Here is a 57671-nt window from a genome sequence, read left to right on the forward strand (position 1 = left end):
AGCACTGGCTGCGGTAATACTGAGTGCATCGTTATCAATATCGGTGTCGTTAGCTAATACATCAATGGTAATGGGGGCTGCATCTTCGTCCATGCTAGCGGTGTCGTTTACTGCCACGGGCACATCGTTTACCGAATTAATGGTTACTGCGACGTTTGCAGTTGCGCTGCCTTCATTGCCATCATTAATAGCGTAGGTAATAGTTGCTGTGCCATGTGTATCAGCGGGCGGTGTGTATTGCAGTTTGTTACTGATAATACTCACGGTGCCAATATCAGTGGTGGCCGCGGTAATACTGAGCGCGTCGTTATCAATATCAAGGTCGTTTGCTAATACATTAATTAATGTACTGGCGCTATCTTCTTCAATAGTGATGTTATCTGCTAAAGCAATCGGTGCATCATTAACCGCAATAATCGTAACAACTAACGAGCCCGTTGCAACGCCTTCGTTACCGTCGCTTAGTGTATAGCTTAGCGTAGCGGTACCATTGGTATTGGCTGGTGGCATATAACTTAGTTGGTTATCAACAATGGTGACGCTGCCAATATCAGCAGTGGCTGCGGTAACACTGAGCGTATCGTTATCAATATCAAGGTCGTTAGCGGTTACATTTACGATAACGGCTGTATCTTCGTTGGTTGTAATTGCGTCATTATTTGCAATTGGGAAATCGTTTATATTGTTAACGACTATATTAACGGTCGCAGTGCTGTCATTTGTGTCGTTTATTCCTGCGCTATATCCATCTGATAATGTATAAGTGATTGTCGTTTCACCATAAAAATCACTCGGTGGAGTAAAATTGATTTGGTTATCAATAATGCTTGCTTCACCAAGGGTATGATCAATGCTAGCAATCGTAATAGTATCGCCATTAGCATCGCTATCATTTTCTAATACATTAAAAGTAACATTACTGCTGTCTTCATCAATGGTATAGCTATCGTCAACAGCAATTGGGTATGTATTTTCATTACTCTTAGAGAGCACCACTTGCGCTGTTGCGGTTAAACCAAACTCATTTTGAATTTCATAACTAAAGCTATCTACGTAAAATTCAATGGTATTGGGTTGATATGTGAATGCACCATTCGTTTGTAGCGTTAAAGTACCATATTGGGTATCAACGATAGGGTTGGTATTGACACTAAGAGAACCCGACTCAATATTAATATCGTTTATAAGTAAGCCATTATCAGCAGATATTTCGAGTAATTTATTTTGAGTAAAAGTGTACTCGTCATTTTGCGCAGTGGGATTATCGGCTACATTACTAATGGTTAACGTAACTAAAGCTGTAGCCGTTGCGCCTGCTGTATCGATTATTTGGTATTGAAATTCATCAACGCCAAAAAAATTAGCATCTGGTATATAGCTAAAGCTACCATCATTACTTAATAGTAATTGACCGTGGCTGGGGGAAATAATAAAGCTTTCATCTATGGTAAAGCTATTATCATCAGCATCGCTATCGTTGCTGAGTAACCCTTGCTCAAGAGAGACCTCTAGCTTAACGTCTTCAGATAATGCATAGCTGTCGTTCACTGCGATAGGGGGCGTGTTTTCGTCACTAGCATTTATTATCACTGTTGCAACAGCTTCGCCACCATTTAAATCGGTAACACGATATTGAAAGCTATCATTAATAGCGATGCTTTCTGTGCTTTGATATTCAAACCCGCCGTCAGAAAAAAGTGTTAATGCACCGTAAGTTGGTTGGTTCACAGGGGTTGTATCAATACTAAGCGTGTCTAAATCTATATCGCTATCGTTTGCAAGTAAACCTGGGGCGTCAACTAATAAGTAACCATCAACATTAACGGTATAACTGTTATTTAAGGCTACAGGGTTGTCGTTAATTGCGGCTACCGTTATTTCAACCAATGCGGTGTCGGTTAAACCAAGTTCATTACTTACTTCGTAACTAAATACATCATTACCATTAAAGTTAGCGGCAGGGGTGTAGGTAAAATCACCTAATTCATTAATTTCAAGCGTGCCATATTGAGGTTGCACCAGTGTATTTAATACAACGGCTAAATCGCCTAAATATAAGTTTATGTCGTTGGTTAACACATTACCATTAACGGGAGTGTCTTCGTTTGTTTGATAGTTATCGGTAATAGCTTGCGCAGAGAAACTAAGCTCTCCATTTAAGGGGGCAATATTAATTAATTCGGAAAATGCGCTTTCACCACTGCCCTCAACACCGGTAATTAAAATTTGATAACTTTCATCGCTCAGAACATTATCAATTATTAAATCAGTATCGGTTAAACTTAGATATTGTTGGCCGTTGTTTAATTGCTCAATGTTATTAGGTAATACGCCAGCTTCTGTTGCTAGGTAAACGTTATAACGATTAACGTTAGTATTTTCTTGCCACGATAAATTTATGCTGGTGGTGTCTCGGGTCGCTGTTACCCCTGAAATGCTATAAGGCTGCCAGTTAAGTGTGGCTGTGTTTGCAAGCACGGTATTATTTAATAAATCAGTTACCCAAATTTCTATTCGCACAGAGCCTGAAACTTCACCATAAATATACGGGCTGAGACCAATCACCGATTTTTCAAAACTTGAGCCGCAGTTTTCATTACACAACGCAATGCTTTTATTTACATTTGCAAGCACTAAATCTACGTTATTAATGCCATCTTCATCGCTTACAGCCAGTAAAAATGTAACGTTACCTTGTGTAATCTCACTCGTTTGGCTAAACGAAAGTGACGCCTCAGCATTAGTCACATCATTATTGAGTGATACTAAATTAGCCACCGCACTACCTGATGCCGTTAATTTAGCAATAGATGTTGTAGCTAGCGCATCGGTTAAATCAATAGTTTCACTGCTGGGTAGCGCTACGTTTTGGCTGTTTGAATTTATTGTATCGCTGCTTGTTGCTGCTGTTATATTCGTTGTTTCTTCAGATTCAGAACCACCGCAAGCCGATAATAAAAATACCATTGAACTAAGTAAAAGTAGGTTTTTTGCTACCATTTTAAAATTTCCTAATATGCATAGTTATGGCTTTTTAAGGCTCTAAACGAAAAGAGCCCGATGAATTAACCGCGGGGTTGTTTACTTCGGTTAAACTAAAATTACCTGTAATCGTGTCTAAACCATTAAAAAAGGCCGCTTCTATATCACCGGTCGCTAAATTATTTTCGTGTGAGGCAAATGTAACCGCTAAGTCTAGTTCGCTCACATTAATTAAACCGCTATAAGCTGCATACCAGTTGCCTTGTGCATCATTAAAGCTAATTTCACCATCGGGGACTGTGCCATCATCAAAGTCAATCGACATACTCATAGCAAAGTCGCTAACTAGCCCTTCAGTTGAAGAAACAGAAAACTCAGTTGCTTGATAATTAAATACACCTTGGCGCTGTGCTATTTGGTCAACCAATGATAGTTCTGACACTGTTTGAAATTGTTGTTCAGCATATATATCGGTAGGTGTCGTTTCTGATTCTACCTCTACCTCATCTTCAGTGGGCGACTCTATACCAGCGTTGCTATCTGTAGAGCTATTTTGTTTGGTTTGACGGCTATTACCACTTATTTTAGAGACCGTTTGTTCAAATACATTAGCCGGTTCATCGGTTGTAAGTATGTCGCCAGAAGCAGTGATTTGAGCAAACGAAAAGTCTTCTTGGTTACCTAACGATACGGAACGTTGATCATCTAAGGTTAAATCAATTGCACCATCCCATACGGCGACAAACATATCGCCGTTAACCAGTTGCACTTCAAAATGGGTACCACGAATACCAATAGAGCCAACAGGCGTTTTTATTTTATAATCGCCACCATTTTTTTTAATCGCACCCGAAATAGACCGCAGCCCTCCTTTTAATAACTCTATAGAGGCACCGCCTTGCTGTGTTTGTACGTCAAAGTCATAATTAGAAATGGCTAATTCAGAATTCTCTTTTAAAGCAATAAGGCCGCCATCAGTCATCGAAAACTGTGCTTTACTGTTACTGCCTGTTGTTATGCTATCAACATCAAATACGCTATCACGGCGTTTTAACTGCCTAAGTTCAGACGTTGAATTTGTTGCTTGCACTAAACCGCTTGCTAAAATTGTTTTTCCAGCAGGTGTATTTGCTTGAGCGTTAAAGCTTGCACATGTTAATAAACATAAAGTAGTGAATAAAGTTTTCATAGATACCTTCAATTAAAATGCGTAACTTATACTTAAATTTGCATCTAAGCGGTCGTATTCAAATAATGCAATATTGCTGTTTTTAGTTTGATAATTAGCTGTTAATTTCAATGCTAAATCTTGATTAACTAAATAGCGTACAGAGCCCGATAGCATCATTAAGTTATCGTCGCGCTGTTGCAAAAATAAAGGGTGTTCGGTTTTGTAATTAATCGATTGATAGCCAATTAACGAAAGCAGTTGCCACTGACTAGATAACTGAGTGTTTGCTTGGTAATACAAAGCTAAAATGTCGCGACTATTGTAATCACCACTACTTAAATCGGCATTTTCTGAAGTGCCGTTTAAATTTAAACTATGAAACCAGGCTCCCGACACATAACTTCCTCCCGCAGAAACGCTATAAAACGTATTATCGAGTTTTTCATCAAATACATTATTAAGTGCACCATATGATACCGAGCTAAATAACGAATAAGGCTGACTTGGCTGATAATGCGCTCCAAATGTAAGTGTCGATTCATTACGGTAAAAGTCGCCATCGAGGAAAAGGGGGGTTATGCCAATTTTTGTATACCACAGTGTATTAAATTTCTTATATTGATAGCTTGCATTAATACGGCTACTTAGTCTGTCGTATTGATCTAACTCTGAAAATTTATACCATTGAGTATGAGCATTAACGCTAAATGCACTGTTTTTAGTTAAAGGGGCAGAGTATTGGCCATTATATTTAAGCAATATGTAATTATCGTCGCTGCTTTTACTTTCAGAGGATAATAAAACTTCACCTAATTGTGGGATCACAATTGTGTCTTCGGATGTGCCCGCGTTTACGTTTCCATCAACACCTAACGCAAGTTCAATACTTTGTTTTACCGTTGCGGTACCTAGGTCGTTATTGGCAGCAGATAATAAATTTTTGGCAGAAGTTTTTATACTGTTAGAGGCGCTATCAGCATTTATTAGTAAATTAGCTTGGGTAATGGCTGCGGGTAAGTTATTTATAGCAATATATGCACGGGTTAAATATAAGCGTGCTTCTAACCAATTTGGATTGGCTTCGACTACGCGTTCAAAGGCAAAAACAGCAGGATCTGCATGATCCGTTTTTAAAGCCACAATACCTAATAAAAAATCAAATTCGGGTTCACCTAAAAATTCAACATGCTGATTGCTAAGAGTATAAGCTTGTTGAAATTTTTGCGCAGCAATTAGGCGCTTTACATCATTTACTAATTCATCGTAATTAATTGTTTTAGAGTACGAAAGTGTACTGCTAAACATTAAATAAATAATGAGTGAAAATTGAAATAGACGCTTGCTCATGCTTGAATTTAAACCCATAGTAAATAGAAATCTAAGTAAGTAATAAGTACTTATAATGAGATGCTATACTAGCACTTTATTGATAATTCTTAAAGGTTGAAAAGTGTTCAATTGCATTTTCTTCATTAATTAAGATTAATGTCGTATGAATAATCTGGCTTTTTATTAATAGAAGACGTCTATAAGGATGAATCAAGCAGCATTTTTAAATACACCACCCAAATAGAGCTTTAGCGTATTTAGCTAAGTTTAACTGTTGAGTATAGTGAAATAGTGCGAAGAGAATTTTAATAACTTAATAAAAAAATGATTTTAATAAATATAAAAGCAATAGATTTTATTTAGCTTGAAATAAAATGTAGGAAATTTAAAAGTAGGAAATTTGAATATAGCAGGGAAAAAATGGGGCGATTGACGGGGCTTGAACCCGCGACAACCGGAATCACAATCCGGGGCTCTACCAACTGAGCTACAACCGCCACTATACACCTTTGTTGGTGTGGCGCGCATAATACATAAAATTATAATTATTGAAAAGCCTTTTAATTAAAAAAATAAAAATAAATCATAATTAAAATAATTTATTCGCAAATTTAAATACAGAAGATAAACACAGGTTGAGTGTATTTTGAGCGAATCATAAATTAATGTCCCTTTTTTTAATAAAAACTTACTGTTTTTTAAATATTAAATGTAAATTTATGTATAATAAGTCCAGCAAAATGCTTAATCACTATATACGGAGTTAATATGGATTCAATGATCACTTGGTTGAATGAAAATTCAGACCTTATTTTAGGCTACGCAATACAAATTGTAATCGCATTGGTTATATTTTTATTGGGTGGTCGTATTGCTAAGTTTTGTTCACGCTTAACGCAAAAAGCATTCGACAAGAAAAAAGTTGATGTAGCTGTAGGCGCATTTGTTGCCAGTATTGTTTATGCAATTGTATTTGCTGCCACTATATTAATGGCGCTTTCACAAGTTGGCATTGAAACAACCTCATTTGTTGCTATTTTAGGTGCTGCCGGTTTAGCCGTAGGCCTAGCATTACAAGGTTCGTTATCTAACTTTGCTTCGGGTGTGTTAATTATATTACTTCGCCCATTTAAATCAGGTGATTTTGTTGAAGCCGGTGGTAAAGCGGGTACAGTTAAGAAAATTGAAATTTTCTCTACCGAATTACGTACACCCGATAACAAAGTTATCATTGTTCCTAACTCGGGCATTATGTCGGGCGCTATTGTAAATTATTCACGCGAATCAACACGCCGTATTGATTTAGTGATTGGTGTTGGTTACGATGCCGACCTACGCAAAGCGAAAGAAGTATTAACGTCTGTATTAGATGCAGAAACTCGTTTACTTAAAGACCCAGCGTACACTGTTGCAGTATCTGAGCTGGCTGATTCAAGTGTAAATTTTGTTGTTCGCCCTTGGGTTAATAGTGCTGACTACTGGCCAACATATTTCTCGTTAATGGAAAATATTAAAATTGCATTAGACGATGCAAACATTGCTATTCCATTCCCGCAAATGGACGTACATTTGCATAAAGAAAGTTAATACTTACTTTAAATAAATAGTAACCCTTAAAAAGTAACTCATTACATGAGTTGCTTTTTACTTTATTAATAGGGTTATAAATTCAATGTGGTAAGTGTAAATTAAACTGTTTTAAAGGTTATTTTTAAATGAAATTAAAGTGTTTATCTCTAGTAATTGCTGCGGCAGTTACAACTAATGCGTACGCTGCAGATGCAGAACAAAAAACGTGGGATATTACAAGTGAAGTAGGTGCTATCATTACAAGTGGTAATACAGAAACTACAACACTTAAAGGTGGAATTAAAGTTCTTCATAATTTAGAACGTTGGAATAACGAGTATAAACTCGACGGCATCTATAAAGAAGATGAAGTAGAAGATGACGAAGGTAACTCAGAAAAACAACGTACTAACGAAAAGTATTCTTTTTCTGCACAAGGCAACTACAAATTAAATGAAGCGCATTCGCATTTATTCATTTATGGTTCACACGTATCAGACTATTTTGGTGCGTATCGTGATGAGTCAGTAATTTCTGCGGGTTACGGTCTTCGTTTATTAAACAAAAGCGACATGTGGTTAAGTGCTGAAGTAGGTCCTGGTTATAAGTTTTTTAACTACTCAGACTCAAGCACTGCCGAAGATGACAATGGCAACTTACTAGCGGGTACTAGCGAAAGTGAAATTATCGCGTTAGGTAAGTTAAACTTTGATTGGACTATTTCTGATAATGCGCGTTTTACACAGCTTCTTGCTGTTGAATACGGTGATACAAACACCAAAACCAGTTCAGAAACAGCCTTGTTAGCAAAAATTAACGGTTCACTACAAATGAAAGTGGCGTTTAATGTAACTAACAACTCAGTAGTCGCTGATGATGAAGAAAATACTGATACTGAAACATCGTTAACACTTGTTTATAGCTTTTAAAATAAACAATTACCGTTGTTAAGTACAAACTTTGAAAAAAAGGGGCATTAGCCCCTTTTTTATTTTTAATAAATTAGTGTATTATGGCCGCTAATTTTCGGCTGTAGAACTAGGGATAAACCTACCTGTGAATATTTTTAAATATTTTTTAAGCTTTTTAATTTTTGTTAGCAGCTTAAGCGCCATGGCATTTACGCCAACCAGCGCACAATTAGAGCAATTTAAAAATTTGCCAAAAGCACAACAACAAGCTTTGGCTAAACAGTATGGTGTAGATATTTCGGTTATTACAGGAAACAGCCAGCAAAGTAATACCGTACCTGAGCCGCAAGATACAATAGGCGAACGTAAACTACAAAACGAAGCACAAAACAATACAAACAAACCAGCAAAGCCTGCCCCTATAAAACCTTATGGTTACGAGTTGTTTGCAGGCGAACCCACCAGTTTTATGCCAAGCGAAACCGCCGCGGTACCCGATACCTATATTGTTGGCCCGGGCGATCAATTAAAAATTAATTTTTACGGTAAAGAAAGTAATAGTTTTAATGTAACTGTTGACCGTGAAGGGCGCTTAAGTATTCCCGATTTAACGCCTGTTAATGTTGCTGGCTTAACTTTTGCCGAAATTAAACAGTTAATAAAAGCCAAAGTAGAGCAAGAAGTGATTGGTGTGCAAGTATTTGTATCGCTAGGTCAGCTTCGTAGTATGCGTATCTTGGTATTAGGTGAAGCCTATAAACCAGGTAGTTATAGTGTGTCGTCGCTAACAACGGTATCGCATGCACTGTTTGTGAGCGGTGGCGTGAGTGATATTGCTTCTTTGCGTAATATTCAAGTAAAGCGCGCGGGTAAAGTGGTAACCACCTTTGATTTATATAATTTACTAATTAATGGCGATAGCAGTAACGACATTATATTAAAGCCGGGCGATGTAGTATTTGTACCTTCGGTAGGCCCACAAGTAACAGTAGAAGGATTAGTTAAACGTCCTGCTATTTTTGAACTTAAACAAGGCGAAACAGCCAAGCAATTATTAAAAATGGCAGGGGGACTAAAACCTGGGGCCTACAGTAAAAATGCGACAGTAGAGCGTTTTAGTAATGAACAAAAAGAAGTACTCACCGTCGACTTTTCACAAAATAATATTAACTACATTCCGCAAGACGGCGACCGTATACGCTTTAACAAAATAAGTGCGCAGTATAAAAACTCGGTAAAATTAATTGGTGCTGTAGTGCGCCCAGGTAATTACCAATGGGTTAAAGGGCAACGTATTGCAGATGTATTAAAGTCGGTACGCGGTGATTTACTGCCTCATGCCGATTTAAACTACGGTTTATTAGTTCGCGAAATGAATGTAAATGGCGATATTAGTGTTTACCAATTTAATGTAGCGCAAGCAATTACTAAAAATGCGCAAAATAACCTAACGTTAAATAGTAATGATAAAATTATTATTTTTAGTGAGTACGAAGAAAAAGAAGCAGAGCAAACTGCCGATGCTAATTCAAAAAGTGGTAATCACCAAAATGAAAGCCTTGATAATATTACAAACGAGCAAGCAAATACAAAGCAATTAAATGCTACAAGCTATGCAACAAACAGCCGTAATAACTTATTAGCGCCAGTAATAGAAAAACTTAAACAACAAGCCTCTACTAAACAAGCTATTCAGTTAGTCGAAATTAACGGCCATGTTACTTACCCTGGTGTGTATCCATTAACTATTAATGGTAATACGGCCGGATTAATTGCAGCTGCAGGGGGGTTATTAGAGTCGGCTTATACTCAACAAGCCGAGATTACGCGCCTTGCAGGTAATGATTCATCGCGTGTTGAACATGTTAGCTTTAATTTAGATAATGAGCTTTCGGGTGAGCAAGCCAATAGCATTACATTACAAAGTAAAGACACCATTAATATTTTTGCTATTCCTAACTGGCAAGAACAAGTAAAAGTAACGCTTAAAGGTGAATTAAAGTTCCCTGGTACTTATACGATACGCCGCGGCGAAACCCTTAACGATTTACTTAAGCGCGCGGGTGGTTTTTCAGCGTTTGCGGCTCAAAATGCAGCCGTATTTACCCGCCAATCAATTAAAGAGCAAGAGCAGGCCCAAATAGCACGCCTTGCGACTGAGTTGCGCCGAGATTTAGCTTCAAAAAGCTTTCAAAACTCAATTAGTAGTAGCAACTTAAGCTACGACGAAATGGACAGATTAGTAAACGACCTGGCTAAAGTAAAAGCATTAGGGCGTTTGGTTATCGATTTACCGCTAATAGCCAACAATGAACAAACCTTAGTACTACAAGATGGCGATGCGCTTTATGTACCCAGTAAGCGTGATTCAATCAGTGTTATCGGTGAGGTTAATTACTCTACATCACACTTATATAAAACGGGTGTAACGCTTGACGATTATTTAGCGTTAAGTGGTGGGGTTAAAGATCGTGCCGATGAAGATAAAATATACATTATTAAAGCCAATGGCTCGGTGGTTATTCCTAAACAAAGTAACTGGTTTGCAGTTAATAACAGTAATAACTTAGAAGCGGGCGATACTATTGTTGTGCCACTAGATTCAAGCCATATGGATGATTTAACGCTATGGAGCACGGCAACACAAATACTGTATCAACTTGGTGTAGCCGTTGTTGCAATAACCAGTATATAAAAAGCGGTATATAAGGCACTAGCATAAGCCTAGTGCCTTAAAGTGATTAAATGAGTTGCTGACAAAACACGAACATCAATTTATCACCCTTTTTATATTGCAGCTAAATATGTAAATCGAGTACTTAGAATTTATAATGGAAAATATTGAATAATATGCAGAGTACAAATATGCAAAACCCAAGTACACCAGTACCAAATAACCAGTTTGTTGCCGATGATGAAATAGATCTTAAAGAACTGTTTAGTGTTATTTGGCAAGGTAAATGGATTATTATTGCTATTACAATGGTATTTGCCATCGTTTCGGTTTTTTATTCACTACAGCTTCCTAATATATATAAATCGGAAGCGTTACTCGCACCCGCCGAAGAGCAGCAAGGTGGCGGGCTTAGTGCGCTAGCGGGGCAATTTGGTGGTTTAGCCGGTTTAGCTGGCGTTAATTTAGGTGGCGGTGGTAGTAATAAAAGCCAAATGGCGATCGAAATACTTAAATCGCGCCAATTTACCAGTAACTTTATTCAAAAGCATAATTTACTACCTAATTTAATGGCGGTTGAGTCGTGGGATTTAAATACAAATACCTTAACATATAATCCTGAGGTATATAATGCTGAAAAGAATACCTGGTTACGTGAAGTAAAAGCGCCTAAACAACCAAAGCCCTCACTGCAAGAAGCTTACAAAGAGTTTATTAAAATACTCAATGTTAACGAATCGAAAGACTCGGGAATGATTAGCCTCTCGGTAGAACATCAGTCGCCATTTATTGCACAGCAATGGGTTAACTGGTTAATACAAGATATAAACGCAGAGATGAAAACCCGTGATGTAGATGAAGCTAATAAAAGTACTGAGTTTTTAACGCTACAGTTAGAGCAAACAAAAATAGCCGATATACGCAGCGTGCTTTATAAATTAATAGAAGAGCAAACAAAAACTATTATGTTTGCCAATGTGCGTGACGAATACGTATTTAAAACCATTGATCCAGCATTGGTCCCTGAGGAAAAATCAAGTCCTAAGCGAGCATTAATTTGTATTCTCGGAGTGCTATTAGGTGGAATGTTAAGTGCCATGTTAGTACTTATTCGTCATTTTACTAATAAAAATCAGTTGGAGTATTAACTGTTATTACTTTTTATTTAAGCTTCATATTTTAATGGCTAGTGGGCTAGTGGGCTAGTGGAGTTATGGTGTTTGCTTAATTAAAAAATAACTTTATAGCATTAACAAATTTCTACGACTAATAGGATAAGTTGACAGGTTCTTTTGGTTAAAGTCATTTGTAGTGAGGCATCAATATATACGACAGTATATTCAGTAGGTATTTAAATATAACATGATACCTTTATATATTTGTAACAAAGGGCTTTGTGAAATAAGTCTCATGGAAATCATTTAAATTATACAGGGTTTATTTTGAAAATATTAGTTACAGGCGGAGCTGGTTTTATTGGTTCAGCTGTTGTTCGCCACATTATCGATAACACAGAAGACTCGGTAGTTAATGTAGATAAGTTAACTTACGCGGGTAATTTGGAGTCATTAAAATCGATAGATGATAACGAGCGATACCATTTTGAACAAGTCGATATTTGCGACCGAATAGCATTAGATAACCTTTTTAAAACATATAACCCCGATGCTGTAATGCATCTGGCTGCAGAGAGTCATGTTGATCGTTCAATTACAGGGCCTAGCGATTTTATCCAAACAAATATTGTGGGTACTTATAATTTATTAGAAGCTGCACGCGAATATTGGAGTACATTAAACGATGCGGCTAAAAAGGCCTTTAGATTTCACCATATTTCTACCGATGAGGTTTATGGAGATTTACCGCACCCGGATGAACAAGAAGGTGAGCTACCATTATTTACCGAAACAACATCGTATGCACCTAGTAGTCCTTATTCAGCGAGTAAAGCATCGAGCGACCATTTAGTGCGTGCTTGGCAGCGTACCTATGGTTTACCTACAGTTGTCACTAATTGTTCAAATAACTACGGGCCTTATCACTTTCCTGAAAAATTAATTCCTTTGGTTATTTTAAATGCATTAGAGGGTAAAGATTTACCTATTTATGGTAAAGGTGACCAAATTCGTGATTGGTTGTATGTTGAAGACCATGCTCGTGCTTTATATACAGTAGTGACCGAAGGTGCTATTGGCGAAACTTATAACATTGGTGGGCACAATGAAAAGCAAAATATTGAAGTAGTAAAAACGATTTGCGATATTTTAGATGTATTAATACCAAAAGAAACTAAATATGCAGAGCAAATTACGTATGTAACAGATCGTCCTGGTCATGATAGACGTTATGCTATTGACTCAACAAAAATGGGTGCTGAGCTTGGCTGGGCGCCAGAAGAAACTTTTGAAACGGGTTTGCATAAAACGGTTCAATGGTATTTAAATAATCAAACTTGGTGTCAAAATGTACAGGATGGATCATGTCAACGTGAACGTCTTGGGGAGATAAACCTAGATGAGCAAGGAGAATAAACGATGAAAGGGATTGTTCTTGCTGGAGGCTCAGGCACTCGCCTTTACCCAATTACAATGGGTGTTTCGAAACAATTATTACCAATTTATGATAAACCCATGATCTATTACCCAATATCAGTATTAATGTTAGCGGGTATTCGAGAAATATTGATCATTACTACTCCTGAAGACAGTGATGCATTTAAGCGTTTGTTAGGTGATGGTAGCCGATTTGGTATTGAACTGAGCTATACCGTTCAATCAAGGCCTGATGGGTTGGCACAAGCCTTTATTTTAGGTGAAGAGTTCATTGGTTGTGATGATGTATGCTTAGTATTAGGTGATAATATTTTTTATGGGCAAGGTTTTTCCCCTAAACTGAAACATGCTGTCGAAAATGCCAAAAATGGAAGTGGTGCTACTGTGTTCGGTTATCAAGTAAAAGATCCTGAACGTTTTGGGGTTGTAGAATTTGATAAAAACCATAAAGCTATATCTATAGAAGAGAAGCCAGTGCAACCTAAATCGCATTATGCTGTTACGGGGCTATATTTCTACGATAATTCCGTTGTTGGATTAGCTAAGCAGGTTAAACCTTCATGTCGTGGTGAGCTAGAAATTACTTGCTTAAATGAAATGTATTTGGAGCAAGGCAAACTTAATGTTGAGATGCTTGGCCGTGGTTTTGCTTGGCTTGACACAGGTACCCATGAAAGTTTACTCGAAGCTGCCCAGTTTGTTGAAACAATTGAAAAAAGGCAAGGTTATAAAATCGCTTGTTTAGAAGAAATTGGCTTTAATAATGGTTGGTTAACAAAACAGCAAGTAGAAACTTTAGCCCAACCATTTATTAAAAATAGTTATGGCCAATATTTAATCGAATTGATAAAAGAATAATTAATGATTGCTCTAAATAAACCACTTACACCTGACTTAGCAACTCTGACTAACTACTTAACACAAGTTAATGATAGCGGTTGGTATACTAATTTTGGTCCATTACATCAATTGCTTACTGAGCGTTTAGAAAAGTACTTAGGAGTTGAGAATCTATTACTTGTTTCAAATGGTACATTAGCGATCCAGGTGGCATGTAAAGCATTAAATATTAACTCTGCTATTACCACTCCTTTTAGCTTTGTAGCAACAACGAGTTCATTATTATGGCAGGGAATTGAAACTGCATTTAGTGATATAGATGAAAAAAGTTATAATTTATGTCCTCAAGCTTTAGATAAAGCACTAACGCAAGATAATCATTATGATGGCATTGTTGCAACTCATGTCTATGGGAACCCTTGTGATGTAAATGCACTTGGGGAAATCGCAAATAAGCATAATAAAAAAATAGTATATGATGCCGCGCATGCATTTGGTGTAAATATTGCGGGTGAGTCTGTACTTAAGTTTGGCGATGCTGGCACATTAAGCTTTCATGCAACTAAGGTGTTTCATACAGTAGAAGGTGGTGCGATCGTTTTTAAACATAAAGCTGATTATGAAAGAGCCAAGCAATTAATTAATTTTGGTATTCAAGCGAATGTAAAGTTAGGCGAGCCTGGTATTAATGCCAAACTGAATGAATATCAATGCGCAGTCGGCTTAACTTTACTTGATGAAATTGAACAAGTAATAGAGCACAGGGCATCATTATTTAATTTATACCGTGACGAATTAAATTGTATAGTTGAACTACCACAGTGGCATAATTTAGCTAATTTCAATGGTGCTTATATGCCTATCTATATTGCTGATAAAAAGTTACAGCAAAAAGTAATTGATGCCTTAGCGAGTAAAAATATTCAGAGTCGTCGTTATTTCACACCCTCCCTTGATATTGCTTATAGCGAGCAATACAGTTTTGGTTGTGAAGTTAGCCATGAAATTGCGGGTGGGGTTGTTTGTTTACCTTTACATGCGTATATGCAAAAGAAAGATATTTTGCAGGTGACCAATGAAATAAAGGCATTAGTAGTTTAATGGATTATTTAATTGACCATAATTGTTTTTAAATTGATGCTACCTAGGGGTTACAGCTAAATGCTTGCTTTTTACTCAATAGTTTTAACAAATATAAAAAAGCATAAAAATAAATGAAATCTACCACTAATGGGTTGAAATGGAGTGCAATTGAGCGATTAGTAGTTCAAGTCATCCAGTTAATTGTCATGCTTTACCTTGCTCGGTTATTAGGGCCTAATGCTTTTGGCTTGGTTGGTATGCTAGCCGTGTTTATTGCTATTAGCCAAACCTTTGTTGATAGTGGGTTTTCTTCTGCTTTAATCAGGCATACAGAGCGAACAGAAAAAGACTTTTCAACTGCATTTTATTTTAATATAGGTGTCGGAGTTTTTTGTTATAGCGTTTTATTTATAGCGGCCCCTTATATAGCGGTATTCTTTGAACAGTACGAGTTAATTAACTTATTACGAATATTAGGTTTAACGGTCATTGTTAATAGCTTTGCTATTGTACAACGAGCAAAGCTTACTATAGGTATGGATTTTAAAACTCAAGCTAAGGCTTCACTTATTAGCGTGTTTGTTAGTTGTGGTACAGCAATATACCTAGCAAATATGGGATATGGTGTTTGGGCATTGGTCGGACAAACATTAACCAATGCATTGTGTAACGTAGTCTTACTTAATATTTACATTAAATGGTTACCTACTTCGGGGTTTAGCAAAACTTCATTCGATTATTTATTCGGTTTTGGATCGAAGTTATTAGCCGCAGGGCTTCTTGATACTATCTTTAAAAATATTTACCAGATAGTAATAGGTAAACAATTTAATGCAAACGAGGTAGGTTTATTTACTCAGGCTAATCAATTAGCCAGTGTGCCAGCGATTACACTAACGTCAATAATACAGCGTGTTACTTACCCTATGTTGAGTAACATGCAAAATGATGTTGGTAAGTTTGAAGAGGCCTACTTGTTAACACTATGCATAGCTGCAGTAATTGTTTTCCCATTAATTATAGGGTTAGGTATTACAGCTATACCTCTAGTAGCTATTTTATTAGGTGAGCAATGGTTACCGGCTGCAGAATTATTAACTATTTTATGTTTTGCTTTTATGCTATATCCAATTCATGCCATTAATTTGAATTTATTGAATGTAAAAGGTCGCTCGGATATATTTTTAAAGCTCGAGCTGATAAAAAAAAGTGTAATTGTTTGTATGCTTTTAATTACAATTCCTATGGGAATTAAAGCAATGTGTATTGGTATGGTTGTACAATCGTATATTGCTTTTTTTATTAATTCCTTTTACACAGGTAAATTTTGTAAATTAAAAACAGCAAAACAATTAAAGGTACTCGCACCTATTTGGTTTGGGGTATTATTATGTGCGTTAATAACTTATTGTATTTCCTTTGTTGTTAGTTATCACATAAAAAGTGTTTATATACAGCTAGGTATTAATTTAAGTGTTATGCCTTTTTTGTATGTGACTTTTATACGGTTTTCTCAGGTGGACTTATATAGGAAAATAGTGGCAACGATTTTTAAGGCTAAAAATTGATTTCAGATCATTTAACTAAAAATATATTTTAGAGGGACTTATGGTTAAATTATTAACAAAAAGTGATCTTAATTGCTTTTTTAAGCTTTTAAATGAAATAGATGATGAATTTTCCCCATCTCTTTCTTCACGAGTTACGTTAGATGAATACACTTTAAAGTTACTAACACACGCAACCGTTTTTGGTATATTTCAACAAGAATATTTGGTTGGAGCTATTGCTGTTTATATGAACGACTTGGAAAGTGGAGTAGGGTATTGTCCGTTTATTGGTGTTTCATTCAAAAATAGAAAACAAGGTCTAAGTCAAAAATTATTAGATACAGCTATTAGTAACTTGAAAGATGATTGTTTTAAAATACTAAGGCTTACAGTAAAGAAAGATAGTGGAGCATTCTTTTTATATAAAAAGAATGGGTTTCATATTGTAAATAAATTTACATACTCAGATACAAATGTTGAAGGTTATGAAATGGAATTAAAATTATCGTGAATATATTTAAAACTCCAATTATAAAGTTGCAATATTTAGGTGTAAATTTATTTATTAAACGTGATGATTTATACCCTATATCAGGTGGTGGAAATAAAGGGCGTAAAGCTGAGTATATTCTCTCTAAGTGTATAGCTGAGGGTAAAAATGCGGTGGTAACCTGCGGAGGAGAGCAATCTAATCACGTCAGAGCTACAGCTATTCGATGTAAAGAACTTGGTTTAGCGTGTACCATTGTCATCCATGCACCAGATACTAATAACAATGAAGGTAATTTAAAGTTATTAAGGGTATTAGGGGTGAAAATTGTCTTCTGTGATATGGCCGATGTAGCCAATGTTATGGATGAAGAAATGGCCAAATTTATCACGCAAGGTTATAAACCTTTTTATATCTGGGGGGGGGGACATTGTATTGAAGGTACTCAAGCATACTACGATGCAGCTATAGAAGTACAGGAACAATCTGATGTAATGTTTAATTATGTCTTTCATGCTAGTGGTACAGGAGCTACACAAGCTGGGTTACACCTTGGTTTTAAAACAGCTAGCGCTTTAACGCAAGTTATAGGCGTTAGTGTTGCTAGGCAGAACCCGCGTGGAACAGAAGCTATTACAAATTCAATAACGGAATTTATAATAAAAAATAATTTAGCAAGTAACTTATCTGAAAATGTAGCATTTGACGATAGCTTCATGTGTGGTGGCTATGAAAAAACATCATCAGAACAGCTTGAAATGATAAAAAGGGTTGCTAGTAAAACGGGTATAATACTCGACCCCACATACACTGGTAAAGCCTGGTATGGTATGGAACAATATGTAAAAAACGGTAAGGTAAAGCCAGGTAGTAATGTACTCTTTTGGCATACCGGTGGTTTATTAAACTTAATGGCATCAAAATTTATATGAATATTTTATTAACTTCTGTTGGGCGACGTAGTTATTTAGTTGAATACTTTAAATCGGCAGTAGCAAGCTTAAATGGAAAAGTTCATGCCGCAAACAGTATTGAAACTTATGCGCTGCAACAAGCTGATGAGCACGTTATAACTCCAGAAATATACTCAGAAGCCTACATTCCATTTTTATTAGATTATTGTCAAAGTAATCAAATAACGATAATTATTTCTCTATTTGACATTGACTTGCCTATTTTAGCGAAGAATAAAGTATTGTTTAAGCAATCAGGCATTGAAGTAATTGTTTCAGATAAAAGTGTTATTGATATTTGTAATGATAAATGGAGGACCTACCAGTTTTTGGTTGGCCATAATATAAATACACCACAAACATATATTTCACTTAATGATGCGATAGCTGCACTTAACAATAACACTTTAACTTACCCTGTCATTATAAAGCCTCGTTGGGGGATGGGATCAATTGGTATTTACAAAGCTGATAACATTGAAGAATTGCATGTTCTTTATAACAAAGTTAAAAATGAAATTAATTCATCTTACCTTAGGTTTGAATCTGCGGCAGACAGTAATGCTATTTTGATTCAAGAATGCATACAGAGCGATGAGTACGGAATTGAAGTTATCAATGATTTAGAAAAAAACTACATCACTACCTTTTGTAAGCAGAAGTTAGCTATGCGCTCAGGTGAAACAGATCAAGCGATAACAATTGAAAACCGTAAATTATCAGCTATCGGTAAAGCATTGTCTTCATCATTAGGGCATATTGGAATTTTAGATTCTGATTGTTTAGAAAAAAATGGTGAATATTTTGTCTTAGAACTTAATGCAAGGTTCGGTGGGCAATATCCATTTTCACATTTGGCAGGTGCAAATATTCCAAAACAAATTGTTGATTGGTGTATTGGGCAAAAAACTAACAAAGACCTAACTACAATTACTGTCAATATACTTTGCAGCAAAGATATAAAACCAGTAAAGCTTTAATATGAAAAAAATATTACATATTTGCTCAGATGAGAAGTTTATAGATCATGCTATAGTAAATTTTAATGCTGTAGATTATGTTACTAATGACTTTCTAGTCATTAGTAACAGTAAGCAGTTGAAATACATAAAAAATGATAATGTAACTATTCAATCAAGAAAGTCATTTTTTATTCAGATATTGTTTGGGCGTTTAAATGAATACGATGCAGTGGTCTTTCATTCATTAACAGACGTTTTTAAGTTATTTATAAAGTTGCTCCCCAAAAGGCTAACGATATGCTGGATTGGTTTTGGGTTTGATTATTATGATTACAGTATTTTGATGAATAATCATAGAGAGGTAAAAGGGATTAAAGGCTTTATTAAAAATAAAATATTAAACTTAAATTCAGCATATGATTATATAAATTATTTTTCCCCTGTTTTAGAAAGCGAATTCGAAAGTGTTTCTAATTACCTAAATTTAAAAGCATGTTACGTTCCTTGGAATTATGGTTCATCTGATAGTATTATTGAAAAGTTAAAAAATGAATATGTGTCAGGAGATTCAATATTATTAGGTAATAGTGGTGCAGAAACAAATGACCATATAGAGGTGATTAAAGAGTTAATTAGTTTAGGGGAAACAAGAGAAATTATTGTGCCTTTATCATATGGAGGTAGTGACGAATATGTGAGTTCTATTATATCAATGCTGGAAAAAAGCTCTTTAAATTATACAGTATTGAAGGATTTTATTACTCAGGCTGAATACTTTAAAATTCTTAAAAGATGCTCCTTTGTGATAATGAACCACAAAAGGCAACAAGCTATGGGAAATATTGTTATGATGTTGTCTTTGGGGGCTAAAATCATTTTAGATAAAAATAATCCTGCATATGAATACCTAGTCAAATTAAATTTTAATATTTTTGATAAAACTCAGCTAAATTCAACGTTACAAAAAAAACTGCCAAGTAATATTGCGTTAAAAAATAAAAATTTAGCATTAGAAAATTACAATCGCAGAAATACTTTGGATAAAACAAAAAGGCTGGTTACAACTTTAATTAATGCGTAATGGCTTAGTGTTAAATTATAGGAATATTATATATCTATTATTACCTAAGGGGGCCATCAAAAAATATTGTTTTTACGGTGAAATTATCACCTAAATAGAGTTTTAAATATAGGTAAATATATATCCAGTAAAATAACAATAGATTGAATATTCTGGTCTAGTTGAATTGGACACTTTAATTTTGGATAATACTATCCACTATAGACGCGGATATGAATACAAAACGTCAATACAAAACTTATACAAATGAATTTAAAACAGGTGCGTTAGCATTAGTTAGTGAGTAAGGTTATACCATTCAGGAAGTCGTATCTGCTTTCGGCATAATCAACAGGTTACTTTACAGTTGGAAACAGAAGGCAGAAGAGCAAGCAAATTCATCTGTTAATCCTGATGAACGAGTTGAATTACTAGCGCTTCGCAAAAAAGTTAAACATCTCTGTATGGAGAAAGAATACTAAAAAGGCCATTGCCTTCTTCGTGAAAGAAATGAAGTAAAGTTTCGATATATTAGAGCAAGCCATTCTAAATACTCGATAAAACTACTTTGTAATACTCTGCAAGTGAACCGCAGTGCATTTTATGATTGCCAGAACGACTAGCTAAAATTATCAGTGAAGAAGAGCTTAATATGTATCGTACAGCTCGGTAATTATTTAAGCGTAGCCGTGATAGCTTAGGCTCTCGTCAATTGTGTGAAAACTAAAGTAGCAGGCTTTAAAGTTGGTTGATACCGTAGGCGTAGCATTATACCAAGTCGAAATTGGTGGTGAAGAAATGTCAAGCTTATAAAGTAACAATAAAGCGTAAATACAGTAATAGCGTAGCTGATAATGTTTTAAAACAACAATTTAATCCAACTCATGAAAATATAGTATGGGCAAGTGATGTAATCTACTTAAGAACAAATCAAGGCTGGATGTATCTAGCGGTTGTTATGGATTTATATTCTCGACGAGTTATTAGATGGTCTATATCTAAGAGTATGACGGTTGATTTGGTTGAGCGTGCATTGCAAATAGCGATTAACATCAGAGTAAGGCTCTCAATAAATTAGTGTGCGGGTTTTAGTTGTTTATATAATGAACGCTATTGGTGAATGGTTGTTGGGTATTGTTTATTTAACACGTAGTACGGTGAAAGTAGATTTGAAGAATATTATTACAATCATGAGTGACTGTATAAACACTCGGCAATTTAACGCCTATTAATTATGAGCAAATTACAAAGTTAGGTGTCCGATTGGGCTTGGACAGAGTCGTTGTCAACTAGACATAATATTCGGAAAGTTAACGTCAAATTACAATTAAAAAATATAGAGGTGAAGACGTGTTTTTAGGTGTATTACTTGGACAAATTAGATGAATAAATATATCAGTGTTAGTTTTTTTTGGGGTTTCTCCTTGCTTTTTATAAGTTCTTATAGTTATTTTTTGAGTCTCACCTTCATTATTCTATCATTTCCGCTTGTACATCATTTACGTATTGATTTTTTAGCTTGTATTTATTTTGTTTTTACATTGTCTTATATACAAAGTGCTTTTATTCCTCAATCAGACTCTATTAGTTATTTGTATTACTTTGAGCATTTATCTTATGAAAATAACATCGGGGGGCTAAAGGATTTAAATGTTGGATATTATTCATTAAATTTTTTGGGAAGACTTTTTTTTGATAAAGAAAACTTTTTTTTCATTAATAGTATGTTTCTTTATTCAATGTTACTTTTCCTAATTCATCGCTTAGATAAACAACTTATTTTACTATTGTTTATATTAGTATGTTTTCTTGGTTTTATTAATAATATAAATTTTTTAATTAGACAATATTATTCATCAATAATCTTATTAATTGCCTTTTCATGTGGTACTGATTTTAAAAGGAGTTGTTTAGTAAGAGGTATACTCTATATTGTTGCATTATCTTTTCATTTGAGTGCAGTATTATTTATGCCTGTCACCCTTCGGAAAGTCAGAGAGAAAATTTTAAATAATTGGTTTAAATTAATCATTATCTCCATTGCTATATCACTTGTATTTAACATTTCTTTTTTACATTATTTATATACTTTTTCAGATGTTTTTCCTCTTTTTGAGAAGCTAAGGTATTATCAAAGTATTGTTAATATCACTCCTGTAGCTCCGCACCGACTAGCAATAAATATTCTTCTATTTTTATTTTTAATGGGAGTTAATATAAAGCATTTATCCGAAAGGGATAAGATTTTTCAGGCTTTATTGATATACTCTATGATCTTATATATCAGTACATCTGGAGTTAGTGTACTTGCATCTAGGCTGGGGTTTTTTATTGAGTTTTTTTTAGGAGTATTTGTTTATATACCCTTAAAATACCGGGACAAATATTCATTCTTTACTATCAAATTTAACCCTTTGGTTATGATTTGGCTGTATGTGTTTTTACAGGCGATATATTGGGGCAGTATGAATGAAAAATCACATACCATAAAATATTTCAATGGTGAATTATTATCATCAGGATGGTTTTTGTTGTGATGATGTTTTTTAGGGTTTTTTAATATTAAAAATAATTTAAATTAATTATGTAGGTTTGCTTAGAATGAATATTTCGGTAATTATCCCAAATTATAAACGTATTTTTGAATTAAAACGTTGTATTAACAGTGTATTCAAGCAGAACTTTAATGGGAAAGTTGAAGTGCTTGTCGTCGATGATTTTTCTCCAAATGTCGATGAAATAATGAAAGAGTTAAACAACTTAATTGTTCCTAATAATTTTGTTTTTAAAACTATTTTCCATTCAAAAAATAAAAATGCTTCAGCTGCTCGAAATACAGGTATACAAAAAGCAACTGGAGAGTTTGTTGCACTACTTGATTCCGATGATCAATGGCCTATTGATTATTTAAAACATCAATATGAATTTCATGAGAGTTTAAATGAAAAATCATTTAGTTATAGCTTTACTAAAAATATAACTGACGAAGGATGTTGGATTAAACCTGATTTCCCTTTTGAGTCAAATAAATACTCTATAGGTGAGTATATTTTTCTTAAAAAACAATCGTTACAAACAAGTGGTTTATTTGGTAGATTAGACAGTTTTAAAAAAAATTTATTTGATGAACGTCTAAAGTCATTTCAAGACTATTCTTTTTGTATAAACGCTGACTATAATGGTTTTTCTTTTGTATTGAATAGGGATGTTACTGTGGACCGTTACATTTCCTTGAAAGATAATGGAGATCATGTCGGAAGGAAAGTGGACCCTAATTATTTAGATTTTTGGTTGACAGAGCACTTTGATAAGATGAGTTCGTCTGCTGTTTCTGCATACAAAGTTAGGAATCTTGAATTTTATGATTTGAGTTTTCTTGCTTATCTTCGAAAACTTTTTAATGAATGTAATAAAAAGACTTACTCCTTAGTAATTGAAGCTATTCTGAAGTGTTTTTTTAAAAAAATCTATAGATTTAAATTTTTTATTAAATGTAGAATTTTAATTAAAAATTTATTTTAATTAACAGGTTTAAAATACCTTCTTTATAGAATTAAATTATGAGATTACTTTTTTCAGAGAATGAGCAGTATTATCGAGATTTAGGTTTAGTGGATAAGCCTGGATTAGTTTATACATTTGGTGGTTGCCGATTTTATAACAAAAATAGCTTATTTTTTGATAAGTTCGATAGTTTTGTATGTGCTTTTTATACAATGCCACATAATGTTTTACTTACATTAAAATTTAAAGAGCTAAATAAAGCCACAATATTATGTACTGATGGTGTATTTGATTTTTCTAATGCTATAGCTAATCCAATGGTTAGTAAATATGGTGTTATTATGTACCACCCTATAATACAATCTAATTTTTTATGTGTAGGTACTACCGAAAAATCTTATTTTTCAAATCAAGTTAGCTCATTTAATTATTTGCCTACAAGAGTGTTGTCAAAAAGTGATATGTTGATTTTACCAAATATAAAAAAAGTATTAATAACAACTGCTAATACATCTTACTTTAATGACATAGAGTTTAATGCGTTGTGTAGTTTGATGCTTGATACACTCAAAGTACTAATAAAAGAAAATGTACTATTTGCAGTTAGAATTTTTGATCAAAAGCTTTTAGCTTTTTTAGAGTCGAACTTACAAATAGAGTTTGAGAATGATATAGAGTTTGATTTTGAAAAAACTTTAGAGGCTTATTCTAGCGTTATAACAACGCCAAGCAGTATAGCTATTACAGCTATGTTTCATAAAAGAGCTGTAGGGTTATTGGTTTATAGGGATAAGCCTATGCTTTTGCAAAGTGGTTGGCTAATACCTTCAGGTACTGTTTTTGAGCAAAACCTAGAGAGCTTTTTAACACTAGAGCCACAGCGTTTAAATATTCAAACAAATATACTTAAAACATATTTAGCGCAAGAAGGTATTACCGAACTGTTAGAAGAGCTAAGTACTTCAAGGGAGGTGATCAAAACTAATACACAAGATTATATAAATCAAAGCATGCTAAATATGCTTAATTCTAGTTTTAATTTTAATTTTGAATGGTGGGTTAGGAAACTGTATCTCAGATTTAAAAGTAATGGGATTATAAAGAAAATAAGATTATATATCCGCTAAATATACATTATATAGAGTTACCATGAAGAAAATAATTCATATACAAGTTGTTCCTCAACTATCAGGAGTACAGCAAGTTTCTTTAGATATTTTAAAAGGGTTAGGGCCTGATTTTGATAAATATATTTTGTTTGGGGGAAGGTCAGAAGATGACTCTTTTAATAAAAACTTTGAAGAATATGGAATTAAAGTAATATATGTTGAAAGTTTAGCTCGTAATATATCGCTTAAAGACATAAAGGCTTTTTGGGATTTATATGTTTTTTTTAAAATTAATGACTTTGATATAGTGCATACTAACTCAACTAAACCAGGTATATTAGCGCGCGTAGCAGCAAAGCTTGCAGGGATAAAGCAAGTTTATCATACTGTACATGGCATCGCTTTTCACCAGCATGAGCCCCGCTTAAAAAGATTTTTTTATTATTCATTAGAAATAATATCTTCATTGTTCGGTGATCTGAACATTACAGTTAATAAATATTATCTTAAATATTATCCGCGTCTTTTTTGTAAATCACAAGCTGTCTATAATGGCGTTGATTTTTCTAAATTAACTGTGCAAAAACGAAATTCCTCTGACTGTATTAATATAGGTTTTTTTGCACGGCTAGATCAACAAAAAGATCCTTTAACCTTTATTCATATTGTTAACCACTTGCTTGAGAATAAAATGCTACACCATAAAGTGCACTTTTACTTGGCTGGAGATGGAGAGCTGCGCGAACAATGTTTAGATTTGATAAAAAGATTAAACTTAAATAAGACAATTACTTATGTCGGTTGGGTCTCTAATAAATCTGATTTTTTTAATGGGATTGATATTTTGTGTCAACCATCTTTATGGGAAGCATTTGGATTGAATTTAGCTGAAGCCGGCTATTTTTCTATTCCTTGTGTTGCGTCAAATGTCGAAGGCATACCTGAAGTAGTTTTACATGATAAAACAGGTATTTTATGTCCGGCACAAAATGTAAAGTTATTTTCAGAGGCTATAGCAAAATTGGTTAATGATGCTGAATATAGGGCATTATTATCGGCGCAAGCAGCTAAGAATGTTAAAGTAAACTTTCAACAGTCAACTATGGTAAAGCATTATAAAGAATTATATTTAAATAATGAGTAATGCCTATTTATATTAAATAATATTTACTTAACTCCTAATGTATAATCTAAGTCTAATTAAAGTAATCATTTAAAAGGTTTTTAATATGTTTTTAATTGCAGGTCCGTGTGTCATTGAGTCTGAAGGCTTAGTCCTTGATACTTTTGGTCATTTACAAGAAATAACAAATAAACTTGGTATTGAGTATATTGCTAAGTCTTCATTTACAAAAGCAAACCGTTCATCTGCTTCAGCATTTACTGGTCCAGGTATTGAAGAAGGCTTAAAAATTCTTCAAAAAGCCAAAGAACAATTAGGCGTTAGAGTCTTAACTGATGTTCATGATGATACTCCATTAGATGAAGTTGCATCAGTAGTTGATGTTTTACAAACACCTGCTTTTCTAGTGCGTCAAACTGGATTTATTCAACGTGTAGCTTCAATGGGGTTACCTGTCAATATCAAAAAAGGACAATGGATGCACCCTTCTGATATGGCTCCTGTTGTTGAAAAGTGTAAAGCTGTAGGTAATGAAAATATTTGGTTATGCGACAGAGGTACTAGTTTTGGTTTTGGTCAGCTTATAAATTACATGCCAGGCCTAACTATTATGAAAGAAACAGGCTGTAAAGTCGTAATGGATGCAACACATAGTGTACAAATGCCAGGAACTTTGAATGGTTCTACTGGCGGCAACCGTGTTCACGTTCCAGCTATAGCTCGTGCTGCTGTTGCTGTAGGTATTGATGGTTTATTTATGGAAACACATCCAGATCCAGATAATGCTTTATGTGATGGACCTAATATGCTGCCTCTAGAGCACATGGAAGAAATGTTAGAAACGTTATTAGAGATAGATGAGGTTGTTCACCGCCGAAGTTTTATTGAAACTAAATTACGTTAATTATCCTATTTTATAGTTGTATTAAATGACTCTTGAAAATATAAAAGTAGTGATCCCTGCTAGGTATTCATCTACTCGTTTACCTGGTAAACCCTTATTACAAATTAAACAAAAACCTATTTTTTGGCATGTGGTTCAACGCTGTTTAGAAGCTGGATTTAAAATTTCTGATATTCACGTTGCGACAGATGACATTAGAATAGTTAACGAAGCTACTCATTTGAATATACCTATTATTATGACCTCTACAGAGCATGAAAGTGGCAGTGATAGAATTAATGAAGTTGCAGAAAAAGAAGGTTGGTCAGAGGAAACTGTTGTTTTAAATGTACAGGGAGATGAGCCTTTAATCCCAGTAACATTAATCAAGGAATTATCGGCTTTTACACTAAGTAATCCGGAATTTTTAATAACGACGGCAGTTAAGCAGGTTAATTCTTATAATGACTACATTAACCCTAATATCGTTAAAGCCATCTTAGGTGAAAAAGGGCGGGCATTATATTTTACTAGATCGCCAGCTCCTTTGTGTAGAGATAATCATAATAACCTATCCCTTGCTTATAAACATGTTGGGATTTATGCATATACAGTTGCATCATTAAGGAGGTTTTGTTCTTATCCAGAAGCTCCTTTAGAGAAATATGAAAAACTAGAGCAATTAAGGGCATTAAGTCACGGTATGAGCGTGGGCGCTTTTATTTTTGATGGCAATATAGAGCATGGTGTAGATACTATTTCTGATTATGAAAGAATCAAAAGTTTAATAGAAAATGAAAATTATGATACAAGCAATTGAAACCGCGAAAGAAGTAATCAATATTGAAGTGGCAGGCTTAAAACACATGTCTACCAATTTAGGAAATGATTTTTCACAAGCTGTTAGTACTATTATTGACACTAAAGGCAGGGTTATTATTTGTGGAATGGGGAAATCAGGACTAATTGGAAAAAAAATTGTAGCTTCTTTAGCCAGTACAGGAACGCCTAGTTTTTTTATGCATCCTGGAGAAGCTTTTCATGGTGACCTTGGTATGGTAAAGCCTGAAGATATTTTTATTGCTATTTCAAACTCAGGTGAGACAGATGAAGTATTAAAGTTACTACCATTTTTGAATGATAATGAGAATTTCATTATTGGGATGACAGGTGATGCAGACTCTACTTTAGCAAAGCATTCTCATTGCCATTTGAATGTTGCTGTTCCTAAAGAAGCTTGTCCCTTACAACTTGCCCCAACTTCCTCTACAACAGCAGCTCTAGTGATGGGGGATGCTTTAACTGTCGCTCTTATGGAGGAACGAAATTTTAAACCAGAAAATTTTGCTCGTTTTCACCCTGGAGGTAGTTTAGGACGGCGTTTATTAAGTAAAGTCAAAGATGAAATGGTCAATGAAAATTTACCGGTAGTTTCATCTGATGCGCCTTTGTTAGATGTAATCAATACTATTTCTAGCGGTAAGTTAGGAATAGCACTTGTTAAAAATAAAACACTTATTAATGCGATTATTACTGATGGAGACTTAAGACGAGCGATGGAGAAATATGGTAAAAATGTCTTTGATTTAAAAGCTTCAGATATTGCGACTATAAATCCACTTAGTACAACTTCTGATAGTAGCTATCAGCTTGCTTTTGAACTGATGCATGAGAAAGGCATAAGCTCATTGGTTGTAAAAGAAAGTGAAAACATAGTTGGTGTTTTAAAGATTTAAGTCTCATCTATTTGGTTTCCCCATACCTTCTGTCCGGAGTTTTTTAAGTTAGTGGTCGCATCAAGTTAAATTTTATGTAACCCACACTTCTTATCTTTCTCTGGATTTAACAGTTCTTCAGCATACTGGACTTCTCAGACTTGACTATCGTTAAAGAGTGTTTTTCATAAGCTCTCCTGCGTTAAGGTGTACGAAAAAATCCTACTTTTGACTTCTATTATTTTTTTGGGAGATTACCATATTAGGGGAATGTCAGTTATGAAATTCATTATTCTTAAAAAATCTAAACATATGACTGAAATTCATTTGCTTATATAGCTATTAGTTTGTCTTTAAATGTATAATTAGCTGTGTGGTTATTTCTAAATTGGAAACGAGCTATAATGGCTTATATATTTTGATAGGGAACTTATGTTAATTGACCTTTTTTTTACTTTTTTTATTGCATTTGCAATATTGTTCTTAATGCGTAAAGTGGCACGTAAAATTGGTTTGGTTGATAAGCCCTCAGGCAGAAAAATGCACACAGGGAATATCCCGTTAGTAGGTGGTGTTGCAATTTGTATTACCTTAGTGCAATACGTTTATTCACACCCCGGAATGATTAACCATGCTAACTTGTATATGTTATGTATAACAGGATTAACTGCTGTTGGTGCATTAGACGATCGTTACGATTTAAGTGTTAAAATACGTATGCTAGTGCAGGGCATGATATCTTTTGCAATGATTTATTATGCTAATGCGCAATTAATAAGCTTAGGTAATTTATTAGGATTTGGTGATATTCATTTAGGCAACCTTGGCGCTATTATTACCGTTTTTGCTGTTATCGGCTGTATTAACGCATTTAATATGGTTGATGGTATTGACGGTTTGTTAGGGGGGCTTTCTATTGTCACGTTTGGGAGTATTGGTATTTTACTAGCGCTGTCAGGCGAGCAGAGTTTGAGCTATTTATGTATTTTGCTAGTCGTGAGTGTAGTGCCCTATATATTAATGAATTTAGGATTTGTAGGCCATAAACGTAAAGTATTTATGGGCGATGCCGGTAGTATGATGATAGGCTTTACCGTGATTTGGTTACTTATTGGGGCAAGCCAGACCCCAGGTAACCCAATAATACGCCCAGTAACGGCACTATGGTTAATAGCCGTACCGTTAATGGACATGACGGCAATTATGATACGCCGAGTACAACAAGGAAAATCACCTTTTAAGCCCGATAGAGAGCATTTACATCATATATGCCAGCGTTTAGGGTGTAGCCCTTTACAAACACTATGCTTGATTTGTTTTATTGCTACTCTTTTTGCCGGTATTGGGGTGTTAGGTGAGATATTAAATATACCAGAGTTCGTCATGTTTTATGGCTTTATCATTTTATTCTCAGTGTATTTATTAGTACTCATTAATTATAAAAAAGTTGATGCTATTTTATTGAAATTAAAAAAACTATAACTTTAATCATTTAAGTTATAGAAAGATCAATTAAAGGAAGAATATGAAAATTGCTGTGGTAGGTACTGGCTATGTAGGACTTTCGAACGCAATGCTTTTATCGCAACATAATGAAGTGGTCGCACTTGATATAGACGCAAAAAAAATTGCGCTGTTAAATAATAAGCAATCTCCAATTGTCGATGCTGAAATAAGTGGGTTTTTAACGCGTAGTGATTTAAACTTTACAGCCACGACAAATAAAGCTTTAGCTTACAAAGATGCTGATTTTGTCATCATAGCGACTCCAACCGATTACGATGCTGAGAACAATTACTTTAATACGAGTTCTGTTGAGGCGGTTATTAAAGAAACCATTGAGTATAACCCAAATGCGGTAATGATAATAAAATCAACAATTCCAGTTGGGTTTACTAAAGAGATTAAACTGCGATTAAATGTTGAAAACTTAATGTTTTCACCTGAGTTTTTACGCGAAGGTAAAGCATTATACGACAATTTACACCCTTCGCGCATTGTAGTGGGTGAGCAAAGTGAGCGTGCAGAGGTTTTTGCCAACTTGCTTAAACAAGGTGCCATTAAAGAAAGCGTTGAAATACTGTTTACTGACTCAACTGAAGCCGAAGCCATTAAATTATTTTCGAATACCTATTTAGCAATGCGAGTTTCTTATTTTAACGAGCTTGACAGTTATGCCGAATCGCATGGGTTAAATGCAAAACAAATTATTGAAGGGGTGGGTTTAGATCCCCGTATCGGTAGTCACTATAATAATCCTTCGTTTGGCTATGGTGGTTATTGTTTACCTAAAGACACCAAACAGCTTTTAGCTAACTACGCCGATGTACCTAATAATATTATTGGTGCGATTGTTGATGCGAATACTACTCGAAAAGATTTTATTGCTAATGCTATTATTAAGCGAAATCCTAAAGTGGTCGGGATATATCGTTTAGTAATGAAAGCAGGATCTGATAACTTTAGGGCATCAGCGATACAAGGAATAATGAAGCGCATTAAAGCAAAAGGGATTGAGGTGGTTGTATATGAACCTGTACTTGAAGACAATGAGTTTTATCGTTCTCGCGTCATTAAAGACTTAGCTGAATTTAAAAAAATATCAGATGTAGTGGTATCTAATCGTATGGTTGAGGAATTAAAAGGTATAGCTGATAAAGTATACACTCGTGATTTATTTGGTAGTGATTAATATTTGTTAGAACAGCGGGCTTATGCCCGCTAAATTTTGAATAAGTAAAGGCGTATTATTTCCTATATGGTATGGAGTGTCACAAAAAATCCCCACCCCTTTAATCCATACTTTTAGTATTAAAGCTTTTATTCACTCCCCAATTTCTATTTTCACCCCAGGATCTAACACCTGTTTGCATTTTTCGGCTAGGGCTGCTTTGGCATTGTCTTCACCATGCACAATTTTTATATGGTGTGGTTTTTTGCGCATACCTGTTACAAATTTTATTAACCCGCTTTGATCGGCGTGGGCGCTGTATCCACTGATGGTGTGTACTTTGGCGTTAATCGTTATGCGGTGGTTATTTATAAATACATAACCGTTGCGGGGGCCATATTTTTGTATATCGCGCCCTAAAGTACCTGCTCCTTGGTAGCCTACAAATAAGATGTCGGTTGTTTTATTTGCTAAAAAGCGCTCTAGGTAGTTTACGATTCGCCCGCCGCTACACATGCCACTGGCGGCAATAACGATGGCGGGTATGTGGTGTGAGCTTAAATAATTAATAATACTTAAATGTTCCTGATGGCTATCTACTGTGGTTAAGTTGTTAAAATTAAGTGGGTGGCGGCCTTTAGCTGTTTTACGTTTGGCTTCGGCATCCCATAGGTGTTGAAACTTTTTATATTGAGTAGTGAAATTAGCTGCCATGGGGGAGTCGAGAATAACGTGTAAATTATGCCATGGCGATGCTTTAGCGGCGGTATGAATTATTTGCTCTAGCTCGTACAGTAGCTCTTGTGTGCGACCAATGCTAAAGGCGGGAATAAGTACTACGCCGTTATCGGCTACGGCTCGTGTAATAACATTTTTTAAGGTTTTGGTACGTTGTTTTCTCCCTTCGTGGTTTTTATTACCGTAGGTTGATTCGATCACTAATGTGTCGGCTTTGTAGGGGGCTTTTGGGGCGGGGAGTAAAGGTGTGTAAGGTGCGCCTAAATCTCCTGAAAATACGATACGGTGAGTTTGTTTGTGTTTTTTTATGTCTATTTCAACATAGGCTGAACCTAATATATGGCCTGCGCGTTGAAAGCGCCCATAAGCGGTATGTTCGCCTAGGCAAGGCAGTTTAAACTTTTGTTTAAAATTAACGGCCACTATATATTTCTTTAGTAAATTTAAGCAGGCGTTGATTATTTTAGGGTTGCGAGTAACACCTACTTTTAGTGCGTCTTCGATTACTAGCGGAAGTAAGCTGGCTGAGGCGATGGTGGTAAATATTGGGCCAGTAAACCCTGCGGCTAGTAAGTAGGGTATGCGCCCTACGTGGTCTATATGGCAATGGGTAACGATAAGTGCGGCGACGGTGGTTATGTCAAATTCAATGGCTAGGTCGGCTCGTTCGTCGTGCCCTTGAAATAATCCGCAGTCGATTAATACTGATGATTGTTCATTTATAATTAGCTGGTGGCAAGACCCAGTGACTCCTGTTACGGCTCCGTGGTGTAATATGTTCATAACAAGTCCTTTGTTGTTGTACATATTAATAATAGAAAATGAGCTTAAAAAAGCAAAAGACTGCTTTGTTTGATAGGTGCTGTTTTTAGTGATTAAGCCATTTATTCACAAAGAGGCGCTGCGTTTTGGAGTAGTGATTTAGGGATTGAAACGTGTTTATTGGCTTTTGTCTTTGATTTTTAAGTGATTAAGACATATATGCACAAAGAGACGCTTCGCTGATGAGGCGCTGCGCTTTTGGAGTAGTGACTTAGTAATAGATCTTGTTTGGCTGTGTGTTTTAGCTTCTCATTTACTCTCATTTACTTCTCTTTGTGAGCATTGGTTTTTGTCTTTGGTTTTAAGTGATTAAGTGACTATTTGCACAAAGAGACGCTTCGCTGATGAGGCGCTGCGCTTTAGAGTAGTGACTTAGTAATTTAGTAATTTAGGGGCTGAAACGTGTTTATTGGCTTTCATTTACTTCTCTTTGTGAGGAATGGCTTTTGTCTTTGGTTTTTAGTAACTAAGACATATTTGCACAAAGAGGCGCTTCGCTCAGGAGGCGCTGCGCTTTAGAGTAGTGACTTAGTGATTTAGGGGCTAAAACTTGTTTATTGGCTTCTCATTTGCTCTCATTTTCTGCTCTTTGTGAGCAATGGTTTTTGTTTTTGGTTTTTAAGTGATTAAGTGACTATTTGCACAAAGAGACGCTTCGCTGATGAGACGCTGCGCTTTAGAGTAGTGATGTAGTAATGTAGTAATTTGGGGATTAGAGCGTGTTTTGGCTTCTCATTTACTCTCATTTACTCTCATTTACTCTCATTTACTCTCATTTGCTTCTCTTTGTGAGCATTGGTTTGTGTCTTTGGTTTTTAAGTGATTAAGTGATTATTTGCACAAAGAGACGCTTCGCTCAGGAGGCGCTGCGCTTTAGAGTAGTGACTTAGTAATTTAGTAATTTAGTAATTTAGTGATTAGATCTTGTTTTTTGTGTTTTGGCTTCTCATTTACCCTCATTTTCTTCTCTTTGTGAGCAATGGCTTTTGTCTTTTGTTTTTAGTGATTAAGTGACTATTTGCACAAAGAGACGCTTCGCTGATGAGGCGCTGCGCTCAGGAGGCGCTGCGCTTTAGAGTAGTGATTTAGGGGCTAAAACGTGTTTATTGGCTTCTCATTTACCCTCATTTTCTTCTCTTTGTGAGCAATGGCTTTTGTCTTTTGTTTTAAGTAATTCAGACATTTTTGCACAAAGAGGCGCTTCGCTGATGAGACGCTGCGCTTTAGAGTAGTGAATTAAGGGCTAAAACGTGTTTATTGGTTTCTCATTTACTTCTCTTTGTGTGCATTAGTTTTGTTTTATTGGTTTTTATGTTGTTCAAACGATAAAGGCTGCCTATTGGCAGCCTTTTACTTTTTGTAATTACTTTTGATACCCATTTGGGTTATTAGATTGCCAACGCCATGTATCTTGCATCATGGTGTCGATACCGCGTTCGGCTTGCCAACCAAGCTCCGTTAGCGCTTTTTCTGGTGCGGCATAACATGCCGCTATATCACCGGGTCTACGTGGTGATATTTTATAGGCAATGCTTTTACCACTGGCTTTTTGAAACGCATTAACCATTTGCATAACTGAGTAGCCGTTACCAGTACCTAAGTTATATACTAGCGCACCATTGTTTTCGGCTATTTTATTTAATGCTTTTAAATGGCCTAGGGCTAAATCGACAACGTGAATGTAGTCGCGTACGCCTGTGCCGTCTATGGTGTCGTAGTCGTCACCAAAAACACCTAGTTGTGCTAACTTTCCTACCGCCACTTGTGAAATATAAGGGAGTAAGTTATTTGGGATACCATTAGGGTCTTCACCAATTAAGCCCGATTCGTGAGCGCCAACAGGGTTAAAGTAACGTAAAATAGCAAAAGCAAAGCGTTCATCTGATTTAGCAATATCTTGCAGCATCATTTCTACCATTAATTTAGATGTGCCATATGGATTGGTGGTGCCTCCAACGGGAAAGTCTTCTTTAATAGGTAGGCTGGCAGGGTCGCCATATACCGTGGCCGATGAGCTAAATACGAGTTTAAATACATTCGCATCACGCATTGCATCAATAAGAGTTAACGTGCCTTGTACATTATTTTGATAGTATTGAATGGGCTTTGCAACCGACTCTCCGACTGATTTTAAACCTGCAAAGTGAATAACGCTATCTATGTGGTGTTTTGCAAATACCGAGTCTAAAAAGTCTTTATCAAGGATATCACCTTGGTAAAATTGTGCCGATTTACCTGTGATGCTTTTTACACGAGCGAGTGATTCTTGTGATGAGTTGCTAAGGTTATCTACAACAATCACTTCACTACCTTGTTGTAATAGTTCGAGTACGGTATGAGAGCCAATATAGCCTGCGCCACCGGTGACTAAAATAGCCATAAATATATCCTTGTAAATACAAAAGCTGATTGGCTAATTTCAACATATATTTACTATTTTTGTAATAGCCTTTTTAGATGTTTTGTTTTTTAGTTATTAAAGCAAGTGACTATTTGCACAAAGAGGCGCTTCGCTGATGAGGCGCTGCGCTTTAGAGTAGTGACTTAGTAATTTAGTGGTTAGATCTTGTTTTGGCTTCTCATTTACTCTCATTTTCTTCTCTGTGTGAGCATTGGCTTTGGCTTTTGTTTTTAAGTTATTAAGACATATATGCACAAAGAGGCGCTTCGCTGATGAGAGCGCTGCGCTTTTAGAGTAGTGACTTAGTAATTTAGTAATTTAGTAATTTAGTAATGTAGTAATTTTGGGATTAGATCGTGTTTATTGTCTTCTCATTTACTCTCATTTGCTTCTCTTTGTGAGCAATGGTTTTGGCTTTTTTTTAGTGATTAAGACATATATGCACAAAGAGACGCTTCGCTCAGGAGACGCTGCGCTTTAGAGTAGTGACTTAGTAATTAAAGCGTTTGGTTTTTAATCTTTTTTGGCTTCTCATTTACTCTCATTTTCTTCTCTTTGTGAGCAATGGTTTTTGTCTTTTATTTTAAGTGATTAAGACATATTTGCACAAAGAGGCGCTTCGCTGATGAGGCGCTGCGCTTTTGGAGAAGTAATAAGTGAATTAGTAATTTTGGGATTAGATCGTGTTTATTGTCTTCTCATTTACCCTCATTTTCTTCTCTTTGTGAGCATTGTCTTTTGTTTTTGGTTTTTAAGTGATTAAGTGACTATTTGCACAAAGAGGCACTTCGCTGATGAGACGCTGCGCTTTAGAGTAGTGACTTAGTGACTAGACGTTTTTTTGTGTTTTGGCTTCTCATTTACCCTCATTTTCTTCTCTTTGTGAGTAGTGGCTTTTGTCTTTTGTTTTAAGTGATTAAGTGATTATATGCACAAAGAGACGCTTCGCTGATGAGACGCTGCGCTTTAGAGTAGTAATTTAGGGGCTGAAACGTGTTTTTGTGTGTTTTGTCTTCTCATTTACTCTCATTTTCTTCTCTTTGTGAGCATTGTCTTTTGTCTTTGGTTTTAAGTGATTAAGACATATATGCACAAAGAGGCGCTTCGCTGATGAGAGCGCTGCGCTTTAGAGTAGTGAATTAGTGACTAGACATTTTTTTGTGTGTTTTGGCTTCTCATTTGTTTCGGTTTGTTAGGATTGTTTTTATGTTTGGATGATTTATTACTATTATGAAGAGTATATTTATCATGGGACGATAAAAAATGGATGCTTTGACTCATAAAGTTATAGGCTGCGCTATTGAAGTCCATAGTCAGTTAGGACCTGGCTTACTGGAGTCAACTTACGAAAGTTGTTTGATATTCGAATTAAAACAGCAGGGGCTTTTAGTTAAAAGCCAGGTGATTTTACCTATACATTATAAAGGTCATTCTATAGATGCAGGTTATCGTTTGGATATACTTTTACCGAAAACGTTAATTATTGAGTTAAAGTCTGTGGAAAAGTTATTGCCAATTCATTCTGCACAGTTATTAACTTATATGAAGTTGGCTGATATACAAACAGGTTTATTGATCAATTTTAATGTGTCTAAGCTGGTAAATGGAGTGAAGCGTTTTAATTTATCTTAGCTATGCTCGCTTTTAAGTGATTAAGACATTTATTCACAAAGAGACGCTTCGCTCAGGAGGCGCTGCGCTTTGGAGTAGTGACTTAGTAATTTAGTGATTAAAACGTGTTTATTGGCTTCTCATTTACCCTCATTTGCTTCTCTTTGTGAGCATTGGTTTTTGTCTTTGGTTTTTAAGTGATTAAGTGACTATTTGCACAAAGAGGCGCTTCGCTGATGAGACGCTGCGCTTTAGAGTAGTGACTTAGTAATGTAGTGATTAGATCTTGTTTTGGCTTCTCATTGTGAGCAGTGGTTTTTGTCTTTTTTTAAGTGACTATTTGCACAAAGAGACGCTTCGCTGATGAGGCGCTGCGCTTTTGGAGAAGTAATAAGTGAATTAGTAATTTTGGGATTAGATCGTGTTTATTGGCTTCTCATTTACTCTCATTTTCTTCTCTTTGTGAGCAATGGCTTTTGTTTTTGGTTTTTAAGTGATTAAGTGACAATTAGCACAAAGAGGCGCTTCGCTCAGGAGGCGCTGCGCTTTAGAGTAGTAATTTAGTGACTAGATCGTGTTTATTGGCTTCTCATTTACTCTCATTTGCTTCTCTTTGTGAGCATTGTTTTTGTCTTTTGTCTTTTGTCTTTGGTTTTTAGTGATTAAGTGACTATTTGCACAAAGAGACGCTGCGCTCAGGAGGCGCTGCGCTTTAGAGTAGTGACTTAGTAACTTAGTAACTTAGTGATTAGAACTTGTTTTTTGTGTTTTGGCTTCTCATTTACCCTCATTTGCTTCTCTTTGTGAGCAATGGTTTTGGCTTTTGTTTTTAGTGATTAAGTGACTATTTGCACAAAGAGACGCTTCGCTGATGAGGCGCTGCGCTTTAGAGTCGTGACTTAGTGACTAGAACTTGTTTTTTTGTGTTTTGTCTTCTCATTTGCCCTCATTTTCTTCTCTTTGTGAGTAGTGTTGTTTGCTTTGTGGGTTGATATCTATTTTTTTTGATTTTGGTTACAATACGCGCCGCGCAATTTATAGGTATTTAACAATAGTGGAAAACTCACAACACAACTCAGTACTCACATTACGAGCCAAGCAAATTAGCGAGTCGCGTCGTGAATTTAATGCCAGAGGCGGTAAGATGGACCGTTGCGAGCGTTGTTTAATCGCAAAGCATTACTGTATTTGTGAAGGGGTAGAGCAGGCAAGTAGCGACGCTGCGGTGTGTTTATTAATGTACCATAACGAAAGTTTTAAACCGTCAAATACCGGGCGGCTCATTGCTGAGATTGTACCTGATAACTATGCATTTCGATGGGATAGAACAGAGCCTGACGAACAGCTTTTAGCTTTAATCGCAGATCCGCGCTATCAACCCTTTGTTATTTTTCCTGCTGAAGATGTTGAGCCGGGTAGGGCGGTTGCTGTTGTTGATAAAATAGAGGGTAAAAAACCATTATTTATTTTTTTAGATGGCACTTGGCGCGAAGCCAAAAAAATGATCAGAAAAAGTCCTTATTTAGACAACATACCGGTTTTATCTATAACCGCCGATAAACTTTCGGATTATCGTTTACGTATTGCCCCTCATGCCCACCAATTAGGGACAGCTGAGGTGGCTATTATGGTACTTGCTTTGGCGGGTGAGCACGATGCTGCAGAGAAATTAGAGCAGCACTTTATGAAATTTCGTGATGCTTATTTATTGGGAAAACGTAACAAAGGTAGGCCAATAGGCTTTACTTAACGTTTTTTAGCTGCTAATTTGAGCAATGTCTATGGTGAGAATATACTGATTTTATTACTTAAAATCATAACAGGTGGTACTTGCTGTGGCTTTTAATTGTTCAAAGGAGAAGATCATGAAAAGTTTAAAGTTATTAACATTAGCAGTTGGTTTAAGTTCTGTTGGATTTGTACAAGCGGGTGAGTCGGTTGTTAAATGGCAAGATTTTGATAACTACCGCGATGTACGTGCGTCTAACCAATCACCTAATTCGTTCGAAAAGCAAATTACGATGAATTTTGATAAGCACTTTGCGAAGTTAGCTAAAAAACTACCCAGTGGTTACAAGCTTAACGTAGAGGTTACCGATCTAGATTTAGCGGGTGACGTAGAGTTTTCTGCTGCTAGAGAAGTAAGAGTGATTGAGCCTATATACTACCCACGTATGAAGCTGTCTTATACCGTAACTAATCAGCAAGGCGAAGTAGTAAGCCAAAGCAGTGAAGTTTCGTTAAAAGATAGAGGGTTTTTAGATAAAATAAAACGTTCTAGCTCTCGCTCTTTTTATTACGAAAAACGTTTAGTAACAAGCTGGTTTAATTCAGAAGTGTTATCAACGCTAAGCTAAAAATCGTTAAATTAAATGTGAAAATGCCGATAAATTATATCGGCATTTTGGTATTTATTGTTTAATCACTTTTTATCGCTTTGGTTATTTAAACGTGGCTAGCAAACTGAGTAGCTGTTGTAATTTTAATACCGTATTTTTTAGCTTTTCTTCGCTAAAGCCCTCACCATTTAAACTCTCTACATCGGCTGCGACATCAAGCACATAAGGTTTAAAGCGTTTTGCTTCAAAGTTAAATCCTGCGTCGGCTGCAAATAATGCGGTGAATTTACCATGCCCTTGCTGTTGTAACTCATCAAGTTTTTTATCAGCATCAAGTGCCTGACGATAAACAATTTTTAAGTTAGCGTTGAGCTGTTCAATAATCGATTCCATGGTTTTCCTAAAGCTTTACTCTTTTATGCCGACATAATACGTGTATTCAATTTAAAAGTCAGGCGGATTAACAATATCATGAATATATCAAATACACGTTTACCTACCATGCCAAATTCTAATGAAGGCGGTGAAGTACTTAGCGCGGCATTATCTAAAAAACAACTGCAAGCAGATGGTGCTACGGCACTTCAGCTAGTTGATAGTGCAGCACAAGCTACAGCGGCTCAAACGCCTGCTAAGTCTGCCACGGCTTCATTGGGCAATAATATTGATGTTTATGTTTAAGTAAAACTAAACAAGCTTTAAATCGATTGGGGTTTTACTTTTTTGCCCGCCAATCTCTCTTACTAATTTAGGGACTAAAAACCCCGGTAGTTCCTTTAGTAATTCAGCCATTATTTTAATCGCTTGTTGTTGCTGTATATCAAAATGGCTTGCACCCTCTACTTTATCGAGCAAATATAAGTAATAAGGCAAAATAGCTGCATCAAATAATGCTTCGCTTAAATTAATTTGCGCTTCGGTGGTGTCATTCACATCTTTTAAAATAACGGCTTGGTTTAATAAGGTTACGTTAGCTTGCTTTAATTTAAGCATGGCGTGTTTAAAGTCGTCATCAATTTCGTTGGCATGATTAATGTGGTTTATAAATATAATTTGTAAACTAGAGCGTTTTAAGCGCTGACACAGCTCATCGGTTATCCGTGAAGGGATCACCACAGGTAAACGGCTATGAATACGCATGCGTTTAATTTGTGGCAGTTGTTCAAGTTCATCTAAAAACCAGCTTATCGCATCGTCTTTGGCCATTAGTGGATCGCCGCCACTTAAAATAACCTCATTAATATCTGGGTCTGATTTTATATAGTTAAGGGTATTGAGTAGCTCACGTTTATTTAATTGGTTTTCTTGATACGGAAAATGTCGCCTAAAACAATAACGACAGTTAATCGCACATCCGGTTTTAAACATGATTAAAACGCGCGACTTATATTTATGTAATAACCCGGGTTGCTCGTTATCTTGTTCAAGTAATGGATCTTTATTAAACCCCGCTTTTGTTAAAAATTCTTGGTGGCGTGGCATTACTTGCAGTAAAAGTGGATCGTTGGCATCGCCTTTACGAATTTTTTTTATAAAAGGCACGGGCACGCGCACAGGGAATAAACTGCGAGCTTTTAGGTCGTTTTCATGTACTTGGCTCGATAAACCGACCATTTCTAGCAAGGTTTTTGGGCATGTAACCACATTTGCTAATTCTTTTTGCCAGTTTTTATGCAAATTTGCTTCATTTCTTTGTATCATTGGCACGTAGATTACTCGAAAAATATAAATAGAGGAAACGATGGCGAATTATAGCACCAACGAGTTCAAGGGCGGCCTAAAAATTATGATGGACGGCGAACCTTGCAGTATTTTAGAAAATGAAATGGTAAAACCGGGTAAAGGCCAAGCTTTTAACCGTGTTCGTATTCGTAAACTTATCTCTGGTAAGGTGCTTGAAAAAACCTTTAAATCAGGCGACTCGGTAGAGGGCGCTGATGTAATGGATACAGATTTAGCCTACCTTTACACCGATGGTGAGTTTTGGCATTTTATGAACAACGATACCTTTGAGCAAATTGCCGCAGACGAAAAAGCACTGGGCGAAGCGGGTAAGTGGTTAGTTGAAAACGATGTATGTACCATTACATTATGGAATGGCAGCCCGATTGTAGTAACGCCACCTAACTTTGTTGAGTTAGAAATTACCGAGACCGATCCTGGCCTTAAAGGCGATACAGCAGGTACCGGTGGTAAACCAGCTACATTAAGTACTGGCGCAGTTGTACGAGTTCCGTTATTTGTACAAATTGGCGAAGTTATTAAAGTAGACACACGCAGTGGTGAATACGTAGGCCGTGTTAAGTAATTATTAGCGCAGCTTAATAAATCCCAGCTTAAGCTGGGATTTTTTTTGGAGAAAATAATGTCAGTTAATCTTTGGGCGCCCAGTGCTAGCATAGCAACACTAAAACAGCGTGCTCATATTATGCATACAATTCGTCACTTTTTTTATCAGCGAGCAGTGATGGAAGTTGAAACACCAAGCTTAAGCCAAGCAAGTGTAACCGATGTACACTTAGCCAGTTTTAGTACGTCGTTTGTTGGTCCTGGCCACGCTAAAGGGTTGCCGCTGTATTTACAAACCTCTCCTGAGTTTGCCATGAAACGCTTGTTAGCGGCCGATTCTGGCGCTATTTTTCAAATATGTAAGGCATTTCGTAACGAAGAAGCCGGAAAACATCATAATCCTGAATTTACAATGCTTGAATGGTATCGCCCAGGCTTTGATGAATTTGCTTTAATGGATGAAATGAATGCGCTTATAAAGTTAGTATTACAGGTCCCTGATGCAGAGCGTGTTAGTTATCAGCAAGCATTTATAAATGCACTAGGGGTCGATCCATTAACAGCAAGTGTTGAACAATTACAAGCCCTTGCTTGCGAACAAGGTTTTGCTGATATTGCACAGCACGAACCCGATAAAGATACCTTATTACAACTGCTTTTTTGTATGAAAGTAGAGCCAACTATTGGCCAACAAGTTCCTTGTTTTGTGTATCACTTTCCGGCATCGCAAGCCGCATTAGCCCAAATTTGCGCACACGATGAGCGTGTAGCTGGGCGCTTTGAGCTTTATTATAAAAATATGGAGCTGGCAAACGGCTTTAACGAACTCACAAATGCAAACGAGCAAGCACAACGTTTTAATCAAGATAACGCATACCGTGAGCAGCATGGCCTAGCCCAAGTACCAATGGATAAACGGCTAATACAAGCCCTTGAGCACGGTTTACCGGCCTGTGCAGGGGTTGCCTTAGGGATAGACCGCTTAATTATGCTAGCTACCAATAAACAGCAAATAAAAGACGTTATTGCGTTTGATATACACCGAGCTTAACTTAGTCTCAATAGAGATTGGGCTATAAAAAAAACGGCGTTATATTAACGCCGTTTATTTCATTCCTTTAACTTAACGCTTTTTATTTATAAGTTAAGCGTAAAGGTCACCCCAGCGACACGTGGCTCACCAAGTTGAACGTAGGTGTGAGTTTCGTAGCCATCAAGTGGGTCGTTACCAAATTCAAAACCACGCGTAGGTACTTCTTCATCAAATACATTACGTGCCCATGCGCGTACTGCCCATGTTTCGGCTTCGTACCCAAAACCTAAATTAACTAAATTAGTGCTGGGTGCTTGCGAGTTGTGACTATCTGAAAAATAGTAATCGTCTTTGCCTTCAACACCGACCATGGCGTATATCGCATCGCTAAAGTAGTAGCGTGCATTCGCTGCGTATTGATATTTAGGCGATTGCGCTTGCTCGCGGCCATCTTGGTTTAACCCCGATTGTGTGACAAAGTCGTCTATTTCGGTATTTAAATATCCGGCACTGGCTGTAATCGTTAAATTGTCGGTAAGTAAGTAGCTACCTTCAATTTCTAATCCATAGTTACTGCCTGAACTTGCATTATCAACATAGCCAGTAAATTGTTGACCTTCTACCTGCCATGACTTTAATTGAATATCGTCGCGGTGCATGTAAAAAGCCGCTAAACGTAGGGCTAGCTTTTCATCAAGTGATGATCCTTTTACGCCAAATTCGCCGCTCCATAAATACTCAGGTGCAAAGCTGGTGTGTTCGGCAAAAAAATCAGCGCTTAGGCTTAAGCCTTCATCTTTAGCTTTTGCTAATGCTTCTGAATTAATACCACCGGCTTTGTAGCCACGGGTAATGCTTGCGTAGATCATAGTGCGGTCAATAACTTGGTATTCTAAGGCAACTTTACCACCGACCATAGTGTCGTCAGTGCTTTGAATAAAACCATTGTTATCAAGGTAGTCGCCTTGGTATTGCTCTATACGTAAACCTGTAATTAGTGTGGTTTTTGTACCAATTGATGTTGCAACTTGACCATAAGCGGCTAAATTACTGGTTTCGTATGTTGATGTAAATGGGTTACTTAACCATGTATATTGGCGCTCTAAATCAACATCGCGAGTTTGGTAGTACACACCAGCAACCCAACTATTATCTTTTGCATTTAGTTGTAAATTTACCGATTTGTCGTCTCTGTCGCGGGTATATAAATCAGTAGAGCTGTAACCCCAAGGGTGTAAACCTGCGGCACATAATTGTGCTTCTGCTTCGTCGTTACACACCCAGTCTTCGTCGTAACTGTATAAAAGTTCACTGTCGATAGCCGATAAATTTAAACTTACATTTAGATTATCAAAGCCGGTGTAGGTATTAGCAATGCCTACAGCAATACTTTTTTGGTTATCTTGCCCTGGTTCGTCGGCAACACTGTTACGGCTGTTATCGAGGGTAAAAGCATCGTAGCCATTGTTTATGTCGATGTAGTGTAGGTTTAATTCGGTATTTAAGTGTTCAGTTAGCTGGCTGTTTAATTTAAAGCGTGCAACTTGTTCGTCTTGTGATTGCGTTGACTCGTTTAAATAAAGGTTATCTACATAACCATCTGACTTACGGCGAAAGTAGCTTACACGCGCGCTTGTATCGTCGGTTAGCCCAGTACTTATAGCAAGTCCTGCTTCGCGTGAGTTGTAAGTGCCCACGCCTAAATGTAATTTTAAACTTGGATCGGTACTTGGTTGAGCTGACTGCATTTGAATCATACCAGCCATGCCATCGGCACCAAATCGTGTACCTTGCGGACCACGATAAATTTCTATCTGATCTACGTCAAACAATAACGAGCTGCCACCTAAGCCTGAGTAATTAATGTTATCAATAACCAATCCTACAGAAGGGTTAATAGGGTCAACAAATTGAGAGCGTAAACCAACACCACGAATTTGAATAAAGCGACCGCGCGACGCGCCAGCCGTAAAATTAACATTAGCGGCGCTCGCTAATAGTTCATCTAAGTAGGTTGCACCACGAAGATTTACTTCATCTTCGCTAAATAAGCTCGCACTTGCACTTAGCGTTTGTATGCTTTCATTTTGAAAATCACCAGTAACAACGATTTTTTCAATGTTACTATCTTCGGCGAATACGCTATTACTTGTAGCTAAAAGTGGTAGTAATGATGCAGTTATTAAAGAAAGACGTAAGTTCATTTTATAGTTTTACTTCATTTAAGGGACTTATATGGTAGCAATAAAATCTGCCTTTGTGCTATAAACGCACAAATTTTATATGCAAACAAAGGTAAACAAGATGACTTTTAAAGTTAATTTTAAAGTGCGTCATTACGAGTGTGATCTACAAGGAATTGTAAATAATAGTGTATATTTTAATTATTTAGAGCATGCTAGACACGAATTTTTGCTTGCAAATGGCATTGATTTTGTAAGGCTTGCGAAAGAAAAAATTAACTTAGTGGTGATTCGTAGTGAAGTTGATTATAAACAATCGTTATTACCCGACGATGAGTTTTATATTAGCGTTGAGCCGGTGCGAATTAGTACTTTAAAGTTTGCATTTATACAGCGTTTAATGCGCATAAAAGATGAAAAACTAATGCTAAAGGCAAAAGTGATTGGCACCTCGGTAAACGAAAGTGGGCGCCCTTTTTTACCTCAAGAGATAGATACGCTGTTTAAAAAATTAGGCTAATTACTTCTAATCATTGCGTTTTAATAAATTGTTTATAAGTTAGACAAAAGATTTACAAACAAAACCGTGTTTTTTAACGGAATTTTTTTTAAAAAATTGTTATTATTACAATAATTAGACAAAACGTTAGTAGTTAAATGAAATTAGTAGTGATACCGATGTTGTTCATCGGTTTATGTATGGGGTGTGCAAGCACCGACAGTGTTAACTCTGAGCAGTTAAAATATAGCCAATGGCAATTAGAACAAGTAAACGGTGTTATGGTGCCAAGTACCGTTGAAGCATCAATGGGGTTTATCGAAGCGCTACAAATAAATGGGTTTGCAGGGTGTAACAAATTTTTTGGTGAAGGCGTTTTAGAGCAAAACCGTTTAACTGTAAATAAGTTAGGTAAAACGCGTAAGCAGTGTTCAAGCGAACTCAATACCATTGAAAAACAACTACTAAACACCTTGAAAAATGGTGCTGACGTGTCGATGCAAAATCAAAAGTTAGTGATGCAAGGCGAGCAAGAGTTAATATTTAAAGAAAAATTGCCATTATAAAATACCCCTTGCGGGTGAAATTTTTCTGACGTACACTCAACATCGATTTTAAAAGTCACTACTTTTTAAATTATAAACATAATTAGATTTAAAACTTGTCGGAGTGCCTAAACTATTTAGTTAGTTGTAGGCTGAGATCGCGAAAGCGGGATCCGTGAACCTGATCAGGTTAAAACCTGCGTAGGGAACAAGCTGCCTAAACAGGACGCTTGTGCGTCTTTTTTTATGCGCATAAGTTTATTACCTCCTGCCGGCTGGCAAAATTAGCACCTAAAGTTCGGCGCTAATTTACGATCCATATTGGCGTTATGCCTTTCTCTTTTTCTTCTGACAAGACAACCCTTTAGCATTGAGGCAAGTCATGTCAAATACAGTAAAAAAATCGTCACGTCGTGAAACACGCGAAGCGGCATCACACTATATTTATAACTTAACGGGACAGCCGTTTCCTAATTCGCAAAAGGTTTACGTAGGCGGGACGCACGATAATATACGTGTTGGTATGCGCGAAATTACGCTAAGCGATACGTTTATTGGTGGCAGCGAAGATAATCCGGTGTATGAAAGTAATGCGCCTTTGCGTGTTTATGACACATCGGGCCCATATACCGATCCACATTTTGAACTTGATGTTCGTAAAGGTTTACCTAAATACCGCCAGCACTGGATACAACAACGTGGCGATACCGAATTGCTTGAATCGGTATCGTCAAAATTTTCGCAGCAACGCATGGCTGACGAAGGCCTTGATCATATTCGTTTTGAACACCTACCTAAAATACGCCGCGCTAAAGCGGGAAAAAATGTAACGCAAATGCACTATGCTCGCCAAGGTATTGTTACTCCCGAGATGGAGTATGTGGCTATACGCGAGAATATGGGGCGGGCACAATTAAAACAAGAAATACTCGACGCTCAGCATAAGGGTGAATCGTTTGGTGCCAGCATTCCTGAATTTATTACCCCCGAATTTGTACGCGATGAAATTGCCCGTGGTCGTGCCATTTTACCCAATAATATTAACCACCCCGAAACCGAACCCATGATTGTTGGGCGTAACTTTTTAGTGAAGGTTAATGCCAACATCGGTAATTCATCGGTAAGTTCGTCGATAGAAGAAGAAGTAGAAAAAATGGTGTGGTCGACCCGTTGGGGGGCCGATACGGTTATGGACTTATCAACCGGACGTTATATTCATGAAACTCGCGAATGGGTTGTACGTAACTCGCCAGTACCAATTGGGACGGTACCTATTTATCAGGCGCTTGAGAAAGTAAACGGGGTGGCAGAGGATTTAACATGGGAAATTTTTCGCGATACATTGATTGAACAAGCAGAGCAAGGCGTTGATTATTTTACCATTCATGCAGGTGTATTGTTGCGTTATGTTCCTATGACGGCAAAACGCGTTACCGGTATTGTGTCGCGCGGTGGCTCTATTATGGCTAAATGGTGTTTAGCGCATCATAAAGAGAACTTTTTATATACTCACTTTGAAGACATTTGTGAAATTTTAAAGCAATACGATGTGTGTTTTTCGTTAGGAGACGGTTTACGCCCAGGGTCGATAGCCGATGCGAATGATGAAGCGCAATTTAGTGAGCTACGTACCTTGGGTGAGCTTACAAAAATAGCTTGGAAACATGATGTACAAGTATTTATAGAAGGCCCAGGGCATGTGCCAATGCATATGATTAAAGCTAATATGGATGAGCAATTAACACATTGTGATGAAGCTCCTTTTTATACTTTGGGGCCGTTAACTACCGATATTGCGCCGGGGTATGACCATATTACATCGGGCATTGGAGCTGCACAAATTGCGTGGTATGGCTGTGCCATGCTTTGCTATGTAACACCAAAAGAGCATTTGGGACTTCCTAATAAAGAAGACGTTAAAGAGGGATTAATTACCTATAAAATTGCAGCCCATGCGGCCGATTTAGCAAAAGGTCACCCAGGGGCGCAAGAGCGTGATAATGCATTATCAAAAGCGCGTTTTGAGTTTAGATGGCATGACCAATTTAATATTGGTTTAGACCCTGAGCGTGCACGCGAATACCACGATGAAACCTTGCCACAAGAGTCGGGTAAAGTAGCCCATTTTTGTTCTATGTGTGGACCTAAATTTTGTTCGATGAAAATAACCCAAGAAGTACGTGATTACGCCAAAGATCTAGAGTCCAGAGGGATTGATCCTAATAATGCTGGTGATGCTATTGCCATAAAAATGGTTGATGTAGAGCAGCAAATGCAAGCTAAATCTGAGGAGTTTAAAAAAACTGGCTCAGAGATTTACCACACAGCGGTGTAACTAAAATGCTCGGTTTTAGCACTACAATAAAGTTAACACCGAGCGCTTTTAAACGACTAACAAAAGAAGGTTTTTATGGCGCATAACATTGCCATTGTTGGTTTTGGTTTAGTGGGACGGTTAGCTGCTTTGCAGTTAAGTAAACACCATAACGTAACGGTGTTTGAAGCCGGCGATGAGCAAGGGTTGCTCAGTGCTGGAAAAGTAGCGGCAGCAATGTTAGCGCCCTTAGCTGAGTCGGCTTTATGTGATACCGACTTAGCCTTGTTAGGGTTAGATTCAATTAAACGCTGGCCACACATTATTAGCGAATTAAACGCAGATGTGTTTTTTCAGCAAAGGGGCAGCTTAGCGGTTGCACACGCACAAGATTGTGCCGATTTAGATAGCTTTATTCAGCGAATAAAACCTTTAAAGGGGCACACGTATCAGCATTTAATGCTCCATGACATTGCCAATTTAGAACCCGAACTTGCAGGGCGCTTTAACCGAGGTGTGTATTTACCTTGTGAAGGGCAAATAGATAACCAAGCGTTTTATCAGGCTAGTTATAAAACCTTGCTTAAGCGCCAAGTTAAGTTCGCTTTTAAGCAAAAAGTAACTATAAAACATGGCGAAATAAATAACCGTCCATTTAAATTTATTATTGATTGTAGAGGCCTTGGTGCTAAAGGTGATAAGCCTTTAAGAGGCGTGCGTGGAGAAGTGGCAAGGGTGTATGCGCCAGAGGTTAATTTAACTCGGCCAGTGCGGTTAATGCACCCACGATACCCACTTTATATTGCCCCTAAACCTAATAATGAATTTGTTATTGGCGCCACCGAAATTGAATCGCACGATAGTGAGCCTGTGACAGTGCGCTCAACACTTGAGTTATTGTCGGCGGCTTACAGTGTACATACAGGGTTTGCTGAAGCACGATTAATTAATATGCAAGTAGGGCTAAGACCGGCTTTTAGTGATAATCGCCCATGTATAAATCAAGCTGGGAATGTAATTAGTATTAATGGCTTGTACAGGCATGGTTATTTGTTAGCCCCCAGTTTAGTTGCTGATGCTGTTGCGCGTATAGAGTGAGAAATATATGAAAATTACCGTAAATGGTCACCCCCTACACATTGACGACGATTCGTTAATGGCCACATTAAAGCAAGTAGGAGCACAAGCGCCATATGCACTTGCTATTAATGGGGAGTTTGTGCCGCAAAGTATGCATGATGACTATCACTTACAAGCGGGCGATAGCTTGGAGTTACTCTCACCAATTCAAGGGGGATAAAGCGATGTCAGGCGATAGTTTTTCTATTTATGGTGAGCAAATTAATAGCCGTTTACTTATTGGTTCGGCGTTGTACCCCTCGCCAAAAATTATGAATGATGCCATTGTTGCCTCGGGAGCTGATATTGTGACTGTATCGCTTAGGCGCCAACAAAGTGCAGCCGCAGGTGATGATTTTTGGCAGTTAATTAAAAATACGGGTTTAAAAATACTGCCCAATACCGCCGGTTGTCATAGCGTAAAAGAAGCCGTTACGTTAGCTAAAATGTGCCGAGAGGTATTTGCCACCGATTGGATTAAGTTAGAACTGATAGGCGATGATTATAATTTACAGCCCGACCCATTTGCCTTATTACAAGCGAGTAAGCAATTAATAGCGGATGGTTTTAAAGTATTGCCTTATTGCACCGACGATTTAGTATTGTGCCAGCGTTTATATGATGCCGGTTGTGAAGTGCTTATGCCTTGGGGAGCCCCTATTGGTACCGGAAAAGGTTTGTTAAATAGTTATAATTTGAAAACAATTCGACAGCGCTTAACGCAAGCGACATTAATTGTTGATGCTGGCCTTGGATTACCATCACATGCCTGCCAAGCCCTCGAATTAGGGTATGATGCAGTTTTATTAAATTCAGCCATTGCAGGGGCAGGCTGTCCGGTTACTATGAGTCGGGGTTTTAAAGCCGCTGTTGATGCAGGGCGCTTTGCATATAAAGCAAAAGCAATGCCTGAAAAAGACTTAGCAGCGCCTTCAACTCCAACAATGGGTATGCCGTTTTGGCATCAATAACAAAAGAGAGCACGATGACAGATTTAGTATGGACAATTGCGGGGTCTGATTCTGGCGGTGGTGCAGGTATTCAGGCTGATATTAAAGCAATGCAAAGCTTTGGTGTGCACGGATGTACTGCTATTACTGCGTTAACCGCACAAAATAGTTTAGGTGTTGATGCCATTAATGCAGTATCAACGCAGGTGATTGAGTCACAATTATTAGCACTTGCAAGCGATATGAAAGCCAAAGTGATTAAAGTGGGTATGTTAGCTAATGTGCAGCAAATTCAACTAATCAGCGAGCATATCAGCCATTATAAAGCAACGTGGCCAACGCCTCCTATTATTGTTTATGATCCGGTGGCCATTGCCTCCAGCGGTGATGTGTTAACTGAAGAAAATACGGTTAGTGCAATAAAAGAGTGTTTATTACCGCTGGTGGATGTGATCACCCCAAATACCCATGAAGCACAATTATTAACAGGTGTTTATTTAATTGGCCCTAATGCAGTAAAAGATGCAGCAAGTAAATTACTTAGCTATGGGGTAAAGGCTGTGGTAATTAAAGGCGGGCATTGGGATTACCCAAGTGGCTATTGTATTGATTATTGTATTAATTATTTTAGCGAAGATGGCGAAGAATATTGGCTCGGCAATCCAAAAATAAAAAGTCCGCATAGCCATGGCACTGGGTGCAGTATGGCTTCAGTTATCGCTGCCTGTTTAGTTAAAGATTACCCTTTAAAAGACGCCTTTATTTTGGCTAAAGCATATATTAACCAAGGGTTAAAATGTTCTGTACGCTATGGCGAGGGAATAGGCCCTGTTGCACACACGCAATTTCCGGTTGATATTAAACACTTTCCTCAGGTTATTGAGCCGGGCAGTTGGCTAGGTGATGAACTTGATTTTGATGTGCCCGAAAACTTTAACATGGCCGCTGACTTTGCTCAGTGCGCTAGTAAAAACCTTGGGCTATATGCGGTGGTTGATAGCACTCAATGGTTAGAAAAGTGTTTGCAACAAGGCGTAAAAACAGCGCAATTGAGAGTGAAAAACCATTCTTACAGTGAAGTAGAAGTACTCATTGAAGAGGCTATTGCGTTGGGTAAACGTTACGATGCTCAAGTATTTATTAATGATTATTGGCAGCTGGCTATTAAACATGGGGCTTATGGGGTGCATTTAGGCCAAGAAGATTTAGCAACCGCTGATTTAGCTGAAATAAAAAATGCAGGGTTACGGCTGGGTATATCAACCCATGGTTTTTATGAAATGTTGCGTGCGCATAATTATCGCCCTAGTTATATGGCGTTTGGGGCCATTTATCCTACCACAACAAAAGATATGTCTGGGCAAATACAAGGGCTTGAAAAACTGAAAAAGTTTGTACCTATTATGGCGGAGTATACCAAAGTGGCCATCGGTGGGATTGATATTGCACGAAGTCGCGAGGTTGCACAGACTCAAGTAGGCGCTGTTGCTGTAGTGAGTGCCATTACGCAGGCAGATGACTATAAAGTAGCAATTAATGCATTACAAAGCGCAATTAATGAAAACGAATGAGCACGCTTAACGGCAAAGAAATGCTGCGCTATAGCCGACATTTATTAGTCAAAGAGGTTGGGCTTGAAGGGCAGTTAAAGTTAAAAAATGCCGCAGTTACAGTGGTAGGGGCTGGTGGACTTGGTAGCCCTGCATTATTGTACTTGGCGGCATCGGGTGTCGGCACGCTTACTTTAATTGATGGTGATAGCGTAGAGTTATCAAATTTACAGCGGCAAATTTTATATAAAGTAAATCACTTAGGGCAGCAAAAAGTGTCGGCGGCACAAAAGGTTTTAGGCAGCTTAAATAATCAAATTAAGTTGATAAGCCATAACGAAACACTGACTGCTAAAAACGCCCATACTCTGTTAGCTGGGGCCGATATTGTACTTGATTGCTCAGATAACTTTGCCACACGTTATGTGGTTAACCAGGTCTGTTTAGCTAATAAAACCCCTTTAATTGCCGCGGCTGCACAAGGCAAAAAGGGGCAGTTAATGGCATTCGATTTTAGAGAAAAAAGCAGCGCTTGTTATCAGTGTGTTTTTCCAAAAAGCCAGCATAGTATTATGCAAAACTGCAGTAATAGTGGCGTAATAAGCCCATTGTTAGGGGTTATAGGGGCTATGCAGGCGCAGCTAACCTTAAATATGTTATTGCACCATAGCCAAGGTTGCATGTTTGTTGCGTTTGATGCCTTAACCTTGCAGCAGCAACATATAAAGGTACAAAAAGATCCCGGCTGTTCGCATTGTGCTTAGTGTTATTACCGTGCGTTATGCGACTTTGCCTGTGCCAAGCGAATATATTTATGCTCAACCAATTGCGATACCGGCACCAACTCGTATCCTTCACGTATTAAGTCGGGGAGGGCTTTGCGTAAAAAAGCGATGGTTTCGGGATACGGATGGGCAATAGCAATGGCAAAATTGTGTTGCGAAGCTCGGTGCTTTAATTCATTTAATCTAAATTGGTATTGTTTTGGCGTAGGGATATTATCTAAAAAAATATGTCTGCCTACATTTTCTACCCCAGATAAATTAGCCGCATGTTGTGCTTGGCTTAACCCCGTTGTACGGCTATCTAAAAAATATAATTGGTGCTGTTTTAATACTTCCATGGTCCACTGCATGGCCTGACTTTTTTGTGTTAAAGCCGAACCCATATGGTTATTTACCCCTTTTACTTGCGGCAAACTCGCTAAAGCATGATTTAGCGTGTGCTGAAGTTGTTGTTTATTCATATCGAGAGTCAGCGCACCGGGTCCTAATTTTTTACCATTTAATGCCTGCATAGGAACATGCAGTAATAGCTCTTTATTTGAGGCGCTGGCAAGCGATGCAAATGTTTGTGAGTAAGGGGTGTGAGGTAAAATAGAAAAACTAAGCTGTCCTGGTAAATCCAGAAACTCTAAATCTCGTTGATGATATCCAATGTCGTCAATGACTATCGCTATTTGCTTGGCTTTAATAGGAAAAGCAAAACAAACAGCGATAAAAAATCCCAAAATTAATTTCATATTTATAATTGTTATTATCTTATTGTGTGTTTATATCGTTATTTCATGCTAAGTAACTGCTTGGCTTTAACCAGTGGTTTATCAAAAGGTTGGCCATTTTTTAGCTGCGTATTTATTACTCGCTTTTGTTTTATTATAACGACTTTATCGGTTTGGGAAAGCATTGATTGATTTATCGGCACATCGGGTGTTATTCCTACACCGTCGATAGAGTGCCCAAGAGGTGTAAAGTACTTAGCGGTAGTGAGTTTTATGGCTGTACTGCCATTACCTAAAGGAATAAGCGATTGTACCGAGCCTTTGCCAAATGATTGGCTGCCAACTAATGTTGCACGGTTATTATCTTTTAATGCCGCGGCAAGTATTTCGGCCGCAGAAGCTGAGTTTTCATTAATTAATACCACAATGGGTATACCGTTTATTATGTCGCCTTGGTGAGCTAAAAATGTTTGATTGGCATCATCATAACGACCTTTAGTGCTCACTATGGTTCCATTTTGTAAAAATAAATCGGCTACATTGACCGCACTTAGCAGTGTGCCGCCCGGGTTGTTGCGTAAATCTAATATTAGGCCTTTTAGAGGCTCTGATGCGTATTGGGTTAACTTAGTGATATGCGCCGCAACATCGTCGGTAGTGCGATTAGAAAATCGGCTTATAGCTAAATACCCCATGCCTTCACCTAGCTGTTGATGGCTAACACTATTGAGGTTAATTTTTTGCCGAGTAAGTATCAGGTTTATTGGCTCTAAATTATCTGTGCGTTGTAAAGACAGCTGTATATCATCTGTTTTATTGTGCTTAATTAAAGCGGCCACATCTGCCATTTCTTTATTAATAACCGAAGTATTATTAACGCCAATAATAATATCGCCCGTTAGCACTCCTGCGTAGTGTGCCGGTGAGTTATTAATCACATTTACAATCGTGACTTTTTTATCAAAGGTATTAATTTCTATACCAATGCCTGTGTATTGATCGTTCGTATTGTTAAATATGGCATTGAGTTCATCTTCGTCTAAGTACTTTGAGTAAGCATCTAACTTAGCGTATAAACGTTTAAATTGGCTGGGGTTAAAATCGATTAATTGACTATTTTGCAGGGCTAAATCTTCTACGTAGTAGGTATGAATATTAAAGAGGATTTCGTTTCGCTGAGTGGTTTTTAAATGCGATATGGGGCTGGCTAATGCCGCGTTGCTCAGTAAAGTAATCAACCAGCAAGCAGCTAATATACGTATGCTAGAAAATATTTTATTATGCTGAAATAATAAGGTTTTAGGGTATGTCATCGGCTTTACCTCTAAAGGTGCAGCCGATTAAATAAATTAGATTCGTCTACACCATGATACAGGATTAACTGCACGTCCTTTGTGTCGTATTTCAAAGTATAGACCAGAACTAGATTGCCCGCCGCTTTGTCCTACCAAGGCGACTGTTTCGCCCTCGCGCACCATATCGCCCACATCTTTTAGTAACGTTTGAGTGTGGCCATAAAGGCTCATGTAGCCTTCACCATGATCGATAACAATCACCCAGCCAAAACCTTTTAACCAATCGGCAAAGACGACTTGACCATTTTGTACGCTGTTAATTTTTGCCCCGGTGTCTGCGCTAATAAGTACGCCTTTCCAGTCTATGCCTGCATGTTTGCGTTGGCCAAACTTATGTTTTAAGCGTCCTTTTGTGGGCCAATTTAGTTTGCCCTTGCTTTTTGTTAAACCTAACAGTTCAATTTGTTCTACGCTTTGTTGCTCAAGCTCTTCAATTGTAGTGAGTAGTGTTTGCTCATTTTCTTTTAAATAGTTAATTGAATTTTGCGTTTTATTCAGTTTAGTTTGCAGCTGTTTTAAATTTGTTTTACGTTGCTTTTGCGCTGTTAACAGTGCGTTTTGGCGTCTTTTTTGTTCTTCAAATAGGGCGGTTAGCTTGGCTTTGGTTTTATCTAATTTATTTTGATTTTCAGTTATTTTTTGCTGTAACGCTTTAAGCTCTTCTAATTGCTCTATGCGGGCTTTATTTAAAAAATTATAGTAGCTTAAAGTGCGCTCTAGTTGCGCCGTATTTTGTTGATTAAGCAACATTTTTGCGTAGTCGTTATCGCCTGCCATATAGGCGCTTTTTAACTGCGATGCCAATATTGATTTAAATTGTTGCTGCTGCGTAATTAGTTGCTTAGCTTTTGCTTGTAATTGCTGTTGTTGTTTTTCGGTATCGGTTACCGACTTTTTTGCCATGTTTAATGCTTTTGCATTTTTAGCAATATCGAGTTCGTGGCTTTTTAGTTCGCTTTGTAAGGTGCTAATACTTTTTTGTTGCGCGTTATATTGCGCTTTATTCTTTTCAATTGCGTTTTGAATTTCAGATAAATCTTTTTTAGTACGATCTTCATTAGCGATTGCAGGTGCAATCGCTAATGAAATCAGTATTAAACCGAAAGAGGTTAGGCGGTTAATACGTAGGTACATAAGTTATTTCAAGGTCATGATTGGCGTACCAGTCATCTCGCTTGGTTGTTCCATGCCCATTAAATGCAGCATTGTTGGCGCTACGTCGCTAAGAGCTTTGCCTTCACTAGGTGTTGCATCACGACCGACATAAATAAACGGAACCGGTTCGCTCGTATGTGCAGTATGCGCCTGGCCTGTTTGAGGGTTAGCCATTTGTTCTGCATTACCATGATCGGCAGTAATCAGCGCTTCTCCGCCATACTCTTTAAGGGCTTCTACTACGCGACCAATACAATGGTCAACGGCTTCACAGGCTTTTACTGCTGCTTCGAACACGCCAGAGTGGCCGACCATATCGCCATTAGGGTAATTACAAATAATCGCGTCGTATTCACCGCTTTTAATTGCTTCGATTAGTTTATCGGTGAGCATTTCTGAGTTCATTTCAGGCTGTAAGTCGTATGTTGCTACCTGTGGCGAGGGGATTAATTCACGTTTTTCGCCTTTAAATTCGTCTTCGCGTCCGCCGCTAAAGAAAAAAGTAACGTGCGCGTATTTTTCAGTTTCAGAAATACGTAATTGTGTTTTGTCGTGTTTTTCTAACCATTCGCCTAATACATTTACCAATGGTGAAGGCGCAAATGCTGCGGGCGCATCAATGGTAGCAGCGTATTCGGTCATCATGACAAAGCCGCTTAATTGAGGCGCTTTTTGTTTTGTAAAACCGTCGAATCCCTCTTCAACAAAGGCACGGGTGATTTCGCGTGCTCTGTCGGCTCTAAAGTTTGCAAATATTACCGTGTCGCCATCGTTTATTTGTGCTGCTTCTTTGCCTTGTGGAGTGATGGTGCTAGCGGCAACAAATTCGTCGTTTTCGTCACGTTCGTAAGCCGCTGCTAATGCTTCAACACCAGTGTGGTAGTTATACTCGCCTTTGGCTGAAACCATTACGTTATATGCTTTTTCTACACGATCCCAACGGTTATCTCTATCCATTGCATAATAACGGCCAACTAATGATGCTAAACGACCGCATTTTAGTTCGCTAAATAAGGCTTCAATGCGTTCGATAGATGCCAAAGCGCTACGAGGTGGTGTGTCGCGGCCATCTAAGAAACCATGGAAGTAAACTTCTTTTGCTCCACGTTTTGCAGCTAGTTTAATACTTGCAACAATGTGGTCTTCGTGGCTATGAACGCCACCTGGGCTTAATAGCCCCATAATATGAACTGCTTTATCGCTGGCAATGGCTTTATCTATGTTTTCTACCAGGACAGGGTTACTGTCAAACTCGCCATCATCAATCGCTTTGGTAATGCGAGTAAAATCTTGGTACACGATTCGTCCGGCACCTAAATTAACGTGTCCTACTTCGGAGTTACCCATTTGTCCATCAGGAAGGCCAACATCTAAACCCGAACCCGAAATTAATGTACGTGGACGGCTAGCCCAAAGTTCATCTAAAACCGGTGTGTTAGCAGCAACAATGGCATTACTTTGTTCGTCTTCGCGGTATCCCCACCCATCTAAAATCATTAAAACCAGTGGCTTTTTATGTTCTGTCATTTGTTACTCCTGAAAATTGGCACCTGTATTATAGGACGCGTTAATTTAATTATATTTACACGCCTTTTAAGCATACCGTGTTTCTGTGCTTGGATCAGCAATGAAAACAAGATATTAAATTTTTTCACTTTAAATAAATATGTGGGGGTTATTTAGCGCTTTTAAAGAGGGCTAAACTCGCATTTTTACTTGGTTTGGGTATACTTGCGTGGCTAAAATATCAAAATACCTAAAGTAACGCGCTTTAGGGTTAAATTTCATAGTGGAAGTAGAATGGAACAATATATTGAATTTATTGGGAATCATCCAATTTTAAGCTTAGCTTGGGTTGGTATTGTGTTTCTTATTGTGAGTGGCTGGATCAAAAGTAAGTTTTCGGCAATTCGTCAAATTAACCCACAAGAACTCACCTTACTTATTAACCGTGAAGACGGGAAAGTAGTTGATATTCGTGCCAAAAAAGATTTTGACGCTGGCCGTATCGCAGGTGCCGAGCATTTAAGTCCAGAAAAAGCGAAACAATCTGACTTTGCAGGCCTTGAAAAGTCAAAGACAAAACCCATTATATTAGTATGTGCTACAGGCATGACCGCATCAGGCATTGCAACT

At 37.2% G+C, this 57671-nt stretch carries 48 protein-coding genes, 1 tRNA gene, 1 pseudogene and 1 riboswitch (1 of these 51 running past the window's edge); of the genes and pseudogenes, 37 read left to right on the forward strand and 13 right to left on the reverse strand.

All coding sequences use genetic code 11. From position 1 onward, the window contains the following. The 4 genes from J8L70_RS13245 to J8L70_RS13260 all read right to left on the reverse strand — a co-directional run. Nucleotides 1-3000: Ig-like domain-containing protein (locus tag J8L70_RS13245; protein ID WP_211056077.1), on the reverse strand; the 3000-nt coding region annotated here is incomplete at its 3' end. A 34-nt stretch (nt 3001-3034) separates the two neighbouring features. Then, nucleotides 3035-4171 (reverse strand): FecR family protein, encoded by a 1137-nt coding sequence (locus J8L70_RS13250; protein WP_211056078.1) that lies wholly within the window; start codon nt 4169-4171, stop codon nt 3035-3037. 12 nt (nt 4172-4183) lie between these two features. After that, complete coding sequence (locus tag J8L70_RS13255; RefSeq protein ID WP_211056079.1) at nt 4184-5500, reverse strand: DUF2860 family protein; 1317 nt, start codon at nt 5498-5500, stop codon at nt 4184-4186. A 403-nt stretch (nt 5501-5903) separates the two neighbouring features. Next, nucleotides 5904-5979, reverse strand: a tRNA-His gene (locus tag J8L70_RS13260). A gap of 271 nt (nt 5980-6250) precedes the next feature. Here J8L70_RS13260 and J8L70_RS13265 point away from each other — a divergent pair. From J8L70_RS13265 to J8L70_RS13370, 22 genes and pseudogenes are all read left to right on the forward strand, one after another. After that, entirely contained in the window at nt 6251-7069 is an 819-nt protein-coding gene (locus J8L70_RS13265; protein ID WP_211056080.1) for a mechanosensitive ion channel domain-containing protein, read from the forward strand. A gap of 128 nt (nt 7070-7197) precedes the next feature. Continuing rightward, nucleotides 7198-7980 carry a DUF481 domain-containing protein gene (locus tag J8L70_RS13270; protein WP_211056081.1) on the forward strand — a complete coding sequence of 261 codons (783 nt, stop codon included), beginning with the start codon at nt 7198-7200 and terminating at the stop codon, nt 7978-7980. A gap of 127 nt (nt 7981-8107) precedes the next feature. Beyond that, the gene (locus J8L70_RS13275) at nt 8108-10657 is read left to right on the forward strand and encodes an SLBB domain-containing protein (protein WP_211056082.1); all 2550 of its coding nucleotides are present in this window, start codon (nt 8108-8110) and stop codon (nt 10655-10657) included. 170 nt (nt 10658-10827) lie between these two features. Continuing rightward, nucleotides 10828-11784 carry a Wzz/FepE/Etk N-terminal domain-containing protein gene (locus J8L70_RS13280; RefSeq protein ID WP_211056083.1) on the forward strand — a complete coding sequence of 319 codons (957 nt, stop codon included), beginning with the start codon at nt 10828-10830 and terminating at the stop codon, nt 11782-11784. A 294-nt stretch (nt 11785-12078) separates the two neighbouring features. Further along, nucleotides 12079-13167 carry a dTDP-glucose 4,6-dehydratase gene (gene rfbB / locus J8L70_RS13285; RefSeq protein WP_211056084.1) on the forward strand — a complete coding sequence of 363 codons (1089 nt, stop codon included), beginning with the start codon at nt 12079-12081 and terminating at the stop codon, nt 13165-13167. 3 nt (nt 13168-13170) lie between these two features. Continuing rightward, nucleotides 13171-14046, forward strand: a complete 876-nt coding sequence (gene rfbA, locus J8L70_RS13290) for a glucose-1-phosphate thymidylyltransferase RfbA (protein ID WP_211056085.1) — start codon at nt 13171-13173, stop codon at nt 14044-14046. A gap of 3 nt (nt 14047-14049) precedes the next feature. After that, complete coding sequence (locus J8L70_RS13295) at nt 14050-15129, forward strand: DegT/DnrJ/EryC1/StrS family aminotransferase (protein ID WP_211056086.1); 1080 nt, start codon at nt 14050-14052, stop codon at nt 15127-15129. Between the two features lie 113 nt (nt 15130-15242). Next, a complete protein-coding gene (locus J8L70_RS13300) occupies nt 15243-16679 on the forward strand; it encodes a lipopolysaccharide biosynthesis protein (RefSeq protein ID WP_211056087.1) in 1437 nt (478 codons plus the stop codon). 40 nt (nt 16680-16719) lie between these two features. After that, nucleotides 16720-17172 (forward strand): GNAT family N-acetyltransferase, encoded by a 453-nt coding sequence (locus J8L70_RS13305; protein WP_211056088.1) that lies wholly within the window; start codon nt 16720-16722, stop codon nt 17170-17172. Beyond that, nucleotides 17169-18083, forward strand: coding sequence for a pyridoxal-phosphate dependent enzyme (locus J8L70_RS13310; protein WP_211056089.1), 915 nt, complete (start codon nt 17169-17171; stop codon nt 18081-18083). The genes J8L70_RS13305 and J8L70_RS13310 overlap by 4 nt, the downstream gene beginning before the upstream one ends. Beyond that, on the forward strand, nt 18080-19084 hold the full coding sequence (locus J8L70_RS13315) for an ATP-grasp domain-containing protein (protein ID WP_211056090.1): 1005 nt from the start codon (nt 18080-18082) through the stop codon (nt 19082-19084). Before J8L70_RS13310 ends, J8L70_RS13315 begins: the two co-directional genes overlap by 4 nt. Before the next feature lies 1 nt (nt 19085). Next, the gene (locus J8L70_RS13320) at nt 19086-20147 is read left to right on the forward strand and encodes a TDP-N-acetylfucosamine:lipid II N-acetylfucosaminyltransferase (RefSeq protein ID WP_211056091.1); all 1062 of its coding nucleotides are present in this window, start codon (nt 19086-19088) and stop codon (nt 20145-20147) included. A gap of 212 nt (nt 20148-20359) precedes the next feature. Beyond that, nucleotides 20360-21183: pseudogene (locus tag J8L70_RS13325) on the forward strand (IS3 family transposase); the annotation flags it as partial. A gap of 325 nt (nt 21184-21508) precedes the next feature. Further along, nucleotides 21509-22663: an EpsG family protein gene (locus tag J8L70_RS13330; protein ID WP_211056092.1), complete on the forward strand. Its 1155-nt coding sequence runs from the start codon at nt 21509-21511 to the stop codon at nt 22661-22663. Nucleotides 22664-22727: 64 nt separating this feature from the next. Further along, a complete protein-coding gene (locus J8L70_RS13335; protein WP_211056093.1) occupies nt 22728-23648 on the forward strand; it encodes a glycosyltransferase family 2 protein in 921 nt (306 codons plus the stop codon). Between the two features lie 38 nt (nt 23649-23686). Next, entirely contained in the window at nt 23687-24757 is a 1071-nt protein-coding gene (locus tag J8L70_RS13340; protein ID WP_211056094.1) for a hypothetical protein, read from the forward strand. 22 nt (nt 24758-24779) lie between these two features. Further along, nucleotides 24780-25883, forward strand: a complete 1104-nt coding sequence (locus J8L70_RS13345; RefSeq protein WP_211056095.1) for a glycosyltransferase family 4 protein — start codon at nt 24780-24782, stop codon at nt 25881-25883. 85 nt (nt 25884-25968) lie between these two features. Then, nucleotides 25969-26766, forward strand: coding sequence for a 3-deoxy-8-phosphooctulonate synthase (gene kdsA, locus J8L70_RS13350; RefSeq protein WP_211056096.1), 798 nt, complete (start codon nt 25969-25971; stop codon nt 26764-26766). A gap of 25 nt (nt 26767-26791) precedes the next feature. Then, the gene (kdsB, locus tag J8L70_RS13355; RefSeq protein ID WP_211056097.1) at nt 26792-27565 is read left to right on the forward strand and encodes a 3-deoxy-manno-octulosonate cytidylyltransferase; all 774 of its coding nucleotides are present in this window, start codon (nt 26792-26794) and stop codon (nt 27563-27565) included. After that, a complete protein-coding gene (locus J8L70_RS13360) occupies nt 27540-28481 on the forward strand; it encodes a KpsF/GutQ family sugar-phosphate isomerase (RefSeq protein WP_247664828.1) in 942 nt (313 codons plus the stop codon). The genes kdsB and J8L70_RS13360 overlap by 26 nt, the downstream gene beginning before the upstream one ends. A gap of 411 nt (nt 28482-28892) precedes the next feature. Next, on the forward strand, nt 28893-29942 hold the full coding sequence (wecA, locus tag J8L70_RS13365) for a UDP-N-acetylglucosamine--undecaprenyl-phosphate N-acetylglucosaminephosphotransferase (protein WP_211056098.1): 1050 nt from the start codon (nt 28893-28895) through the stop codon (nt 29940-29942). Nucleotides 29943-29985: 43 nt separating this feature from the next. Next, nucleotides 29986-31152: a nucleotide sugar dehydrogenase gene (locus J8L70_RS13370; RefSeq protein WP_211056099.1), complete on the forward strand. Its 1167-nt coding sequence runs from the start codon at nt 29986-29988 to the stop codon at nt 31150-31152. A gap of 132 nt (nt 31153-31284) precedes the next feature. Here the strand turns inward: J8L70_RS13370 and J8L70_RS13375 are convergent, their stop codons facing one another. Beyond that, nucleotides 31285-32652, reverse strand: a complete 1368-nt coding sequence (locus J8L70_RS13375) for an MBL fold metallo-hydrolase (protein WP_211056100.1) — start codon at nt 32650-32652, stop codon at nt 31285-31287. A 1402-nt stretch (nt 32653-34054) separates the two neighbouring features. Beyond that, nucleotides 34055-35071: a UDP-glucose 4-epimerase GalE gene (gene galE, locus J8L70_RS13380; RefSeq protein ID WP_211056101.1), complete on the reverse strand. Its 1017-nt coding sequence runs from the start codon at nt 35069-35071 to the stop codon at nt 34055-34057. Nucleotides 35072-36355: 1284 nt separating this feature from the next. Between galE and J8L70_RS13385 the strand changes: the two genes are divergently transcribed. From J8L70_RS13385 to J8L70_RS13395, 3 genes are all read left to right on the forward strand, one after another. Continuing rightward, on the forward strand, nt 36356-36724 hold the full coding sequence (locus J8L70_RS13385; protein ID WP_211056102.1) for a GxxExxY protein: 369 nt from the start codon (nt 36356-36358) through the stop codon (nt 36722-36724). 1033 nt (nt 36725-37757) lie between these two features. Further along, nucleotides 37758-38453, forward strand: coding sequence for a tRNA-uridine aminocarboxypropyltransferase (locus J8L70_RS13390; RefSeq protein ID WP_211056103.1), 696 nt, complete (start codon nt 37758-37760; stop codon nt 38451-38453). A 115-nt stretch (nt 38454-38568) separates the two neighbouring features. Beyond that, nucleotides 38569-39060 (forward strand): DUF3016 domain-containing protein, encoded by a 492-nt coding sequence (locus J8L70_RS13395; RefSeq protein ID WP_211056104.1) that lies wholly within the window; start codon nt 38569-38571, stop codon nt 39058-39060. Nucleotides 39061-39144: 84 nt separating this feature from the next. Here the strand turns inward: J8L70_RS13395 and J8L70_RS13400 are convergent, their stop codons facing one another. After that, on the reverse strand, nt 39145-39435 hold the full coding sequence (locus J8L70_RS13400) for a prephenate dehydrogenase (RefSeq protein WP_211056105.1): 291 nt from the start codon (nt 39433-39435) through the stop codon (nt 39145-39147). Between the two features lie 78 nt (nt 39436-39513). On the opposite strand from J8L70_RS13400, the gene J8L70_RS13405 reads away from it, so the two are divergent. Beyond that, a complete protein-coding gene (locus J8L70_RS13405; RefSeq protein WP_211056106.1) occupies nt 39514-39723 on the forward strand; it encodes a hypothetical protein in 210 nt (69 codons plus the stop codon). A gap of 6 nt (nt 39724-39729) precedes the next feature. On the opposite strand, the gene epmB is transcribed toward J8L70_RS13405, so the two are convergent. Continuing rightward, a complete protein-coding gene (gene epmB / locus J8L70_RS13410) occupies nt 39730-40743 on the reverse strand; it encodes an EF-P beta-lysylation protein EpmB (protein WP_211056107.1) in 1014 nt (337 codons plus the stop codon). A gap of 40 nt (nt 40744-40783) precedes the next feature. Between epmB and efp the strand changes: the two genes are divergently transcribed. Together efp and epmA are read left to right on the forward strand one after the other, a co-directional pair. Continuing rightward, entirely contained in the window at nt 40784-41350 is a 567-nt protein-coding gene (gene efp / locus J8L70_RS13415) for an elongation factor P (protein ID WP_211056108.1), read from the forward strand. A gap of 57 nt (nt 41351-41407) precedes the next feature. Continuing rightward, nucleotides 41408-42382, forward strand: a complete 975-nt coding sequence (gene epmA, locus J8L70_RS13420; protein WP_211056109.1) for an elongation factor P--(R)-beta-lysine ligase — start codon at nt 41408-41410, stop codon at nt 42380-42382. A gap of 86 nt (nt 42383-42468) precedes the next feature. On the opposite strand, the gene J8L70_RS13425 is transcribed toward epmA, so the two are convergent. Next, nucleotides 42469-44568, reverse strand: coding sequence for a TonB-dependent receptor (locus J8L70_RS13425; RefSeq protein ID WP_211056110.1), 2100 nt, complete (start codon nt 44566-44568; stop codon nt 42469-42471). Nucleotides 44569-44668: 100 nt separating this feature from the next. On the opposite strand from J8L70_RS13425, the gene J8L70_RS13430 reads away from it, so the two are divergent. From J8L70_RS13430 to J8L70_RS13465, 8 genes are all read left to right on the forward strand, one after another. Next, nucleotides 44669-45067 carry an acyl-CoA thioesterase gene (locus J8L70_RS13430; RefSeq protein ID WP_211056111.1) on the forward strand — a complete coding sequence of 133 codons (399 nt, stop codon included), beginning with the start codon at nt 44669-44671 and terminating at the stop codon, nt 45065-45067. A 137-nt stretch (nt 45068-45204) separates the two neighbouring features. Beyond that, entirely contained in the window at nt 45205-45612 is a 408-nt protein-coding gene (locus J8L70_RS13435) for an META domain-containing protein (protein WP_247664829.1), read from the forward strand. A gap of 89 nt (nt 45613-45701) precedes the next feature. Beyond that, nucleotides 45702-45816, forward strand: a riboswitch (TPP riboswitch). 157 nt (nt 45817-45973) lie between these two features. Beyond that, a complete protein-coding gene (gene thiC / locus J8L70_RS13440; RefSeq protein ID WP_247664830.1) occupies nt 45974-47926 on the forward strand; it encodes a phosphomethylpyrimidine synthase ThiC in 1953 nt (650 codons plus the stop codon). Between the two features lie 75 nt (nt 47927-48001). Next, a complete protein-coding gene (locus tag J8L70_RS13445; RefSeq protein WP_211056112.1) occupies nt 48002-49003 on the forward strand; it encodes an FAD-dependent oxidoreductase in 1002 nt (333 codons plus the stop codon). Between the two features lie 7 nt (nt 49004-49010). Then, nucleotides 49011-49205, forward strand: coding sequence for a sulfur carrier protein ThiS (thiS, locus tag J8L70_RS13450; protein WP_211056113.1), 195 nt, complete (start codon nt 49011-49013; stop codon nt 49203-49205). 4 nt (nt 49206-49209) lie between these two features. Further along, on the forward strand, nt 49210-49995 hold the full coding sequence (locus J8L70_RS13455; RefSeq protein WP_211056114.1) for a thiazole synthase: 786 nt from the start codon (nt 49210-49212) through the stop codon (nt 49993-49995). Nucleotides 49996-50009: 14 nt separating this feature from the next. Next, entirely contained in the window at nt 50010-51545 is a 1536-nt protein-coding gene (gene thiE, locus J8L70_RS13460; protein ID WP_211056115.1) for a thiamine phosphate synthase, read from the forward strand. Further along, on the forward strand, nt 51542-52288 hold the full coding sequence (locus J8L70_RS13465; protein ID WP_211056116.1) for a HesA/MoeB/ThiF family protein: 747 nt from the start codon (nt 51542-51544) through the stop codon (nt 52286-52288). The genes thiE and J8L70_RS13465 overlap by 4 nt, the downstream gene beginning before the upstream one ends. Nucleotides 52289-52293: 5 nt before the next feature. Here the strand turns inward: J8L70_RS13465 and J8L70_RS13470 are convergent, their stop codons facing one another. From J8L70_RS13470 to gpmM, 4 genes are read right to left on the reverse strand one after another with little or no spacing between them, the layout of a single operon-like run. Further along, nucleotides 52294-53046, reverse strand: coding sequence for a divergent polysaccharide deacetylase family protein (locus J8L70_RS13470; RefSeq protein WP_211056117.1), 753 nt, complete (start codon nt 53044-53046; stop codon nt 52294-52296). 38 nt (nt 53047-53084) lie between these two features. Next, nucleotides 53085-54338: a S41 family peptidase gene (locus J8L70_RS13475; protein ID WP_211056118.1), complete on the reverse strand. Its 1254-nt coding sequence runs from the start codon at nt 54336-54338 to the stop codon at nt 53085-53087. A gap of 36 nt (nt 54339-54374) precedes the next feature. Continuing rightward, complete coding sequence (locus J8L70_RS13480; protein ID WP_211056119.1) at nt 54375-55514, reverse strand: peptidoglycan DD-metalloendopeptidase family protein; 1140 nt, start codon at nt 55512-55514, stop codon at nt 54375-54377. A gap of 3 nt (nt 55515-55517) precedes the next feature. Continuing rightward, nucleotides 55518-57062: a 2,3-bisphosphoglycerate-independent phosphoglycerate mutase gene (gene gpmM, locus J8L70_RS13485; protein ID WP_211056120.1), complete on the reverse strand. Its 1545-nt coding sequence runs from the start codon at nt 57060-57062 to the stop codon at nt 55518-55520. Nucleotides 57063-57335: 273 nt separating this feature from the next. On the opposite strand from gpmM, the gene J8L70_RS13490 reads away from it, so the two are divergent. Continuing rightward, nucleotides 57336-57671, forward strand: the 5' portion of a protein-coding gene (locus J8L70_RS13490) for a rhodanese-like domain-containing protein (protein WP_211056121.1). Its footprint extends 96 nt past the window's final position; the window shows 336 of its 432 coding nt (coding positions 1-336); its start codon is at nt 57336-57338; its stop codon lies beyond the right edge, outside the window.

The sequence above is a fragment of the Pseudoalteromonas sp. MMG010 genome (genome assembly GCF_018100905.1).
Taxonomy (GTDB): Bacteria; Pseudomonadota; Gammaproteobacteria; order Enterobacterales; family Alteromonadaceae; genus Pseudoalteromonas.

Excerpts from the sequence above, each read along its gene's own strand:
- thiC (WP_247664830.1), top strand. The coding sequence starts at position 45,974 with ATGTCAAATACAGTAAAAAAATCGTCACGTCGTGAAACACGCGAAGCG.
- J8L70_RS13295 (WP_211056086.1), top strand. The coding sequence starts at position 14,050 with ATGATTGCTCTAAATAAACCACTTACACCTGACTTAGCAACTCTGACT.
- J8L70_RS13425 (WP_211056110.1), bottom strand. The coding sequence starts at position 44,568 with ATGAACTTACGTCTTTCTTTAATAACTGCATCATTACTACCACTTTTA.
- kdsA (WP_211056096.1), top strand. The coding sequence starts at position 25,969 with ATGTTTTTAATTGCAGGTCCGTGTGTCATTGAGTCTGAAGGCTTAGTC.
- J8L70_RS13385 (WP_211056102.1), top strand. The coding sequence starts at position 36,356 with ATGGATGCTTTGACTCATAAAGTTATAGGCTGCGCTATTGAAGTCCAT.
- galE (WP_211056101.1), bottom strand. The coding sequence starts at position 35,071 with ATGGCTATTTTAGTCACCGGTGGCGCAGGCTATATTGGCTCTCATACC.
- J8L70_RS13335 (WP_211056093.1), top strand. The coding sequence starts at position 22,728 with ATGAATATTTCGGTAATTATCCCAAATTATAAACGTATTTTTGAATTA.
- gpmM (WP_211056120.1), bottom strand. The coding sequence starts at position 57,062 with ATGACAGAACATAAAAAGCCACTGGTTTTAATGATTTTAGATGGGTGG.
- J8L70_RS13445 (WP_211056112.1), top strand. The coding sequence starts at position 48,002 with ATGGCGCATAACATTGCCATTGTTGGTTTTGGTTTAGTGGGACGGTTA.
- kdsB (WP_211056097.1), top strand. The coding sequence starts at position 26,792 with ATGACTCTTGAAAATATAAAAGTAGTGATCCCTGCTAGGTATTCATCT.
- J8L70_RS13345 (WP_211056095.1), top strand. The coding sequence starts at position 24,780 with ATGAAGAAAATAATTCATATACAAGTTGTTCCTCAACTATCAGGAGTA.
- thiE (WP_211056115.1), top strand. The coding sequence starts at position 50,010 with ATGACAGATTTAGTATGGACAATTGCGGGGTCTGATTCTGGCGGTGGT.
- epmB (WP_211056107.1), bottom strand. The coding sequence starts at position 40,743 with ATGATACAAAGAAATGAAGCAAATTTGCATAAAAACTGGCAAAAAGAA.
- J8L70_RS13430 (WP_211056111.1), top strand. The coding sequence starts at position 44,669 with ATGACTTTTAAAGTTAATTTTAAAGTGCGTCATTACGAGTGTGATCTA.
- J8L70_RS13475 (WP_211056118.1), bottom strand. The coding sequence starts at position 54,338 with ATGACATACCCTAAAACCTTATTATTTCAGCATAATAAAATATTTTCT.
- efp (WP_211056108.1), top strand. The coding sequence starts at position 40,784 with ATGGCGAATTATAGCACCAACGAGTTCAAGGGCGGCCTAAAAATTATG.
- J8L70_RS13470 (WP_211056117.1), bottom strand. The coding sequence starts at position 53,046 with ATGAAATTAATTTTGGGATTTTTTATCGCTGTTTGTTTTGCTTTTCCT.
- J8L70_RS13405 (WP_211056106.1), top strand. The coding sequence starts at position 39,514 with ATGAATATATCAAATACACGTTTACCTACCATGCCAAATTCTAATGAA.
- J8L70_RS13395 (WP_211056104.1), top strand. The coding sequence starts at position 38,569 with ATGAAAAGTTTAAAGTTATTAACATTAGCAGTTGGTTTAAGTTCTGTT.
- J8L70_RS13250 (WP_211056078.1), bottom strand. The coding sequence starts at position 4,171 with ATGAAAACTTTATTCACTACTTTATGTTTATTAACATGTGCAAGCTTT.
- J8L70_RS13270 (WP_211056081.1), top strand. The coding sequence starts at position 7,198 with ATGAAATTAAAGTGTTTATCTCTAGTAATTGCTGCGGCAGTTACAACT.
- J8L70_RS13305 (WP_211056088.1), top strand. The coding sequence starts at position 16,720 with ATGGTTAAATTATTAACAAAAAGTGATCTTAATTGCTTTTTTAAGCTT.
- epmA (WP_211056109.1), top strand. The coding sequence starts at position 41,408 with ATGTCAGTTAATCTTTGGGCGCCCAGTGCTAGCATAGCAACACTAAAA.
- J8L70_RS13375 (WP_211056100.1), bottom strand. The coding sequence starts at position 32,652 with ATGAACATATTACACCACGGAGCCGTAACAGGAGTCACTGGGTCTTGC.
- J8L70_RS13330 (WP_211056092.1), top strand. The coding sequence starts at position 21,509 with ATGAATAAATATATCAGTGTTAGTTTTTTTTGGGGTTTCTCCTTGCTT.
- J8L70_RS13265 (WP_211056080.1), top strand. The coding sequence starts at position 6,251 with ATGGATTCAATGATCACTTGGTTGAATGAAAATTCAGACCTTATTTTA.
- J8L70_RS13480 (WP_211056119.1), bottom strand. The coding sequence starts at position 55,514 with ATGTACCTACGTATTAACCGCCTAACCTCTTTCGGTTTAATACTGATT.
- J8L70_RS13465 (WP_211056116.1), top strand. The coding sequence starts at position 51,542 with ATGAGCACGCTTAACGGCAAAGAAATGCTGCGCTATAGCCGACATTTA.
- J8L70_RS13340 (WP_211056094.1), top strand. The coding sequence starts at position 23,687 with ATGAGATTACTTTTTTCAGAGAATGAGCAGTATTATCGAGATTTAGGT.
- wecA (WP_211056098.1), top strand. The coding sequence starts at position 28,893 with ATGTTAATTGACCTTTTTTTTACTTTTTTTATTGCATTTGCAATATTG.
- J8L70_RS13255 (WP_211056079.1), bottom strand. The coding sequence starts at position 5,500 with ATGAGCAAGCGTCTATTTCAATTTTCACTCATTATTTATTTAATGTTT.
- J8L70_RS13315 (WP_211056090.1), top strand. The coding sequence starts at position 18,080 with ATGAATATTTTATTAACTTCTGTTGGGCGACGTAGTTATTTAGTTGAA.
- J8L70_RS13320 (WP_211056091.1), top strand. The coding sequence starts at position 19,086 with ATGAAAAAAATATTACATATTTGCTCAGATGAGAAGTTTATAGATCAT.
- J8L70_RS13400 (WP_211056105.1), bottom strand. The coding sequence starts at position 39,435 with ATGGAATCGATTATTGAACAGCTCAACGCTAACTTAAAAATTGTTTAT.
- rfbA (WP_211056085.1), top strand. The coding sequence starts at position 13,171 with ATGAAAGGGATTGTTCTTGCTGGAGGCTCAGGCACTCGCCTTTACCCA.
- thiS (WP_211056113.1), top strand. The coding sequence starts at position 49,011 with ATGAAAATTACCGTAAATGGTCACCCCCTACACATTGACGACGATTCG.
- J8L70_RS13280 (WP_211056083.1), top strand. The coding sequence starts at position 10,828 with ATGCAAAACCCAAGTACACCAGTACCAAATAACCAGTTTGTTGCCGAT.
- J8L70_RS13300 (WP_211056087.1), top strand. The coding sequence starts at position 15,243 with ATGAAATCTACCACTAATGGGTTGAAATGGAGTGCAATTGAGCGATTA.
- J8L70_RS13455 (WP_211056114.1), top strand. The coding sequence starts at position 49,210 with ATGTCAGGCGATAGTTTTTCTATTTATGGTGAGCAAATTAATAGCCGT.
- J8L70_RS13370 (WP_211056099.1), top strand. The coding sequence starts at position 29,986 with ATGAAAATTGCTGTGGTAGGTACTGGCTATGTAGGACTTTCGAACGCA.
- J8L70_RS13435 (WP_247664829.1), top strand. The coding sequence starts at position 45,205 with ATGAAATTAGTAGTGATACCGATGTTGTTCATCGGTTTATGTATGGGG.
- J8L70_RS13360 (WP_247664828.1), top strand. The coding sequence starts at position 27,540 with ATGAAAATTATGATACAAGCAATTGAAACCGCGAAAGAAGTAATCAAT.